General features: G+C 36.2%; 56 protein-coding genes, 2 tRNA genes and 1 riboswitch. Of the genes, 54 read left to right on the forward strand and 4 right to left on the reverse strand.

Annotation, left to right across the window (positions count from 1 at the left end; translation table 11 throughout):
• Positions 1-80 precede the first annotated feature (80 nt).
• The 22 genes from CD112_RS01830 (at position 81) to fabZ (ending at position 17,495) form a co-directional block, all read left to right on the forward strand.
• Positions 81-680: a thymidine kinase gene (locus CD112_RS01830; RefSeq protein WP_002481799.1), complete on the forward strand. Its 600-nt coding sequence runs from the start codon at positions 81-83 to the stop codon at positions 678-680.
• A gap of 2 nt (positions 681-682) precedes the next feature.
• A complete protein-coding gene (gene prfA, locus CD112_RS01835; RefSeq protein WP_023016117.1) occupies positions 683-1,759 on the forward strand; it encodes a peptide chain release factor 1 in 1,077 nt (358 codons plus the stop codon).
• Positions 1,749-2,588: a peptide chain release factor N(5)-glutamine methyltransferase gene (prmC, locus tag CD112_RS01840; protein ID WP_103363759.1), complete on the forward strand. Its 840-nt coding sequence runs from the start codon at positions 1,749-1,751 to the stop codon at positions 2,586-2,588. The genes prfA and prmC overlap by 11 nt, the downstream gene beginning before the upstream one ends.
• 107 nt (positions 2,589-2,695) lie before the next feature.
• Positions 2,696-3,739 (forward strand): L-threonylcarbamoyladenylate synthase, encoded by a 1,044-nt coding sequence (locus CD112_RS01845; RefSeq protein ID WP_070626499.1) that lies wholly within the window; start codon positions 2,696-2,698, stop codon positions 3,737-3,739.
• The gene (locus tag CD112_RS01850; RefSeq protein WP_070626498.1) at positions 3,736-4,170 is read left to right on the forward strand and encodes a low molecular weight protein arginine phosphatase; all 435 of its coding nucleotides are present in this window, start codon (positions 3,736-3,738) and stop codon (positions 4,168-4,170) included. Before CD112_RS01845 ends, CD112_RS01850 begins: the two co-directional genes overlap by 4 nt.
• Positions 4,171-4,284: 114 nt before the next feature.
• Positions 4,285-4,812, forward strand: coding sequence for a TIGR01440 family protein (locus CD112_RS01855; protein ID WP_023016114.1), 528 nt, complete (start codon positions 4,285-4,287; stop codon positions 4,810-4,812).
• A 25-nt stretch (positions 4,813-4,837) separates the two neighbouring features.
• Complete coding sequence (gene glyA, locus CD112_RS01860; protein WP_103363760.1) at positions 4,838-6,076, forward strand: serine hydroxymethyltransferase; 1,239 nt, start codon at positions 4,838-4,840, stop codon at positions 6,074-6,076.
• A gap of 23 nt (positions 6,077-6,099) precedes the next feature.
• Positions 6,100-6,729 (forward strand): uracil phosphoribosyltransferase, encoded by a 630-nt coding sequence (upp, locus tag CD112_RS01865; RefSeq protein WP_070626497.1) that lies wholly within the window; start codon positions 6,100-6,102, stop codon positions 6,727-6,729.
• A 164-nt stretch (positions 6,730-6,893) separates the two neighbouring features.
• The gene (gene wecB / locus CD112_RS01870; RefSeq protein ID WP_070626496.1) at positions 6,894-8,045 is read left to right on the forward strand and encodes a non-hydrolyzing UDP-N-acetylglucosamine 2-epimerase; all 1,152 of its coding nucleotides are present in this window, start codon (positions 6,894-6,896) and stop codon (positions 8,043-8,045) included.
• A gap of 160 nt (positions 8,046-8,205) precedes the next feature.
• A complete protein-coding gene (locus CD112_RS01875) occupies positions 8,206-8,556 on the forward strand; it encodes an ATP synthase subunit I (RefSeq protein ID WP_002481790.1) in 351 nt (116 codons plus the stop codon).
• Between the two features lie 33 nt (positions 8,557-8,589).
• Positions 8,590-9,315: a F0F1 ATP synthase subunit A gene (gene atpB, locus CD112_RS01880; protein WP_002481789.1), complete on the forward strand. Its 726-nt coding sequence runs from the start codon at positions 8,590-8,592 to the stop codon at positions 9,313-9,315.
• A 48-nt stretch (positions 9,316-9,363) separates the two neighbouring features.
• Entirely contained in the window at positions 9,364-9,576 is a 213-nt protein-coding gene (atpE, locus tag CD112_RS01885) for a F0F1 ATP synthase subunit C (protein ID WP_002481788.1), read from the forward strand.
• Positions 9,577-9,689: 113 nt separating this feature from the next.
• Complete coding sequence (locus CD112_RS01890; protein WP_002481787.1) at positions 9,690-10,214, forward strand: F0F1 ATP synthase subunit B; 525 nt, start codon at positions 9,690-9,692, stop codon at positions 10,212-10,214.
• Positions 10,214-10,753, forward strand: coding sequence for a F0F1 ATP synthase subunit delta (locus CD112_RS01895; RefSeq protein WP_002481786.1), 540 nt, complete (start codon positions 10,214-10,216; stop codon positions 10,751-10,753). Before CD112_RS01890 ends, CD112_RS01895 begins: the two co-directional genes overlap by 1 nt.
• Positions 10,754-10,775: 22 nt before the next feature.
• Entirely contained in the window at positions 10,776-12,287 is a 1,512-nt protein-coding gene (atpA, locus tag CD112_RS01900) for a F0F1 ATP synthase subunit alpha (RefSeq protein WP_002481785.1), read from the forward strand.
• Between the two features lie 33 nt (positions 12,288-12,320).
• On the forward strand, positions 12,321-13,184 hold the full coding sequence (atpG, locus tag CD112_RS01905) for an ATP synthase F1 subunit gamma (protein ID WP_070626495.1): 864 nt from the start codon (positions 12,321-12,323) through the stop codon (positions 13,182-13,184).
• Positions 13,185-13,206: 22 nt separating this feature from the next.
• Positions 13,207-14,622 carry a F0F1 ATP synthase subunit beta gene (atpD, locus tag CD112_RS01910; protein WP_002481783.1) on the forward strand — a complete coding sequence of 472 codons (1,416 nt, stop codon included), beginning with the start codon at positions 13,207-13,209 and terminating at the stop codon, positions 14,620-14,622.
• A gap of 19 nt (positions 14,623-14,641) precedes the next feature.
• The gene (locus CD112_RS01915) at positions 14,642-15,046 is read left to right on the forward strand and encodes a F0F1 ATP synthase subunit epsilon (protein ID WP_002481782.1); all 405 of its coding nucleotides are present in this window, start codon (positions 14,642-14,644) and stop codon (positions 15,044-15,046) included.
• A gap of 186 nt (positions 15,047-15,232) precedes the next feature.
• Positions 15,233-15,466, forward strand: coding sequence for a DUF1146 family protein (locus tag CD112_RS01920; RefSeq protein ID WP_002481781.1), 234 nt, complete (start codon positions 15,233-15,235; stop codon positions 15,464-15,466).
• A 109-nt stretch (positions 15,467-15,575) separates the two neighbouring features.
• On the forward strand, positions 15,576-16,847 hold the full coding sequence (gene murA, locus CD112_RS01925; protein WP_002481780.1) for a UDP-N-acetylglucosamine 1-carboxyvinyltransferase: 1,272 nt from the start codon (positions 15,576-15,578) through the stop codon (positions 16,845-16,847).
• A gap of 80 nt (positions 16,848-16,927) precedes the next feature.
• A complete protein-coding gene (locus tag CD112_RS13930) occupies positions 16,928-17,053 on the forward strand; it encodes a DNA-directed RNA polymerase subunit beta (RefSeq protein WP_353422199.1) in 126 nt (41 codons plus the stop codon).
• Between the two features lie 4 nt (positions 17,054-17,057).
• Positions 17,058-17,495 carry a 3-hydroxyacyl-ACP dehydratase FabZ gene (gene fabZ, locus CD112_RS01935; RefSeq protein ID WP_002481778.1) on the forward strand — a complete coding sequence of 146 codons (438 nt, stop codon included), beginning with the start codon at positions 17,058-17,060 and terminating at the stop codon, positions 17,493-17,495.
• Between the two features lie 72 nt (positions 17,496-17,567).
• On the opposite strand, the gene CD112_RS01940 is transcribed toward fabZ, so the two are convergent.
• Positions 17,568-18,011 (reverse strand): YwpF family protein, encoded by a 444-nt coding sequence (locus CD112_RS01940; protein WP_002481777.1) that lies wholly within the window; start codon positions 18,009-18,011, stop codon positions 17,568-17,570.
• A 185-nt stretch (positions 18,012-18,196) separates the two neighbouring features.
• On the opposite strand from CD112_RS01940, the gene CD112_RS01945 reads away from it, so the two are divergent.
• The 9 genes from CD112_RS01945 to CD112_RS01985 all read left to right on the forward strand — a co-directional run bounded on the left by CD112_RS01945 (position 18,197) and on the right by CD112_RS01985 (position 25,776).
• Positions 18,197-18,613 carry a single-stranded DNA-binding protein gene (locus CD112_RS01945; RefSeq protein ID WP_103363761.1) on the forward strand — a complete coding sequence of 139 codons (417 nt, stop codon included), beginning with the start codon at positions 18,197-18,199 and terminating at the stop codon, positions 18,611-18,613.
• Positions 18,614-19,323: 710 nt separating this feature from the next.
• Positions 19,324-20,001 (forward strand): transglycosylase family protein, encoded by a 678-nt coding sequence (locus CD112_RS01950; RefSeq protein WP_002481775.1) that lies wholly within the window; start codon positions 19,324-19,326, stop codon positions 19,999-20,001.
• A gap of 209 nt (positions 20,002-20,210) precedes the next feature.
• Positions 20,211-20,972: a LysM peptidoglycan-binding domain-containing protein gene (locus tag CD112_RS13875; RefSeq protein WP_070626494.1), complete on the forward strand. Its 762-nt coding sequence runs from the start codon at positions 20,211-20,213 to the stop codon at positions 20,970-20,972.
• Between the two features lie 113 nt (positions 20,973-21,085).
• Positions 21,086-21,182: riboswitch (TPP riboswitch) on the forward strand.
• 67 nt (positions 21,183-21,249) lie between these two features.
• On the forward strand, positions 21,250-21,930 hold the full coding sequence (gene tenA, locus CD112_RS01960) for a thiaminase II (RefSeq protein WP_060804051.1): 681 nt from the start codon (positions 21,250-21,252) through the stop codon (positions 21,928-21,930).
• A gap of 2 nt (positions 21,931-21,932) precedes the next feature.
• Positions 21,933-22,754 (forward strand): bifunctional hydroxymethylpyrimidine kinase/phosphomethylpyrimidine kinase, encoded by an 822-nt coding sequence (gene thiD / locus CD112_RS01965; protein WP_002481772.1) that lies wholly within the window; start codon positions 21,933-21,935, stop codon positions 22,752-22,754.
• On the forward strand, positions 22,747-23,541 hold the full coding sequence (gene thiM, locus CD112_RS01970; RefSeq protein WP_070626493.1) for a hydroxyethylthiazole kinase: 795 nt from the start codon (positions 22,747-22,749) through the stop codon (positions 23,539-23,541). The genes thiD and thiM overlap by 8 nt, the downstream gene beginning before the upstream one ends.
• The gene (thiE, locus tag CD112_RS01975; protein WP_070626492.1) at positions 23,542-24,180 is read left to right on the forward strand and encodes a thiamine phosphate synthase; all 639 of its coding nucleotides are present in this window, start codon (positions 23,542-23,544) and stop codon (positions 24,178-24,180) included. It begins immediately after the preceding gene.
• Between the two features lie 88 nt (positions 24,181-24,268).
• Positions 24,269-25,138, forward strand: a complete 870-nt coding sequence (yidC, locus tag CD112_RS01980) for a membrane protein insertase YidC (protein ID WP_002481769.1) — start codon at positions 24,269-24,271, stop codon at positions 25,136-25,138.
• A 125-nt stretch (positions 25,139-25,263) separates the two neighbouring features.
• Positions 25,264-25,776 carry a GNAT family N-acetyltransferase gene (locus CD112_RS01985; RefSeq protein ID WP_002481768.1) on the forward strand — a complete coding sequence of 171 codons (513 nt, stop codon included), beginning with the start codon at positions 25,264-25,266 and terminating at the stop codon, positions 25,774-25,776.
• Positions 25,777-25,832: 56 nt separating this feature from the next.
• Here CD112_RS01985 and CD112_RS01990 read toward each other — a convergent pair whose 3' ends face one another.
• Together CD112_RS01990 and cls are read right to left on the reverse strand one after the other, a co-directional pair.
• Positions 25,833-26,483 carry an HD domain-containing protein gene (locus tag CD112_RS01990; protein WP_060804054.1) on the reverse strand — a complete coding sequence of 217 codons (651 nt, stop codon included), beginning with the start codon at positions 26,481-26,483 and terminating at the stop codon, positions 25,833-25,835.
• 23 nt (positions 26,484-26,506) lie between these two features.
• A complete protein-coding gene (gene cls, locus CD112_RS01995) occupies positions 26,507-27,988 on the reverse strand; it encodes a cardiolipin synthase (protein ID WP_023016108.1) in 1,482 nt (493 codons plus the stop codon).
• 158 nt (positions 27,989-28,146) lie between these two features.
• Here cls and csoR point away from each other — a divergent pair, with 158 nt between their 5' ends.
• The 5 genes from csoR to CD112_RS13555 all read left to right on the forward strand — a co-directional run bounded on the left by csoR (position 28,147) and on the right by CD112_RS13555 (position 31,392).
• Positions 28,147-28,440 carry a copper-sensing transcriptional repressor CsoR gene (gene csoR, locus CD112_RS02000; protein ID WP_002481765.1) on the forward strand — a complete coding sequence of 98 codons (294 nt, stop codon included), beginning with the start codon at positions 28,147-28,149 and terminating at the stop codon, positions 28,438-28,440.
• Positions 28,441-28,454: 14 nt separating this feature from the next.
• Positions 28,455-28,661: a putative copper chaperone CsoZ gene (gene csoZ / locus CD112_RS02005; protein ID WP_002481764.1), complete on the forward strand. Its 207-nt coding sequence runs from the start codon at positions 28,455-28,457 to the stop codon at positions 28,659-28,661.
• Between the two features lie 18 nt (positions 28,662-28,679).
• Positions 28,680-28,886, forward strand: a complete 207-nt coding sequence (locus tag CD112_RS02010; RefSeq protein WP_002481763.1) for a copper ion binding protein — start codon at positions 28,680-28,682, stop codon at positions 28,884-28,886.
• A 91-nt stretch (positions 28,887-28,977) separates the two neighbouring features.
• The gene (locus CD112_RS02015; protein WP_070626490.1) at positions 28,978-31,170 is read left to right on the forward strand and encodes a heavy metal translocating P-type ATPase; all 2,193 of its coding nucleotides are present in this window, start codon (positions 28,978-28,980) and stop codon (positions 31,168-31,170) included.
• An 81-nt stretch (positions 31,171-31,251) separates the two neighbouring features.
• Complete coding sequence (locus CD112_RS13555; RefSeq protein WP_023016106.1) at positions 31,252-31,392, forward strand: Lmo0850 family protein; 141 nt, start codon at positions 31,252-31,254, stop codon at positions 31,390-31,392.
• 59 nt (positions 31,393-31,451) lie between these two features.
• Here the strand turns inward: CD112_RS13555 and CD112_RS02020 are convergent, their stop codons facing one another.
• Positions 31,452-32,660: an FtsW/RodA/SpoVE family cell cycle protein gene (locus CD112_RS02020; RefSeq protein ID WP_103363762.1), complete on the reverse strand. Its 1,209-nt coding sequence runs from the start codon at positions 32,658-32,660 to the stop codon at positions 31,452-31,454.
• 245 nt (positions 32,661-32,905) lie between these two features.
• On the opposite strand from CD112_RS02020, the gene CD112_RS02025 reads away from it, so the two are divergent.
• The 18 genes from CD112_RS02025 (at position 32,906) to CD112_RS02110 (ending at position 48,059) form a co-directional block, all read left to right on the forward strand.
• Positions 32,906-33,976, forward strand: a complete 1,071-nt coding sequence (locus tag CD112_RS02025) for a D-alanine--D-alanine ligase (RefSeq protein WP_002481759.1) — start codon at positions 32,906-32,908, stop codon at positions 33,974-33,976.
• A gap of 14 nt (positions 33,977-33,990) precedes the next feature.
• Positions 33,991-35,355 carry a UDP-N-acetylmuramoyl-tripeptide--D-alanyl-D-alanine ligase gene (locus CD112_RS02030; protein WP_103363763.1) on the forward strand — a complete coding sequence of 455 codons (1,365 nt, stop codon included), beginning with the start codon at positions 33,991-33,993 and terminating at the stop codon, positions 35,353-35,355.
• Positions 35,356-35,678: 323 nt separating this feature from the next.
• Positions 35,679-37,187 (forward strand): degradosome RNA helicase CshA, encoded by a 1,509-nt coding sequence (gene cshA / locus CD112_RS02035; protein ID WP_002481757.1) that lies wholly within the window; start codon positions 35,679-35,681, stop codon positions 37,185-37,187.
• Positions 37,188-37,462: 275 nt separating this feature from the next.
• Positions 37,463-37,798: a PH domain-containing protein gene (locus CD112_RS02040; RefSeq protein ID WP_180991545.1), complete on the forward strand. Its 336-nt coding sequence runs from the start codon at positions 37,463-37,465 to the stop codon at positions 37,796-37,798.
• On the forward strand, positions 37,791-39,284 hold the full coding sequence (locus CD112_RS02045) for a PH domain-containing protein (protein WP_070626487.1): 1,494 nt from the start codon (positions 37,791-37,793) through the stop codon (positions 39,282-39,284). Before CD112_RS02040 ends, CD112_RS02045 begins: the two co-directional genes overlap by 8 nt.
• Positions 39,277-39,774: a PH domain-containing protein gene (locus CD112_RS02050; protein ID WP_070626486.1), complete on the forward strand. Its 498-nt coding sequence runs from the start codon at positions 39,277-39,279 to the stop codon at positions 39,772-39,774. Before CD112_RS02045 ends, CD112_RS02050 begins: the two co-directional genes overlap by 8 nt.
• A gap of 1 nt (position 39,775) precedes the next feature.
• Positions 39,776-40,129 carry a holo-ACP synthase gene (acpS, locus tag CD112_RS02055; protein ID WP_070626517.1) on the forward strand — a complete coding sequence of 118 codons (354 nt, stop codon included), beginning with the start codon at positions 39,776-39,778 and terminating at the stop codon, positions 40,127-40,129.
• A 79-nt stretch (positions 40,130-40,208) separates the two neighbouring features.
• A complete protein-coding gene (gene alr, locus CD112_RS02060; protein WP_070626485.1) occupies positions 40,209-41,363 on the forward strand; it encodes an alanine racemase in 1,155 nt (384 codons plus the stop codon).
• Positions 41,364-41,443: 80 nt separating this feature from the next.
• A complete protein-coding gene (gene mazE / locus CD112_RS02065; protein ID WP_023016097.1) occupies positions 41,444-41,611 on the forward strand; it encodes a type II toxin-antitoxin system antitoxin MazE in 168 nt (55 codons plus the stop codon).
• Positions 41,608-41,958 (forward strand): type II toxin-antitoxin system PemK/MazF family toxin, encoded by a 351-nt coding sequence (locus CD112_RS02070; protein WP_031262808.1) that lies wholly within the window; start codon positions 41,608-41,610, stop codon positions 41,956-41,958. Before mazE ends, CD112_RS02070 begins: the two co-directional genes overlap by 4 nt.
• 291 nt (positions 41,959-42,249) lie before the next feature.
• On the forward strand, positions 42,250-43,251 hold the full coding sequence (locus CD112_RS02075) for a SpoIIE family protein phosphatase (protein WP_002481750.1): 1,002 nt from the start codon (positions 42,250-42,252) through the stop codon (positions 43,249-43,251).
• A 75-nt stretch (positions 43,252-43,326) separates the two neighbouring features.
• A complete protein-coding gene (locus CD112_RS02080; protein WP_002481749.1) occupies positions 43,327-43,653 on the forward strand; it encodes an anti-sigma factor antagonist in 327 nt (108 codons plus the stop codon).
• 1 nt (position 43,654) lies between these two features.
• Positions 43,655-44,134, forward strand: a complete 480-nt coding sequence (gene rsbW, locus CD112_RS02085; RefSeq protein ID WP_023016096.1) for an anti-sigma B factor RsbW — start codon at positions 43,655-43,657, stop codon at positions 44,132-44,134.
• The gene (gene sigB / locus CD112_RS02090; protein ID WP_002481747.1) at positions 44,109-44,879 is read left to right on the forward strand and encodes an RNA polymerase sigma factor SigB; all 771 of its coding nucleotides are present in this window, start codon (positions 44,109-44,111) and stop codon (positions 44,877-44,879) included. The genes rsbW and sigB overlap by 26 nt, the downstream gene beginning before the upstream one ends.
• 115 nt (positions 44,880-44,994) lie before the next feature.
• Entirely contained in the window at positions 44,995-47,145 is a 2,151-nt protein-coding gene (locus CD112_RS02095) for a Tex family protein (protein WP_103363764.1), read from the forward strand.
• A gap of 7 nt (positions 47,146-47,152) precedes the next feature.
• Positions 47,153-47,605: a SprT family protein gene (locus CD112_RS02100; protein WP_060804066.1), complete on the forward strand. Its 453-nt coding sequence runs from the start codon at positions 47,153-47,155 to the stop codon at positions 47,603-47,605.
• 269 nt (positions 47,606-47,874) lie between these two features.
• Positions 47,875-47,957, forward strand: a tRNA-Leu gene (locus CD112_RS02105).
• Between the two features lie 28 nt (positions 47,958-47,985).
• A tRNA-Gly gene (locus CD112_RS02110) sits at positions 47,986-48,059 on the forward strand.
• Positions 48,060-48,222: the final 163 nt, after the last annotated feature.

Genomic DNA, 48,222 nt, shown 5'->3' on the forward strand with positions numbered 1-48,222 from the left:
TTCTTGCAGTTATTTCTCTATCAAAATTAAAAATATGATATAATGAGATGATTTTGTTTTGAAAAGGAAGGAAAAGCATAATGTATGAAACTTATCATTCCGGCTGGATTGAATGTATTACCGGCAGCATGTTCAGCGGTAAATCTGAAGAATTAATCCGCAGATTAAAACGCGGCATGTATGCAAAACAGAAAGTCGTTGTATTTAAACCTGCAATAGATAATCGTTACCATAAAGAAAAAGTGGTATCGCATAATGGTAATGCGATAGAAGCCATTACAATTAAAGCAGCTGAAGAAATCTTTGAACAGGATTTAACAGGGGTAGATGTCATCGGTATTGATGAAGTACAATTCTTTGAACATTCAGTAGTAGATATCGCACAAGAGTTGGCTGAACAAGGTCATCGTGTGATTGTTGCTGGATTGGATATGGATTTCAGAGGTGAACCTTTTGAACCGATGCCTCAACTAATGGCAGTCAGTGAACTTGTCACAAAGTTACAAGCCGTTTGTGCAGTCTGTGGTGCACCTGCCAGCAGAACGCAACGTTTGATTAATGGCAGACCTGCGAAAGCAGATGATCCGATTATTATGGTTGGTGCAGATGAAAGTTATGAACCGAGATGTCGTGCACATCATATTGTCGCACCAAGTGAGACTGAGAAGGAGGAATTATAATCATGTTTGATCAATTAGACATTGTTGAAGAACGTTATGAACAGTTGAACGAATTACTGAGTGATCCAGATGTGGTCAGTGATTCTGATAAACTGCGTGAATACTCAAAAGAACAATCTGATTTACAAAAAACAGTAGATGTTTATCGTGAGTATAAACAAAACAAAGAAGATATTGAAGAAATGAATGAAATGCTGAATGAAACAACAGACAAAGAAGAAGTCGACATGTTGAAATCAGATATCAGCGAATTAAAAAATACATTACCTGATTTAGAAGAACAATTAAAACTATTATTGATTCCTAAAGACCCAAATGATGACAAGAACGTTGTCGTTGAAATCCGTGCCGCAGCAGGTGGAGATGAAGCAGCCATCTTTGCGGGTGATTTATACCGTATGTATTCACGTTATAGTGAAGCACTAGGATATAAAACTGAAGTCATTGAAATGAATGACAGTGACCATGGCGGTTTCAAAGAAATCAGCTTTATTATCAATGGTCAAGGTGCTTATTCTAAATTGAAATACGAAAATGGCGCACACCGTGTACAACGTGTACCTGAAACTGAATCAGGCGGTCGTATTCATACATCAACTGCTACTGTAGCGGTACTGCCTGAAGCGGAAGATGTAGAAATTGAAATTAGAAATGAAGACTTGAAAATTGAAACATATCGTTCAAGTGGTTCAGGTGGTCAGCACGTCAATACGACTGACTCAGCAGTACGTATTACGCATTTACCAACAGGTATTATTGCGACATCATCTGAAAAATCACAAATTCAAAACCGTGAAAAAGCATTGAAAGTGTTGAAAGCACGTGTGTATGATATGAAATTACAAGAAGAACAAGAAAAATACGCATCTGAAAGAAAATCAGCAGTGGGTACTGGGGACCGTTCAGAACGTATTCGTACGTATAACTATCCACAAAATCGTGTCACTGATCACCGTATCGGTTTAACAATTCAAAAGTTAGATCAAATCATCGAAGGTAAATTAGATGAAATTATCGATGCGTTAACAATGTCAGAACAGACAGAGAAATTGAAAGAATTGAACAACGTTGAATTATAAAGAAGCGGTTCAAGCTGCCTCAAAACAAGCGACTACTCGTGGTTATGAACCGAAACGCGCAGAATGGCTGTTGCTAGATTTATTAGATTGGTCGTTGACGGACTATGTACTGCATATACAGGATACCATGCCAGAAGAACATGAACGGTTATATCAACAAGCGGTCGAACGTATGTTGACAGGGGAACCGATTCAATATATCACTGGCTTTCAAAGTTTCTTAGGAGAAAAGTTTCAAGTAGATGAACGTTGCTTAATACCAAGACCTGAAACAGAAGAAGTGCTCATGTACTTTTTAGAACGTTTGCCTAAGCAAAGTGTGGTGGCAGATATTGGGACGGGAAGTGGTATTTTAGCTGTCTCCTTAAAACGTTTAGAACCAAGTTTGACAGTGTATGCGTCAGATTTGTATGAAGGACCGTTAACTATTGCTGAAGCTAATGCGAAGCTGCATCAAACAGAAATTACTTTTATACAAGGCAGTGACTTGGAACCTTACATTAAACAAGGTATTCGTTTAGATGGTTTGATTTCTAATCCGCCGTATATTGATGAAAGTGAATCTGTCGATATGGCCGAAACAGTTTTGGATTATGAACCACATCAAGCTTTATTCGCAGATGAACAAGGTTTAGCGATTTATCGTGCGATCATTGAAAAATTGCCGTATGTTTTAAATGATCAGGCACTTGTCGTCTTTGAAATTGGTTATAATCAAGGCGCAGTATTAAAAACGATGATTGAAACCATGTATCCAAAAGTACAAGTTGAAGTCGTCGCTGATATTAATCAAAATGATCGAATTGTCGCATTTAAATGGTCAGCTTAAACAGAGGATGAGAAGTTATGGGAGAAGAAGGGGAATCGCACATTCCCTGTTCTCGCATAACTTCTTATTTTGTTTTACAATTAAATTGAAAGGACGTGCAGCAGAAAATGATGACAAAAACATGGGATTTACGTAACCAATTACAGACAGAACAAGGTCAACGTGCATTAAATGAAATCAGTGACATCTATCATGCGGGCGGTTTAGTCGCAATTCCGACAGAGACAGTTTATGGATTAGGAGCTAACGCATGTGATGATCAAGCCGTACGTCGTATCTATGAAGCGAAAGGACGTCCATCTGATAATCCTTTAATCATTCATATTCATGATAAAAGCCAATTGAATGATTTTGTGGCTTCTTATTCAAAAGAAGTGGAACAATTAATGGATGCGTTTTGGCCAGGGCCGATTTCTTTTATCTTACCGTTGAAACCAGGTTACTTATGTGAACGTGTCTCAGGAGGTCTTGACTCTATCGCAGTGAGAATGCCGAGTCATCCTATTGGTCGTGCTATTTTGAAATATACAAATCTGCCGATTGCTGCACCGAGTGCTAATATTAGCGGCAGACCTTCACCTACAACTTTCTCACATGTCTTTAATGATATGGACGGACGAGTAGAAGGAATAGTAAATGGTGATCAAAGTGAAGAAGGTTTAGAAAGTACAGTACTTGACTGCACACAATATCCTTATAGAATTGCAAGACCAGGTGCGATAACAGAAGAGATGATTGACTCTGTATTGCCAGGTTCTGTAGACCATGATGCACAATTAAATACAGAAAAACCAATCGCACCAGGTATGAAGTATAAACATTATTCACCACAAACACCTGTAGCGATGCTGACAAGTTTAACACAAGCTATTTCAGAGGATAAAGATTGGTCGCATACATTGTTTGCGGTACCTGCGACATTGCAGGCTTACTTGCCAAAAGATGCTATTTATCGCGAACTTGCAAAAGATGTCACTGATTTAAAATCCGCAAATCATATGCTATATCAAATTCTGCACGAGCTTGATACGGATGAATCCATTGAACAAGGTTATATTTATCGTTTTGAACTTACAGATGAAAGTACTGCTTTCTTAAATCGTTTAGAAAAAGCAACAGGTAATCAACAAATAGGAGCGGATCAACTGTGAAAATAATCTTTGTTTGTACAGGAAATACATGTCGCAGTCCAATGGCTGAAAGTATTGCGAAATCATTAATGCCTGAACATACCTTTTATTCAAGAGGTTTATTTGCGATGAATGGTCAAACTGCAGCTGCATATACACAATCTATTTTAGAAGTAAAAAATTTAGATTCACCGACAAAGGCTTGTCAGTTGTCTGAAAGTGATTTAGATGCAGACTTGATTTTGACAATGACTGAAGGACATAAGCAACAACTTGAAATGATGTATGCGCAACCATTACCGGTATATACGCTTTATGAGTTTGCAGGCCAAAAAGGTGAAGTTTCAGATCCCTATGGCGGAGACCTCAATCAATACCAACAGATTTATAATGAACTGAATTACTTATTGAACGAAGTGAAGTTAAGATTGGAAAAAGATGTTAATAATTAGTATGAGTTGAGCTTTAAATGCGTTATAATAGCAACTATATAGCATCGTTTGCTTTACATAAGCGAGAACTTTTCTGTTTTCGCTTGAGATGAGTTTACAAAGGGGTGGAATTAAATGGAAAATTTGAAGTTATTGCTTAATGAGTTAAAAGAACAAGATTTCTTCAAACCCGGAGAAATTTGTGTTATTGGTTGTTCAACATCTGAGGTTATCGGTGAGCGAATCGGCTCAGTCGGTTCAATGGAAGTAGCACAAGAAATCTTTGATGCTTTGATGGAAATCCGTAAAGAGACAGGTGTCACTTTTGCATTCCAAGGTTGCGAGCATATCAATAGGGCAATTACTATCGAAAGAGAACATTTCAATCCACTTACAATGGAAGAAGTTACAGTTGTGCCCGCAACGCATGCTGGCGGCAGTATGTCGACATATGCTTATCGTCACTTAGACAATCCGATGGTTGTTGAACATATCACTGCTGATTGCGGTATTGATATCGGTCAAACAATGATCGGTATGCATATCAAACATGTTGCAGTACCTGTACGTACTTCAGTGAAGCGTGTCGGGGATGCGGTCGTGACACTTGCGACTTCTAGACCTAAGCTAATCGGCGGCGAACGTGCTCACTATACTTTATAACTAAATGAATTGGGGGAATGATGTCATGTCATTTATCGAAAAGGAAGACAAAGCAGTATTTGAAGCTATTCAAAACGAATACAATCGTCAGAATAACAACATTGAATTAATCGCATCAGAAAACTTTGTGTCAGAAGCAGTTATGGAAGCACAAGGTTCAGTATTGACTAACAAGTATGCTGAAGGTTACCCAGGACGCCGTTATTATGGCGGCTGCCAATTTGTAGATGTAACAGAAACATTAGCGATTGAACGTGCGAAAGAGTTATTTGGTGCAGAACACGTTAACGTACAACCACACTCAGGTTCACAAGCAAATATGGCAGTTTATTTAGTTGCATTGGATTACGGTGACACTGTATTAGGTATGAACTTAAGCCATGGCGGTCACTTGACACATGGTGCTAAAGTCAACTTCAGCGGACAATTTTATAACTTTGTCGAATACGGTGTAGATAAAGAAACAGAACGCATCGATTACGAAGAGGTACGTCGTCTTGCGAAAGAAAACAAACCTAAATTAATCGTTGCGGGAGCATCAGCTTACCCAAGAGAAATCGACTTCAAGAAATTCAAAGAAATTGCTGATGAAGTCGGTGCTAAATTAATGGTAGACATGGCACATATCGCTGGTTTAGTAGCTGCAGGTTTACATCAAAACCCAGTAGACTATGCTGATTTTGTGACAACTACAACGCATAAAACTTTAAGAGGCCCTCGTGGCGGTATGATTCTTACTAAAAAAGAATATGCGAAACAAATTGATAAAACAATTTTCCCAGGTATTCAAGGTGGACCATTAGAACATGTTATTGCGGCAAAAGCAGTAGCATTCGGTGAAGCATTGCAACCTGAGTTCAAAGTTTATCAAGAACAAGTCATCAAAAATGCAAAAGCATTAGCTGATACGTTAATCAATGAAGGCTTCAGAGTGGTTTCTGGTGGTACAGAAAACCACTTAGTAGTGGTTGATGTTAAAGGTTCATTTGGTATTACAGGTAAAGAAGCGGAAGAAGCATTAGATGAAGTGGGCATTACTTGTAACAAAAACACAATTCCATTTGACCAAGAAAAACCATTCGTAACAAGCGGTTTACGTTTAGGTACACCAGCTGCAACAACACGTGGATTCGATGAAAAAGACTTTGAAGAAGTAGGTAAAATCATCAGCCTAGTTGTTCAAAATCCTAAAGATGAAGCGAAGTTAAAAGAAGCTTCTGAACGCGTACAAGCTTTGACTTCAAAACATCCACTATATAAATAAGAGAACTAGGAGGCTATTCCTTTATGGGAAAAGTACATGTATTTGATCATCCGTTAATTCAACACAAATTAAGTTACATCCGTGACGTCCACACTGGAACAAAAGAGTTCAGAGAGTTAGTAGACGAAGTCGGTATGTTAATGGCATATGAAGTGACAAGAGATTTGGAACTTCAAGATGTTGAAATCGAAACACCCGTGACTAAAACGGTAGCGAAAAGATTATCTGGTAAAAAACTAGCGTTTGTACCGATTCTTAGAGCTGGTTTAGGTATGACACAAGGTGTCTTAAGCTTAACCCCTGCAGCGCGTGTCGGTCATGTCGGTTTATATCGTGATCCAGAAACATTGGAAGCAGTTGAATACTTTGTTAAATTGCCTCAAGATATTGAGGATAGACAAATTATTGTCGTAGATCCAATGTTAGCAACAGGTGCTTCAGCAATTGAAGCTATCAACTCGTTGAAAAACCGTGGTGCGAAACATATTCGTTTCATGTGCTTGATTGCTGCGCCTGAAGGTGTGGAATTACTTCAAGAAGCGCACCCGGATGTTGATATTTATATTGCAGCACTTGATGAAAAATTGAATGATAAAGCATATATCATCCCAGGTTTAGGTGATGCTGGAGACCGTTTATTCGGTACAAAATAAGAAGTGTTCAGCAGTCACACATATTAACCTATGTGCATGCTTTAAATGGAAATAAGAGATAAATAGATATAAGAGTATGCAAATTGTTTAGCGTAGATGAACAGAAAGTTCAATCTGTGATGCCATAACATTGCATACTCTTTCTCTGTATAGGAGGCATTGACTTGAAGAAAATAATGACAATCTTCGGCACGCGACCTGAAGCAATCAAAATGGCGCCATTAGTCAATCAATTAAAACATGAAGAAGCGCTAGAACCTGTGGTTGTCGTTACGGCTCAACATAGAGAAATGCTTGATGCTGTACTAGAAACGTTTGATATTCAACCAGATTATGATTTAGATATTATGAAGGCAGGGCAAACGTTATCAGATATTACTTCTAGAGTTTTAAAAGGATTGGAAGCTATTATTCAACAAGAGAAACCAGATATGATATTAGTCCACGGTGATACGATGACTGCATTTGCCAGCGGTTTAGCAGCATTTTACAATCAAGTCGCTATAGGTCATGTAGAAGCTGGATTAAGAACTTGGAATAAGTATTCGCCTTATCCTGAAGAGATGAATCGCCAAATGATCAGCTGTTTATCAGATATTCATTTTGCGCCGACAAAACAAGCGAAGGCGAATCTATTAAAAGAGAATATACCTAGCGCTAAAGTTGTAATTACAGGCAACACTGCCATTGATGCTATGAATACTACAATTCAAAAGGATTATCATTCAGAAGTGATGAAACGTCATAAAGACAAGCGCGTTATTTTATTGACAGCGCATCGTAGAGAAAATTTAGGTGAACCCATGGCACATATTTTCAGTGCATCACGAAGATTAGTGGAAGCACATGAAGATGTGGTGTTGGTTTATCCTATGCATAAGAATCCTAAAGTACGTGAAATTGCACAACAGTATCTCAGTGATCATGATCGTATAGAATTGATAGAACCTTTAGATGTCGTAGATTTTCATAACTTTGCCCATCAGTCTTATTTGATACTGACAGATTCAGGCGGTATTCAAGAAGAAGCACCATCTTTAGGCAAACCAGTTTTAGTATTAAGAGATACAACAGAACGACCTGAAGGTGTAGAAGCGGGTACCTTGAAATTGACTGGAACGGATGAAGAAGATGTGTATCGAGAAGCTGAATTATTATTAACGGATCAAGCACTTTATCAGCAAATGAGTGAAACTGCCAATCCTTATGGTGATGGTAAAGCTTCGAAACGCATTTGTGACAATATTAAGTATTATTTTAATCTGACAAGCGAAAAACCTGTAGATTTTAATGAAAATAAAGACAATTATGAATGATTTGTTAAAAATGTGTCTAATTTGTGACAAAAATCACTCATAAGAATTGCATGTTTTGAATGTAATTGACACGCGTTCCATTGCTATATTATGATTAAAAATGTATGGATGAAATGGTTTACAAATGATTCGTATCTCCATGTGAAATGAGGCACAATAAATGAAACAGTTCAACTTAATTTTTAAGCAATATCTTCAATATTACATTTATTGGTTGTTAGCCTTGGTTGTAATAGCAATTTTTATACCAAAGCCTTTCATTATTGGTCTTATCATCGGTTCATTTGGTTCCTTGATCAATACATACATCTTTGAATTATATTTATCTCAGGCGCAGAAACAAGAAACGTCTCAGATATCTACAGGTGGGATATGGCGCTTTTTAGTGGCACTTGCTGCTTGTATTATCTGGGTTTATTTCAAAAACCAAGTGAATATTATTGGTGTAATGATTGGTTTAATGATTTCATACTTATTAATCATTTTTCGACCATTTCTTCACAAAATGTAATACAAATCAACGAATGAAAGAGGTGAGTATTATATGCAACATAAAAGCCCTGTAGTTACATGGGAGCTATTTGGTTTAGATATCAAATTCAACTTGGCTAGTATTTTAATGGTAATTATTACAGCAATTATTGTTTTAGCAATAGCCATAGCTTGTACACGTAACTTACAGAAACGACCGACTGGCAAACAGAACTTCATCGAATGGGTCTTTGACTTTGTTAGAGGCATCATCGAGAGTAACCTTGCATGGAGACATGGCGGTCAATTCCACTTCTTGGCAGTAACATTAATTATGTTTATCTTTATCGGTAACATGTTGGGTCTGCCATTTGCGATAGTCATCGACCATACGCTATGGTGGAAATCTCCGACAGCTGATGCCACAGTTACTCTGACGTTGGCAATGTTAATGATTCTGTTGACACATTACTACGGTATCAAGTTGCGCGGAGCGAAAGGTTACTTTAAAAATTATGCTCAGCCTTTCTTAGCGTTAACACCTGTCAATATATTTGAAGAATTTACAAATACATTGACGCTCGGTCTACGTTTATACGGTAATATTTACGCTGGTGAAATTTTAATCGGCTTATTATCTACTTTAATCATAGGCCATGCAGCTTGGGGTTGGATTATCGGTATTCCAGGCTTAATTGCTTGGCAAGCATTCTCGATTTTCATCGGTACGATCCAAGCGTATATCTTTATCATGTTATCCATGGTATACATGTCCCACAAAGTTGCGGACGACCACTAGTTTTTCCACATTAAAATTTTATAAAAATATTTAGGAGGATTTTTTAATATGAATTTAATCGCAGCGGCAATCGCAATTGGTTTATCAGCACTTGGTGCAGGTATTGGTAACGGTCTTATTGTATCTAGAACAGTTGAAGGTGTAGCACGTCAACCAGAAGCACGTGGACAATTAATGTCAATCATGTTCATCGGTATCGGTTTAGTTGAGGCATTACCTATCCTTGGCCTTGTTATCACATTCATCGTCTTATTCATGTAATTTATACATCGATACTAACGGCGAAGTCTCACATCGACTCTCGCCATTTCTTTCGTAAACAACTATCGTAAGAGCCAATAGAGGACTTTGAATGAAAGGAGTGTCCAAGTACTGTGACTGCGACTACAAACACATTAGTTTTAGGTGCTGCAGGCGGCGGTGTTGAATGGGGTTCAGCATTAGTAACATTAATTACTTTCTTAATCCTTTTAGCATTGCTTAAAAAGTTCGCATGGGGTCCATTGAAACAAGTCATGGATAAACGTGAACGCGATATCAACAAAGATATCGATGATGCAGAACAAGCTAAAATTAATGCTCAAAAATTAGAAGAACGAAATAGACAAACACTAAGAGAAACTCAAGAAGAGGTTCAAAAAATCTTAGAAGAAGCAAAAGTTCAAGCGCGTGACCAACATGAACAAATCATTCATGAAGCTAACGTCCGTGCAAACGGCATGATTGAAACTGCACAAAGTGAAATCAACAGCCAAAAAGAACGTGCAATCTCTGAAATCAACGATGAAGTTTCTAAACTATCAGTTCTGATTGCATCTAAAATTTTACAAAAAGATATCTCAGAACAAGATCAAAAAGACTTGATCGACAAGTACATTAAAGAGGTAGGGGATAAATAATGGCAGATGTTGCTAAAAAATATGCCCAAGCACTGTATGAAACGTCACTCGATAAAGATGTTTTAGATTTAATGTACGATGAATTTGCTGTTATTGATGAAGCAGTAATTCCTTATAAAGAGAAATTAAAATCTTTCGATGAAGATCCAAAGAATATTGCACAAAACCGCAAAGCTTTTGTTGATGCAACATTCCAAGATATCAATGAATACTTAAAAAACATGTTATATGTCTTAGCTGAAAATCGTAATCTTGCGATTATCTCTGAAGTATTCAGAGCATTCCAAGGTTTATACAATCAACACTATAATCAAGACTTTGCAACGGTTGAGTCTGTATATGAGCTTTCTCCAGAAGAACTGGACAAAGTAGGGGAGTCTTTAATTCAACGTACAGGACTTGAAAGAGTCATTCTTACAAATGAAATCAATCCAGCACTCATCGGCGGTTTGAGAACAACTGTAGGAACTAAAGTATATGACGGCAGTATTCAAAATGATCTTATTAACTTAGAGAGAAGATTTACTAGAACGAAATAATAATTATAGAGGAGTGACATAGATGGCCATAAAAGCTGAAGAGATTAGTGCATTACTTCGCTCACAAATTGAAAATTATGAGTCAGAGATGTCTGTTACTGATGTTGGTACAGTAATTCAGATTGGTGACGGTATTGCATTAGTTCACGGATTAAACGACGTTATGGCTGGTGAGTTAGTAGAATTCCATAATGGTGTGCTTGGACTAGCTCAAAACTTAGAAGAATCTAACGTCGGTATTGTAATTTTAGGACCATACACTGACATTAAAGAAGGCGACGAAGTTAAACGTACAGGACGTATCATGGAGGTGCCTGTAGGTGAAGAATTAATCGGTCGTGTCGTGAATCCATTAGGTCAACCACTTGATGGACAAGGTCCAATTGAAACAAATAAAACACGCCCAGTTGAAGAAAAAGCAACAGGCGTTATGGCAAGAAAATCAGTTGACGAACCATTACAAACAGGTATCAAAGCGATTGACGCATTAGTACCAATCGGTCGTGGTCAACGTGAGTTAATCATCGGTGACCGTCAAACTGGTAAAACAACAATTGCAATCGATACAATCTTGAACCAAGCGGATCAAGACATGATTTGTATCTATGTAGCAATTGGTCAAAAAGAATCAACAGTACGTGCGACTGTAGAAAAATTAAGACAGCATGGTGCTTTAGATTACACAATCGTTGTAACTGCATCAGCAGCTGACCCAGCTCCATTATTATACATTGCGCCATATGCAGGTGTAGCAATGGGTGAAGAATTCATGTTCGACGGTAAACAAGTGTTAATCGTTTATGATGATTTAACTAAACAAGCAGCAGCTTACCGTGAACTTTCATTATTACTTCGCAGACCACCAGGTCGTGAAGCATACCCAGGTGACGTTTTCTATCTACATAGTAGATTATTAGAACGTGCAGCTAAATTGAACGATGAATTAGGTGGCGGTTCAATTACTGCATTACCTATCATTGAAACACAAGCCGGAGATATCTCTGCTTATGTTCCAACAAACGTAATCTCAATCACTGATGGACAAATCTTCTTAGAATCAGACTTGTTCTTCTCAGGGGTACGTCCAGCGATTAACGCCGGATTCTCAGTATCTCGTGTAGGTGGTTCAGCGCAAATTAAAGCAATGAAAAAAGTTGCGGGTACTTTACGTTTAGACTTAGCTTCATACCGTGAGTTAGAATCATTCGCGCAATTCGGTTCAGACTTAGATGAATTCACAGCAAGAAAATTAGAACGTGGTAAACGTACAGTTGAAGTTCTTAAACAAGGACAAGGCGAACCATTACCAGTTCAAAACGAAGTATTAATCATCTACGCATTAGTTAATGGCTTCTTAGATGATATCCCAGTTCAAGACGTTCAACGTTTTGAAGCAGAAATCATCAGCTGGACTAAAAACAATGCGCCAGAAATCTTAGATGAAATCAAAACAAAAGGTACTTTACCTGACAAAGAAAAAATGAACAGCGCAATTGAAAACTTCAAACGCAGTTTCAGTATTTCTGAAGAGTAAGATGAAGCGAAGTATAAATAAGGTGGTGAAATAATGGGATCTCTAAAGGATATTGATTCAAGAATCAAGTCGACGAAAAAAATGAATCAAATTACCAAAGCGATGAACATGGTAGCGAGTTCTAAGCTCAACAGAGCACAACGTAACACGAACCAGTTCAAACCTTATATGGAAAAAATGCAAAATGCGATTACAGCAGTTGCAGGCCAAACGACTTCTAATCATCCGATGCTGAAGAAACGTCCGGTTAAAAAACGTGGTTACTTAGTTATTTCAAGTGATCGTGGATTAGCTGGTGCATATAACGCAAATATCTTGAAGAAAGTGGTACTAGATATCGAAGCGCGTGGTGAAAGTCAGAGCGATTATAAATTACTCGTTCTTGGTAAAGTAGGTATTGATTTCTTCAAAAACAGAGACTATGAAGTAGACTTTGCACTGCCGGATGTTCCAGATCAACCGTCATACAAAGATATTTCTTCTGTAACGAAGAAAGCAATCGATTTATATAGCAACGGTGATATTGATGAGTTGGAAATTTACTACAACAAATTCGTCAACGTTCTTGAAAATACGCCAACTGCAAGAAGAGTATTACCATTAGCAGAAGAAGATACAAGTTCAGGACATGGACAAATGTCTTCATATGAATTCGAACCAGATAAAGAATCAATTTTAAATATTATTTTGCCGCAATATGTAGAAAGCTTAATTTACGGCTCAATTCTGAATGCGAAAGCCAGCGAGCACGCATCTAGAATGACTGCCATGAAGAATGCTTCTGATAATGCGAGCGACCTTATTGACGATTTATCATTAGAATATAACCGAGCACGTCAAGCAGCAATCACACAACAAATTACTGAGATTGTCGGTGGCGCAACAGCTCTTGAATAGTATATTAAAGGAGGAAAAAAGAATGGGTGTAGGCCGCGTAACACAAATCATGGGTCCAGTTATTGACGTAAGATTCAATCATGATGAACTGCCTAAGATTAATAACGCATTAGTGCTAGATGTACCTAAGAAAGATGGCACGACTGAATCTCTTACATTAGAAGTAGCACTTGAATTAGGCGACGACGTAGTTAGAACTATCGCCATGGACTCTACAGACGGAATTAAACGTGGTGACGACGTTAAAGACACTGGTCGTCCAATCAGTGTACCTGTCGGTGAAGATACGTTAGGAAGAGTATTTAACGTTTTAGGTGATCCAATCGATAATGATGGACCGATTTCTGAATCAGTTCCACGTGAACCAATTCATAGACAACCACCTAAATTTGATGAATTATCAACAAAAGTTGAACTACTTGAAACTGGTATCAAAGTAGTAGACTTATTAGCACCATATATCAAAGGTGGTAAAGTTGGTTTATTCGGTGGTGCCGGAGTAGGTAAAACTGTATTAATCCAAGAATTAATTAATAACATCGCTCAAGAACACGGCGGTATTTCAGTATTCGCAGGTGTTGGTGAACGTACACGTGAAGGTAACGACTTGTACTTCGAAATGAGCGACAGTGGTGTTATCAAGAAAACAGCGATGGTATTCGGACAAATGAACGAACCACCTGGTGCACGTATGCGTGTAGCTTTATCAGGTTTAACAATGGCTGAATACTTCCGTGATGTTAAAGGACAAGACGTTCTTTTATTCATCGATAACATTTTCCGCTTCACACAAGCAGGTTCTGAGGTATCAGCATTGCTTGGCCGTATGCCATCAGCCGTTGGTTACCAACCAACATTGGCAACAGAAATGGGTCAATTACAAGAACGTATCACTTCTACAATGAAAGGTTCTATCACATCTATCCAAGCGGTATTCGTACCTGCCGATGACTATACTGACCCAGCGCCAGCAACAGCTTTCGCTCACTTAGACTCAACAACTAACTTAGAGCGTAAATTAACAGAAATGGGTATCTACCCAGCCGTTGACCCATTAGCGTCAACTTCACGTGCGCTTGAACCAAGCATCGTTGGTCAAGAACACTATGATGTTGCTCGTCGTGTACAATCAACATTACAAAAATACAGAGAATTACAAGATATCATCGCAATCTTAGGTATGGATGAATTATCTGATGAAGATAAGAGCACAGTTGAACGCGCAAGACGTATTCAATTCTTCTTATCTCAAAACTTCCACGTTGCAGAACAATTCACTGGTCAAAAAGGTTCATACGTACCTGTTAAGCGTACAGTTGAAGACTTCAAGGACATTCTTGAAGGTAAATACGACCACATCCCTGAAGATGCATTCCGTTTAGTCGGCAGCATGGACGATGTATTAGAAAAAGCTAAAGACATGGGTGTTGAAGTATAATATTAGGAGGTAAAGTTTAATGAACACAATGAACGTTAATATTGTTACTCCTAATGGTTCTGTTTATAACCAAGATGATGTTGAAATTGCGATTCTGCAGACAGTTGGAGGCGACATTGGTGTAATGGCCGGCCATTTACCAACTGTTACAGCAATTAAAACAGGTTATGTTAAAGTAAATTATACAGATGGGATTGATTTCATTGCGGTCAGTGATGGTTTCGTTGAAATCAGACATGAAAGCACATCAATTATTGTACAGACAGCAGAAAAAGCTGAAGATATTGATATCAGACGTGCTAAATCGGCTAAAGAAAGAGCAGAATCACATTTGAATAACAATGACGAAGATACTGACATTAACAGAGCAGAACGAGCTTTAGAACGTGCGGAAAACCGCATTAAAGTTTCGGAAATGAAATAATAACAACCATAAAGTATAGGATATATCTCACTTTGAGGTATATCCTATTTTTTAATGTCAAATTTTAGGGTAAACATATGAGTGAACAGATATTAGGATTTTGAATTTCTAAGTAAGAATGTATGATTTTACTCTATTTTCATGTACAATATGAGACAGTAAACAATTGAGGAGACGACAAAGATCATGGAATATTTAGGGCAATTTGCGATTGCGCATTTGATTATGCATGTGCTTTGTATCTGTGTCGCATATTGGGCATTGAATGCGATTAGGTTGGATCAATTCTTTAAAAAGGGTTATCCTGTCCAAGTACAAGTATTGATTATATTTCTTGCGATTTTAATCGGAACAGGAGTTAGTAATTTCATCATAGATTTATTGCAATTTTCAACGCAACTTAAATATCTTGGCCGCTAATCGTTTGAGTGTAATTCAAATGTTTTTCCATATATAATAATAGGTAATAGAAGAGATGAGAAATTTTTAAATTGAAGATGTTCAGGAGTTAAAAAGTGGAGGAGTAGTAATGAATAGAGATAGAATGATTATTAAAGGCGGAAATCGTCTAGTAGGAGAAGTACAAGTTGAGGGAGCAAAAAATGCAGTATTGCCAATTTTAACTGCATCATTGTTAGCTTCAAAGGGAGCGAGTACATTACATAATGTGCCTGAGTTAAGCGATGTTGAAACGATTAATAATGTACTTTCAACGCTTAATGCTGAAATTGAGTATCATAAAGAGGATAACAGCGTGACAGTTGATGCGACGAAACAATTGAATTCAGAAGCACCTTATGAATATGTCAGTAAAATGCGTGCGAGTATTTTAGTCATGGGTCCATTGCTTGCACGTTTAGGTCATGCAAAAGTAGCTTTACCAGGCGGTTGCTCTATCGGAAGCAGACCGATTGAACAACATATCAAAGGATTTGAAGCACTAGGTGCCAAAATTCATTTAGAAAACGGCTTTGTCTTTGCAGAAACTGCAAATGGTTTAACAGGTGCAGAGATTCACTTAGATTTCCCAAGTGTAGGTGCTACACAAAATATCATCATGGCGGCTTCATTAGCAAAAGGTAAATCTGTTATCGAGAATGTTGCACGTGAACCAGAAATCGTTGACCTAGCAAACTACATCAACGAAATGGGCGGTAATGTAACTGGTGCAGGAACAGATACAATTACGATTCATGGTGTCGAAGCTTTACATGGTGTAGAACATGCGATTATCCCAGATCGTATTGAAGCTGGTACATTACTTGTAGCAGGCGCTATTACAAGAGGCGATGTTTTAGTTAAAGGTGCAATTAAAGAACATTTAACAAGCTTGTTGTATAAACTAGAAGAAATGGGGGTCAACTTATCATATGAAGATAAAGGTATCCGAGTATCTGCAGAAGGTGAATTGCAACCAGTAGATATCAAAACATTACCACACCCAGGATTCCCTACAGATATGCAATCACAAATGATGGCGTTATTGTTAACAGCTGAAGGACATAAAGTCATTACAGAAACTGTCTTTGAAAATCGCTTTATGCATGTTGCTGAATTCAAACGAATGAATGCTCAAATTACGGTTGAAGGACGCAATGCAAAAATTACAGGTAAAAGCCATTTACAAGGCGCACAAGTGAAAGCAACTGATTTACGTGCTGCAGCAGCATTGATTTTAGCCGGTTTAGTGGCTGAAGGTACTACTGAAGTTTCAGAATTACAACACTTAGATAGAGGTTACGTAAACTTTAACGGTAAACTTAAAGCTTTAGGTGCTGATATTGAGCGTGTTAATAAATAAGTAAGTAGGGGATTAAGATGATTAAACGCTTTTATTTTAAAGTGATAAAATTACCGATTGGTTTTCACATACTCATCGTTATGCTTATGATGCTTTTGATGTTTTTCATCGGTATGTGTATCGGTTTTATATTGAATCATCAAAATCCGCTTAATATATTTGAATACCAGACTTGGTATCATTTCAAGCAAATTTTTGGAGGCTAGTAACATGGAAACAATTTTTGACTATAACCAAATTAAAAACATTATCCCACACCGCCAACCTTTTTTATTAATTGATAAAGTTGTTGAGTATGAAGAAGGTCAACGTTGTGTGGCTATTAAACAAGTATCAGGTAATGAACCATTCTTCCAAGGTCATTTCCCAGAATACGCGGTTATGCCAGGCGTGTTGATTACTGAAGCATTAGCACAAACTGGTGCAGTTGCGATTTTAAACAGTGAACAAAACAAAGGTAAAATCGCATTATTCGCTGGTATTGATAAATGTCGTTTCAAAAGACAAGTTGTACCTGGTGATACATTACAGTTAGAAGTTGAAATTACTAAAATGCGTGGACCAATTGGTAAAGGCACTGCGAAAGCAACTGTTGATGGTCAATTGGCATGTAGCTGTGAATTAACATTTGCAATCCAAGATGTATAAGCTGATATAAAAAGACTGAGACAATAGATATAAAGCATTGCTTTAATTCATCTATATTGTCTCAGTCTTTTTTTAATCTTCTCTTTTTTCGTCTTTTAAACGTGGTTTTGATTGCATCATACGGTTGAATGAAGTCTTTAATTCTTCACCAGATAATCCATCATCTACAAGTTGTGCTAATAAATTTTCAGCATAAACTTGTCTTAATGTATAGACGTGGCAATCAAAAATAATAGACATACGCTCATTATCGTATAATGAAATATTTTTAATTGTTGCATCGAATAATGCAGGATCATTAGAAGGACGTGTGATCACAACACGTATATCTAATAATGTTTCATCATCCATATATTCTTTCATAATATCGTAGTGGTTACTGGAGATTACAATTTCTAACAACCAGCCGGTGCCGCTTTGTTCTTTATTGATAATTACACCATCATAGAGTTCATATTCTATAACGCCACCGTGTTCAGTGACAATTTGGAATCTGACTGCTTTAAATGTTTTCAATTGAAGTCACTCCAATCTTTTTAAAATCTGCAAATTTTTTCTTTCTGATTCTAGTATAGCGTAAAAGATAAAAATATTTGAGAGATAGTACAGAAAATTAACCAATCAACTATAAAATTTCTCTTAATTTGTGTTTTGACGATATGTATCAATCTGAATATGATAGTAACCAAGGAGGTGACAAAATGCTTAATAAAATCGTTATTGTAGGAAGATTGACGAAACAACCTCAATTGACAGCAAAGGAGGAATCAGATATTGTATACTTTAGTGTTGCGACAGAACGTCATTATAACTATCAAGGCCAGAACAAACAATCTGTAGACTTTATTAATTGTAAGGCTTTTGGCAAGATTGCCCGAAATATTGCCAGCTATACACAAAAAGGATCGCTTGTCGGTATTACTGGCTATATGCATTCCTACAAATATGAAAAAGATAATCAAACACATTTCGGTATGGAGCTGGTTGTAGAAACAATCAAATTTATCTCGCATCCGAATGACAATTCAAGTTGTCAATTCTCATCACACCATGCACAAACGGACACTTTGATGGGTGATTATGAAGGAAGCCCGTCCTTCGACGCCATTCATCTCTAACTACCAAGTTATCCATTGACATTATATATGCTTAACTGCATATCTCCCAAAATCAAATTGCAACAACCAGCATGATGTATCTATCTCTATCCTGTTCAAAGTATCATGCTGTCCTCTCGTTAATTAAAAGTAATTCATTATGATGTTAGAATTATCCTTCTTTCTATTATAGGAAGATTCCTATAATCTATTCCAAACTCTATTTTTAAACTCTATTTAGTCCAACGCATAGCTTTTACTGCGAAAGATGATTGGATTGCTCCATTTTCAATTTTGTACTTTCAACTTAATCCATAAAAAACTCTTTAAATATACTAATACTCACCAAGACTTTGCATAAATTTCACTTTATGCAGGGTCTATTTTTTTAAAAAGACGTTTGACAGAGAAGAAATCGGGTTTTATTGCGGGTTTTTCTAGAAATTTTAGCCGATGTAAAGGGTAAAATAACCCTTCAATTATCTGAAAGATTACATAAATGTTACATAGGTTAAGAGTCAAAATTCAGTTCGAATGTGATATTAATAGGATTTGAAGTGATAGTAAGATATCTAACTATTTTATTTTAATGTAATTTACACGTAAAATTAAGCTGTATTTTTTTATTTCGTTGTAACCTACACCCTGATTTCAGATGATATAGTTGTAATTGCAAATTGATGATATTAATCACACGAAAAAACAATTACCTTATAGGAGGATTTTTAGAAATGAAAAAATTATTAGTAGCTTCATCAGCAACAGCAGCATTATTCGCAGTAGGAGTAGGAGCAGAAGCTCACGCATCTGAACAAGGAAATGCAGATCAAGCACAATTAGCAGAAACAGCATTAAACAATCCTGAACAATTAAACGAAAGCCCTGTACAAGAAGGCGCTTATAATATTAACTTTGAATATAATGGTTTAGACTTCAACTTTGAATCAGACGGTCAATATTGGAGCTGGAGCTATGGTCAAGCAGGCGGTAACGCACCAGCAGCTCAAACTACAACTCAACAAGCACCAGCAGCTCAACAAGCTCCAGTAGCTGAGCAAGCAGCACCACAAGCACAAGAAGCAACAACTCAACAAGCACCAGCACAACAAGCAGCACCTCAAGCTCAACAAGCTGCTCCACAACAATCAGCAAGCACTGGTTCATCAGCTGGTTTAAATGATCACTTACGTGCAATTGCACAACGTGAATCAGGTGGCGACATCCACGCAATCAACCCATCATCAGGTGCAGCAGGTAAATTCCAATTCTTACAATCAACTTGGGATTCAGTAGCACCAGCTGAATGGGTAGGTAAATCACCAGCATCAGCACCAGAAAGCGTACAAGACGCAGCAGCTGTTAAATTATATGACGGTGGCGCAGGTGCAGGTCACTGGGTTACTGCATAATTCAGTTAACTGATTATAAATAAATAGTTAAAAAATCTATCAGGCAGGTTATCTCCAATTTAGGAGGTAACCTGCCTTTTGTAATATGTATGTAAAGAAAGACACAAGAAATATATATTGTTGTAACCTATGTTATTAGGATAGATGCTATTATAAAGACATCAAATAAATGATTTAATACAAACACCTTATGGGAGGACATATTTTACATGAAGAAATTACTAGTAGCATCGACAGCGGTGACAGCTGCTGCAGCAGTATTGGCAACAGGAATTGGAACTCAAGACGTACAAGCAAAATCATCATCAAAAGCTGAACATGCGAAGAAAGTAAAAGACGCTGAAAAGTATCTAAATGAAAAAGGTGAATATACTGTAGTTAAAGGTGACACTTTAAATAAAATCGCTAAAAAATTCGACGTTAAAGTTAAAGAATTAAAAAAATGGAACGATAAAAAATCTGACTTAATCTTAGTAGATGAAAGTTTAAAAGTTAAAGAACCTAAAAAAGTTGCGACAACACAAACAGCTGTACAATCAGACAGCCACTATGCATACAATACGCAACAAGTATCATACAATAATTATAATCAAGCGCAATCAAACAATGCGCCACAATCATCATATACAGCACCACAACAATCTTATAACGCACCACAAGCATCATACAATGCACCATCATATGCATCTTATGGTTCAGGTTCAGTAAGATTAGCTAACGGTAATACTGCAGGTTCTACAGGTGCATACGCAGCAGCACAAATGGAAGCTCGTACAGGCGTATCTGCATCAGTATGGGAAAACATCATTGCACGTGAATCAAATGGACAAGTTAATGCGTACAATCCATCAGGTGCCAGCGGTTTATTCCAAACAATGCCTGGTCATGGTTCTACAGCAACAGTTCAAGATCAAATCAACTCAGCTGTACATGCATATAACGTACAAGGATTAAGTGCTTGGGGTTATTAATGTTAAATAGTTAAAATTCAAGTCGAGACTGAGGTCTCGGCTTTTTTTATGAAAACAGATTCATTGCAAGTATGAAAGGGCTTTGATATGTTTAGTATGTAAATAAATTAAATAAAAACTGCTAGGGGCGCCTTTTGGCTGAGATAGGAAACTAGACCCTTTAAACCTGATTTGGTTAAGACCAACGTAGGAAAGTAGATACATAGTATGCATGATGCAAAAATACTGAAACTGCACTCCTAGGTTGGAATGCAGTTTTTTTATTGGAGGAATAAAAGTGACTTTTGCTGAAACACTTGAAAGAGATGCACAACCGATTATTGATCAAATTTATGACGATAATTTCATTCAAGCATTGTTAAAAGGGAATATAGATAAAGAGTCAATCAGACAATATTTACGTGCAGATGCCTCGTATTTAAGAGAGTTTGCGAATATCTATGCTTTATTAATTCCTAAAATGCCGAATTTAGAAAGTGTTCGATTTCTAGTTGATCAAATTCAATTCATTGTGAATGGTGAAGTGGAAGCACATGAATTCATGGCAGAATACGTGGGTGAACCGTATCACGAAATCGTACAACAAAAAGTGTGGCCGCCAAGTGGTGACCATTATATTAAACATATGTATTACAACGTTTATGCCCATGAAAATGCTGCATATGCGATTGCGGCAATGGCACCTTGTCCTTATGTCTATGCAGAAGTAGCAAAACGCGCAATGCAGGATGACAGATTAAATCAATCTTCTATATTGAAAAAATGGTTTGAATTCTATCAAACAGAAATGGATGCATTAATCGATGTTTTAAATCAATTAATGAATGAGTTAACAAAACATATGACAGATACAGAGAGACAAGAAGTCAGAGAGAATTATCTACAAAGTACAGTACATGAACGAAACTTCTTTAATATGGCTTATACAAAAGAACAATGGGAATTTGGAGGTAAATAATTATGAACAAACCGAAAATTGCTTTAACGATTGCAGGCACAGATCCAACAGGCGGCGCAGGTGTAATGGCTGACTTAAAGTCATTTCATGCATGCGGTGTGTACGGGATGGCCGCAATCACAAGTATCGTAGCGCAAAATACAAAAGGGGTTCAACACATTCATAACTTAGAATTATCTTGGTTAGAAGAACAGTTAGATAGTGTGTTTGATGACGAATTACCGCAAGCGATTAAAACTGGCATGATTGCGACAAAAGAAATGATGGAATTAATTCGTACTTATTTAGAAAAGCATCCTGAAATTCCATATGTCATTGATCCAGTAATGCTAGCCAAAAGTGGAGACTCTTTAATGGATGATAAAGGTAAACATGCCTTACAAAGTATCTTGTTACCACTTGCTGATGTTGCAACACCTAACTTACCTGAAGCAGAGGAAATTGTAGGATTCAAATTAGATAATGAAGATGCGATTAAAAAAGCAGGTAAAATCTTCATAGAAGAAATCGGCAGTAAAGGTGTAGTCATTAAAGGTGGTCATATCGAAGATGACAATATCGCAAAAGACTATCTATTTACGAAAGATGGTTTAGAAATTTTTGAAAGTGAAAGATATGAAACAAAACATACACATGGTACAGGTTGTACTTTTTCAGCTGTAATTGCGGCTGAGCTAGCGAAAGGTAAAACGATTTATGAAGCGGTTAAAAAAGCAAAAGACTTTATCGCATTAAGTATTAAATATACACCTGAGATCGGACAAGGCAGAGGACCAGTTAACCATTTCGCATATATGAAGAAAGTAGGATTAGATGATGAGTAAAGGTTTAGATAGAATCAGAACAGAACATCCATTAGTTATTTGTTTTACGAATGATGTCGTTAAAAATTTTACAGCTAATGGACTCTTAAGTTTAGGTGCGAGTCCAGCAATGAGCGAAGCACCAGAAGAAGCAGAAGATTTTTATCCACACGCGGGTGCAGTCTTAATTAATATTGGCACACTGACAAAAGCGAATGAACAAGCAATGTTAGAAGTTGGAAAAATTGCGAATAAGACAAACACACCGTTAGTGTTTGATCCCGTTGCTGTGGGCGCATCAACGTATCGTAAACAATTTTGCAAAACATTCCTAGAGCAAGTGAAACCAACTGTAATCAAAGGAAATGCTTCAGAAATTTTAACGCTTATAGATGATACAACAACAATGAAAGGTACAGATAGTGCTGAAAGCTTAGATGTTCTATCCATTGCGAAAAAAGCACATGAACAATATCAAACTGCCATTGTGTTAACTGGTGAAACAGATGTCATTGCTCAAAACAATAAAATTGTTAAGCTGAATAATGGTTCACGTTTCTTAACGCAAATTACAGGTGCAGGTTGTTTATTAGGTGCTATTGTAGGTGCATTCTTATTTAGAAATGAAAATCCAGAGATTGAAGATTTAATTGAAGCAGTTTCTGTTTATAATATTGCAGCTGAACGTGCTGAACAATTAAGTGAAAGTAAAGGACCAGGTACTTTCTTAGTTCAATTTATTGATGCATTATATAAAATAGACAGTGAAGCAGCAGTAGAAAATCGTAAAGCACAAGAGGTGAAATAAGTGTTTCAACCAGAGGATTTAAAAGTTTACTTTATTTGCGGAACACAAGATATACCTGAAGGTCGTACGATTCATGAAGTATTAACTGAAGCATTAGAAGGCGGCATTACGATGTATCAATTTCGTGAAAAAGGGCCTAACGCTAAAACAGGTAATGCGAAGAAAGAACTGGCACAATCTTTGAAACAATTATGTGAACAATATCATGTACCTTTTATCTTAAATGATGATGTTGAATTAGCAGAGTTGATTGATGCTGATGGCATTCATGTTGGACAAGATGATGCGAAAGTGAATACTTTTAAGACACACTTTAAAAATAAAATTATCGGTTTAAGTGTCGGCAATGAAACAGAATTAGCGCAATCTGATTTAACAGATGTCGATTATATTGGCGTTGGTCCGATATTTAAAACAGGGTCTAAAGACGATGCCAGTGATCCTGTCGGCACAGAAATGATTGAAACATTGCATGAGAAAACAAATGGTATGCCGATTGTTGCAATTGGCGGTATTGCGTTAAATAATGTCGAACCGATTGCGCAAACACATGCACAAGGTGTATCAGTTATTTCAGCGATTGCTCAGAGTTCAAATGTTAAAGAAACCGTTCGCAATTTCTTACAATATTTTAAATAATGCCCTTAATTCTATGTTTTTGTTTTCTACACCTCATAGAATGTGATAAAATTATTTTTATGTGAATAATACCAATAGAGGTGGAAAAATGAATAAAAAAGCATTATTGCCTTTGCTTCTTGGGGTTATGGTTTTTCTTGCAGGATGTGATTATTCTAAACCTGAAAACAGAACAGGTTTTTTCTATAATACATTTGTGAAAAACATGGATAACATCATCCATTGGCTAGGCTCTAGTTTTAATAACGATTATGGATTAGCGATTATTGTCTTAGTTTTAGCAATCCGTATTGTCGTTCTGCCATTCATGCTTTCTAACTATAAGAACAGTCACTTAATGCGCGAAAAAATGGTGATTGCAAAACCAGATATGGACGCAGTGAAAGAGAAAGTAAAACGTGCACGCACACAGGAAGAAAAAATGGCAGCAAACCAAGAAATGATGGAAGTTTATAAAAAATACGATATGAATCCAATGCAAAGTATGCTTGGATGTTTACCAATGTTGATTCAAATGCCTGTAATCATGGGCTTATTCTTCGTATTAAAATACCCATCACCAGGTGGTATTGTAGAACATCCTGATTTCTTATGGTTCAACTTAGCAAAACCGGATATTTGGATTACAATTATTGCCGGTGTGTTATACTTCCTACAAGCTTACGTATCAACATTCAGTATGCCGCCTGAACAAAAACAAATGAGTTACATGATGATGATCATTTCACCAATTATGATTATCTGGGTATCATTAAGTTCAGCAGCTGCATTAGGTTTATACTGGTCAGTCAGTGCCGCGTTCTTGATTGTTCAAACATATGTTGCGAACCAATATTACTCTAAGAAAGCGAAAGAAGAAGTCGCTCCAATGATTAGAGAATATGAAAAGAAACATGGTAAAGACGGTAAACAAAAAGGTGCGCAAGTCTTAGGTAAGAAAAACAGAAAGAAAAAATAATACATCATTGATGACTTAAAATCAGTTGCAACTAAAATTGCAGCTGATTTTTTATTTAGGATTTGTACAATAGGGAATAGTAATAGTAACTAAAAGTGTTATTTTAAAATTGGAGGGGAATACCAATGGAAATTAAATCAGTAACAACTGCTGACATTTTAGAGTTACAGAAAATCAGCTATAGAACTTTTGATGACACATTTAGAGAAATGAACAGCCCAGAAAATATTAAAGATTATTTAGATACAGCATTTACACAAGACAAACTAAGACGTGAATTAGAAGATCCACATTCGAATTTCTATTTCTTGTATGATAACGATAAAATTGTCGGATATTTAAAGTTGAATGAAGGGGATTCACAAACAGAACAAGTTTCATCTGATTGTACTGAAATAGAACGCTTATATATTTTGAAGAATTATCATGGCTATGGTTATGGTAAAAAATTATTGAACTTTGCTATAAAGACAGCAGTCGAAGATGGTAAAAAATGTGTATGGCTAGGTGTATGGGAAAAAAATGAACAAGCATTAGGTTTCTATAAACATTTAGGATTCAAGAAAATCTCAGAACATGATTTCATGATGGGGAATGATAGACAAACAGATTTAATCCTAGCATATAATATCGAATAAAAAAGAAGCGGTTGAGAATTTAGATTTGTTCTCAGCCGCTTCTTCATCTTATTTGCTTATTGTTCTGTAAACTGCCATTCGTTAAAGAATTGTGCGACGAAGAATTCCATAAAACGATGACGTTCTTGCGCAATTTCTGAAGCAGTTTCAGTATGCATTAAATCTTTAAGTTTAAACAATTTATCATAGAAATGCTTAATCGCTGAAGGATCATAACCTTCTAATTCGTTATCAGAACTAATACTATCAGGAATAGGCCCTTGCCACATCGGCTCATCAAAGTGACCCGCAAATTGGAACGTACGCGCTATACCAATTGCACCAATCGCATCTAAGCGATCTGCATCTCTAACAATATAACCTTCTTTGGATAAGGGGATTTCTTGATCCACATTATGACGAAAGCTGATGTTTTTGATGATATGCATAATTTTTTCTTGATCCTGTCCACTAACTTCAATACGGTTTAAAAAATCAATTAGTTGATTTTCAGCAGCAGTTTCATCTGTTAATTTGGTATCTACCGTATCATGTAATAATGCAGCCATCTGAATAATGTAAGGATTGCCGTAGCCTTCTTGTTCAGAAATGAAGAGTGCCATTTTAACGACCCGCATGACATGGTTGATATCATGCCCTGTGTGATCTGTTTGATGGAAGTCTTTCATATATTGTTCAGCTGATTTTAATTGTTGATATTGATTCATGACTTTGTGTACTCCTTTATGATTTACAATATCGGTGAAATTAAGTTGGCAATGGCTTCTTTGAATTTCACCCATAAACTGCGTTGATTATAACGCTCTTGTGTTAATTCTGAAGATAACATTAAATCTTGATTGAACTGGTCACGCAATTGTGCCGCAATTTGACGGTCATATATAAACGCATTGATTTCAAAATTCAGTGTAAAACTACGATGGTCCATATTCGCTGTTCCCACACTTGCGACTTCGTCATCAATAATCATCATTTTTGAATGTAAGAAACCATTGTCATAATGATAAACCTTGACGCCTGATGCCAACAGTGATGCAACATTTTTCAATGTCGCAAAGTAGACGAATGGATGGTCTGGTTTATTTGGAATCATAATCGATACATCTACACCGCCTAATGCAGCAATAGACACAGCATCCATAAAGGCTTGGTCAGGAATAAAGTAGGGCGATTGAATTTGAATCGATTTTTTCGCTGAAGTAATCATTTTCAAATAACCGTATTTGATTTGCTCCCAATCTTCATCTGGACCGCTTGATGCGATTTGGATACCGATAGAACTACCTGTATCAATGTCAGGGAAGTAGCGATCAGAATAAGTGATGTTATCACGCTTAGCTTGTGAGTTCCAATCTAAAATAAAGCGTAATTGCAAGGCATTGACCGCATCTCCGACAATACGTAAGTGCGTGTCTCTCCAGTATCCGAAACGTTTGGATAAGCCTAAATATTCTTTGCCAACATTAAAACCTCCGACATATCCGATATAACCATCAATCACGACAATTTTACGGTGATTTCGGTTGTTTAATCTAAAGTTGATAAGCGGTAATTTAGAAGGGAAGAAAGATTCAACTTGTCCGCCCTTTCTTCTGAACTCATCAAAGTCTTTTAAAGTTAAGCCCCTGGAACCCATATCATCGTATAACATTTTTACTTCAAGGCCTTCTTCAAGTTTTTTCTCTAAGGCAGCTAAGATACGTTTACCAAGCTTGTCATTTCTAAAAATGTAATACTCGATATGGATGTAATCTGTGGCGTTTTCTATATCTTTAATCAACGCATCAAACTTTTCATGACCATCTGTAAAAATCGTCATTTCATTATCAGTAGTTAAGAAGGCTGAGTTATTATACAACAACATTTGTACCATTGATTTATGTTTGACGATTTCATGGTTCCCTTTAGAGAACTCTTTGGTTTGTAATGCTTTTAATTGTTCATTAACAATTGCCTCTAATCCAATACGGTCTTCCTCATCTAAGGAAAAGATATGATCTCTTTGGATTTGGCGGCCCAGCAATAAATAAAGTATGAACCCGATAACAGGTAAGAATACGAGTACGAGCAACCATGCCCAAATCGATCCTGCAGATCTTCTTTCCATAAATACAATAACGAAACCGAATACGAGGTTTAATATGAATAAGCCGATTAAAATAATATTGATGACTAAATTGGCTTGAAAAGGTATAAAGTCGAAATTATACATAAGTAACCTCCGTGTTGTTAATCAGCAATTATGTATGTTTTTACTTTTGCTGATGTTGAACTTATTGTAACACAGGCACACCTTTCACGATACATTTGACATATACCTATATAGGGTATATTCTAGAGATAGAAACCTAACAGGACGGAGGTTCAAACATGACGCAAGAAGAACGCGCACATCATTCAGAAAAAATAAAATCTAACCTTAAAGCACGACTGAATCGTATAGAAGGACAAGTCAGAGCGATTAATCGCATGATAGATGAAGATGTTTATTGTGATGATGTTTTAACACAAATCAGAGCGACACGTTCAGCTTTGAATAGTGTTGCTGTAAAATTGCTGGATCATCATATGAAAGGCTGTATTTTGCATAAAGCTGAAGATGGACAAGCAGAAGCTGCAATGGAAGAATTATTAGTTACCGTCCAAAAATTAATTAAAGATTAATAAAGGAGTCAGACATGCATAGTAGTGTGATTCAAATCAGTGGTATGGAAACTGAAGAACAACAGCATATTTTGCAAGAACATTTGCAGCAAATGATTGGTATGTCAGAAGTGCAAGTGGATCTGAAATCACAAGAAGTGAAAGCGAGTTACCAGACACCAATCAGTTTAAACAATTTGGAAAAAGAAATTTATGATCAAGGTTACCAAATATTAAATTAAATAGAGGAGTGTTGTGATATGGAAAAACAATTAAAAGTTGAAGGTATGAGTTGCAGTCATTGTAAAAAAGCTGTAGAAGATGCTGTTGGTAAAGTAAATGGCGTTGACCAAGTAACGGCTACCCCAGATAATGATACAGTAGACGTAACATTCAATGGTGAAGATAAAGTATTATCTGAAGTTGAATCAGCAATTTATGACGCAGGTTATGACGTTGTAAAATAAGACAGAATTATAAAGGCTCAAGTTATCTCTATGGCTGAGCCTTCTTTTTTAAATAAAAATATACCTATGTAGGTATAGGAGCGGGTGAAATATGGAAAAAGCAGAGTTTAAAATATCAGGTATGACTTGTGCTGCTTGCTCATCACGAATTGAACGGGTTTTGAGTCGTACAGAAGGGATCGACCAAGCGAATGTGAACTTAGTCACTGAAAAAGCATCTATCGAATATGACCAAAGCCATGTCGATATGGATCAAGTCTTTGAAAAAGTGAAACAGCTCGGTTATGAACCCATTGCGCTTGAAACTGCAGATGAAGCTAAAGCACGTAAAAACCAAGAGTTAAATCGTCAAAAAATGAAATTTATTATTGCGATGATTTTATCATTGCCATTGTTATATACCATGGTGGGGCATTTCAGTTTCTTAAGCTTCTTGCCACTCCCTCATGTGATGACAGAACCGTGGTTCCAATTTATCTTAGCAACGCCAGTCCAATTTATTCTAGGTTGGCAATTCTATAAAGGTGCGTATGGTGCATTAAGAAATAAGAGTGCTAATATGGATGTCTTAGTCGCATTAGGGACTTCCGCAGCGTACTTCTATAGTATCTATATGTGGATTATTCATGCAGGTGAAAAACACATTCCATTGTACTTTGAAACCAGTGCAGTTTTAATTACGTTAATCTTACTTGGTAAATACTTTGAGGCGAAAGCTAAAGGCCATGCGAGTGATGCGATTAATAAATTGTTATCACTTCAAGTTAAAGAAGCGCGTGTAGAACGAGATGGGGAAGCGGTCTCTTTACCAGTCGATCAAGTACAGAAAGGTGATGTTTTACTGATTAAAAGCGGTGAATATGTGCCTTTAGATGGTGAAATTATCGAAGGGGAGACTAGTTTAGATGAATCAATGTTAACTGGTGAAAGTATTCCTGTAGATAAAACGATTGGTGATGAAGTCATCGGTGCCACATTAAACCATGGAAACTTTATTAAAGTGAAAGTGACACATACAGGCGATGATTTAGTATTAAATCAAATTATTAAAATTGTTGAAGAAGCACAAGGAGAAAAACCAAATATTCAACGTTTAGCAGATAAGATTTCTGGAATCTTTGTGCCGACAGTACTCGGTATCGCGCTTGTTGTGTTTATTATTTGGTTCAGTTTTATCACACCATTTAATTTTCAATCTAGTTTAGAGGTCTTTATCGCAGTCATAGTTATTGCATGTCCATGTGCTTTAGGTCTTGCGACACCGACTTCAATTATGGCTGGATCAGGACGTTCAGCAGAATTAGGTGTGTTATTCAAATCATCTGAAGCGTTAGAACAAACGCAAAATGTGGACACAATCGTATTTGATAAAACAGGCACATTAACAAAAGGGCAACCTTCAGTATACAAAGTCATCGATAATACAGATAATCAACAGTTCGGAACACTTGTAAAAAGTTTAGAAGTACAATCTGAACATCCATTATCACAAGCAATTACAGACTATTATCAAGATGCGCAAAACTTGATAGTAGAACAGTATCAAACACATCCAGGTAATGGTATCAGTGGTTATATTAATGGACAGTTTATCAAAATCGGATCACAAAGCTTTACTCAACCTGATTTGAATGATTGGGATGAGCAGCTTGAAGCAGAAATAAAAAATTTACAACATCAAGGTTCAACGGTTGTATTAGCTTCAATCGATAATCAATTCGCGGGATTGATTGCCTTAAGAGATGAACCGAAAACAAGTGCCAAAGCATTAATTGAACGCTTAAATCCACATTATGACATTGTGATGTTAAGTGGTGACAGCCAAGGTACAGCTGAAGCCATTGCTGAAGAGTTAGGCATTAACCGTGTCATCGCTGGTGTGAAACCTGATCATAAAGCTGAAGAGATTACGAAATTACAAGACGAAGGTAAAAATGTGATGATGGTCGGTGATGGTATCAATGATGCACCAGCATTAGCAAAAAGTAACATCGGCTTGGCAATGGGTACAGGTTCTGATATTGCGATTGAAGCAGGCGACATTATGATTGTCGGTGGAGATATTGAAAAAGTAGAAGATGCGTTAGATATGAGTCAGCGTACGATGAAGAATATTAAACAAAACTTATTCTTCGCATTCTGTTACAATGCAATCGGCATTCCGATTGCGGCATTCGGTTTACTTGCCCCATGGGTGGCTGGCGCTGCAATGGCATTCAGTTCAGTCTCAGTCGTACTCAATGCATTAAGACTACAAAAAGTTAAACCACAAAAGAAAATATAAAAATAATGTAGTAAAATGAAAATTTTTAGGGTAGAATAAAAGTAACTATTCTATAGTAATACGAAGATGGGGTGAACACGAATGAATAATAATACAGATAAACTACGTAATGTCGTTCAATTGTTATCTTCGCTCGGTGTCAATATTAAGAAAACGAAATCCAGATTAGAGATTATGCATACGTTACCGAATACTTCAGTAGCGACACCAAAATTAAAGTAATAAAAAACAGGTTATCGATTCGGACATTGAATGCAATGTTCAACCGATAACCTGTTTTTTTAGTTTGTATAAGATTTAGAACGTAAGAAGTCTGGTTGATAAGGGACAGGTTGGTGATAGTAGATTGATAAGATCACACCGACACCCGTCATTAAACTCCATAAAGAGCTACCGCCGTAACTGATGAATGGAAGCGGAATACCTGTAATTGGTAATAATTGAACTGTCATTCCCATGTTTTGGACTGCATGGAATAAAACAAGTGTCATAAATCCAATAATATAAATCTTGTTGTAAATAATTGTGTTTTTATTCGCAAGACGTACCAAGTGGAACATCAGCACAATAAATAAAATGATTAATAATACAGCGCCGATAAATCCGAATTCCTCACCAACAACAGAGAAGATAAAGTCAGTATGGTTTTCAGGGATATAAACTTCACCATGATTAAGTCCTTTACCTAATAATTGCCCAGAACCGATTGCTTTCAGCGACTCTGTTAAATGATAACCATCGCCTGAACTATAAGAATAAGGATCTAACCATGAAGCGATACGCCCTAATTGATAGGTTTTAATACCGAACCCATTTTCAATTAATGATGGTTTGAAGATAATAGATAAAATAAAGAATGCACCGATTGATAAAATCGTTAAGAAAATAGGTGCAAGGATTTTCCAAGAAATCCCACTGACGATTAAAACACCTGTTAAGATTGCTAGGCAGACTAACGTTGTCCCTAAGTCATTTTGTAAAAAGATTAAAGCCATCGGAATACCTGTGACTATTAATAATTTAAAGAATAACTTAAAGTCAGTTTCTAATGATTTGTTAAATGTATATTTGTTATGACGAGATACAATCTTCGCAAGCATTAAAATCAGTATAATTTTCATAAACTCAGAAGGTTGGATACTGATCGGACCAAAACTGTACCAACTTTTTGCACCGTTGATGATAGGTGTTATCGCTGTTTCCGGCATTACCAATAAGACAATTAACAAAACGCATAAAATGCCGTACAACGTATAAGTGTATTTCATAATACGCTTCGGTGAGATTACCATAATTGCAAAGGCGATTATAAAACCGAGTATGTAATAAATGATTTGTTTAATACTGAAGTTTGCGCTATATTGACCGCCGCCCATGGCAGATTTTATAAAAACGACACTAATGATAGCAAATATTACCAAAATGCCGATTAAAACCCAGTCAATACGCCGTATCCATGATTTATTAAGTTGTTGACGTGAAGCTTTCATAAATAGTCTCCTTTAATGCATGTTTTACATCAGTTCAATTGATGTTGACAGATAACTCTTCGATAGTTGTATGTTATGTATAGTTATCCATATGAAAAACTATAGCATATTTAAACTTTCATCTGTAGCTATTTCCTATTATATACCGTTTTACCAATTATGACTTTAATTTCTCAGGTTTGACATGCAATAAATTAGGAAATCGTGATAAAATAAAGTTTAACAATGCGTTTGGAGGAAAGAACATGGCTAAAGAAAATATATGTATCATTTATGGTGGAAAAAGCGCGGAACATGATGTTTCTATTTTAACTGCGCAGAATGTCTTAAATGCTATTGATAAAGATAAGTACCAAGTAGATATTATCTACATTACAAATGATGGTGCTTGGAAAAAGAAAGATAACATCGTCGATAGTGTGGAAGATACAGAAACTTTGCGCCTAGAAGATGTAAAAGAAGGTGAAATTTCCAGCTTGCTTACAAACAGCAGTTCTGGACAGCCATATTCAGCAGTATTCCCATTATTACACGGACCGAATGGTGAAGACGGAACAATTCAAGGATTATTTGAAGTATTAGATTTACCGTATGTCGGTAATGGTGTGTTAGCAGCTTCTAGTACAATGGATAAACTTGTCATGAAACAATTATTTGCACATAGAGGTTTACCGCAATTACCATATGTCAGCTTTTTAAGAAGTGAGTATGACAAATATCAAAGCAATATTTTAAAACTTGTGCATGACAAATTAGAATATCCTGTCTTTGTAAAACCAGCAAACTTAGGTTCAAGTGTCGGTATCAGTAAATGTAACAACGAAGAAGAGTTAAAAGCAGGGATTGAAGAAGCTTTCCAATTCGATAGAAAACTTGTGATTGAACAAGGTGTCGTTGCGAGAGAAGTCGAAGTTGCGGTATTAGGTAATGATTACCCAGAAACAACGGAACCAGGGGAAGTTATCAAAGATGTGGCATTCTATGACTATAAATCTAAATATTTAGATGGTAATATCCGTTTATCTATTCCAGCTGAATTAGACAGTGAAGTACGTACAACACTTCGTAATATGGCAGTTGAAGCATTTAAAGCAACAGACTGCGCAGGCTTATTACGTGCAGATTTCTTTGTGACAGAAGATAATCAAATCTACATTAATGAAACAAATGCGATGCCAGGATTTACTAAATTCAGTATGTATCCAAGTCTGTGGGAAAGCATGGGCTTATCATACTCTGACTTGATTACAAAATTAATTGAGTTAGCGAAAGAAAAACATATCGAAAAACAAAAGAACAAATACAAAATTGATTAAGGTCGTGTACTTACATGATAGAAGTAACTTTAAAACAAATTAAAGCGTGGATTCCTTGTGAAATTGATGAAAAATATTTAGATCATACAATTAAAGGTGTCACAATCGACTCAAGAAAAATTGATGAAGGTAATTTGTTTATCCCATTTAAAGGTGAAAATACAGATGGTCATCGATTTGTAGAACAAGCATTACAAGATGGTGCAGGCGCTGTTTTTTATCAAAAAGATGTCAAACCAGAACATCCAGTAGAAGGTCCTGTCATCTGGGTTGATGATACCTTATTAGCACTGCAAGAACTGGCGAAAGCTTACTTGCAGCACGTACAACCAAAAGTAATTGCTGTAACAGGATCTAATGGTAAGACAACAACTAAAGATATGATTGAAAGTGTCTTAAAGCCGAATTTCAAAGTGAAGAAAACACAAGGAAATTACAATAATGAAATTGGGATGCCATTAACGATTTTAGAATTAGATGAGGATACTGAAATTTCCATTTTAGAAATGGGTATGTCAGGTTTCCATCAAATTGAACTACTATCTGAAATCGCACAACCTGATATTGCAGTGATTACCAATATCGGTGAATCACATATGCAAGATTTAGGTTCTAGAGAAGGCATTGCCCGAGCTAAATTTGAAATTGTTGCTGGTTTAAAACCAGAAGGTGTACTACTTTATGATGGAGATGAACCTTTACTTGTACCACATGTTCATACGTTAGAAAACAATCAAGCCATCAGTATCGGCATAAGTTCTGAGAATGAAGTGGTATGTCATGTTGAACAACATGATGCGTTAGGTATTGCATTTAGTATCAATGATCAAGAACATTATCAAATTCCTATTTTAGGTATTCATAATATGCGTAATGCAGCAATTGCGATTACGGTCGGTAAATTGTCAGGGCTTGATTATGAAACAATTAAAACGAATATTGCGCAAGTCCAATTGACGCAAATGCGTATGGAGTTTCATCATTCTAAACAAGATGTCGCAGTAATTAATGACGCTTATAATGCCAGCCCAACAAGTATGAAAGCGGCTATTGATACGCTATCTGCAATGGATGGACGCAAAATCTTGATTTTAGCGGATGTGCTAGAATTAGGAGAAAACAGTGCAGCAATGCATGCTTCAGTAGGTGAATACTTAGAAGATAAAGGTATCGACTATTTATTGACTTACGGCGAAGAAGCGGCACATATTCATCAAGCGGGTAAAGCATTTGTAGAGACTGCCGAACATTTTGATGATAAAACACAATTAATCGCAAATACGTTAGCACATGTTCAACCAAAAGATAATGTGTTGATTAAGGGTTCAAGAGGTATGGCTTTAGAAGAAGTAGCTCAAGCTCTATTAGAACAAAATTAATTAGAAAGTCAGCGAGATGATGAAATTTCTTATTACGAGAAATCCTATCATCTTACTGACTTTTTTGCTTTCTAGTGAGAATTGCATGATTGCTATAATGGGCTTAAGGTGGTACTATATAGAAGTTGATGAAAAATTAAAGACAAGGTGGGGGCGGGTGCTCATTAGTTCTGTATCCATACAGAATAATTGTTAAAGTATTAACCGCTCATTTTTTATCATTTTTAGATGAAAATGAAACTGATAGATGATGTATATCTACTGAAATAAAGAGAGCACAAATTCATCAAAGTCGTCTCGACCATATATAAAGGAGAATTATTTTGCAAAAATTTATAGACTTAGGTGTTTCAGAACAAACTGCTGAAACGCTTGCTAATATGGGCTTCGAAGAACCGACTCCTATACAAAATGATAGTATTCCGTTTGCATTGCACGGTTTAGATATTTTAGGACAAGCGCAAACAGGTACAGGTAAAACGGGAGCGTTTGGTATTCCGTTAATTGAGAAAGTTGTCGGAAAAGAAGGCGTACAAGCACTGATTTTAGCACCTACACGCGAACTTGCAATGCAAGTTGCGGAACAATTACGTGCATTCAGTCGCGGACAACGCGTACAAGTCGTAACAGTTTTCGGTGGTATGCCGATCGGACGCCAAATTAAAGCGTTGAAAAAAGGACCGCAAATTGTTGTAGGTACACCAGGACGTGTCATTGACCACTTGAACCGTCGTACACTTAAAACAAATGATATCCACACATTAATTATTGATGAAGCGGATGAAATGATGAACATGGGCTTCATCGACGATATGAGATTCATTATGGACCATATTCCATCAGAAAATCGTCAAACAATGTTGTTCTCAGCAACAATGCCTAAAGCCATCCAAGCTTTAGTACAACAATTCATGAAAGACCCTAAAATCGTTAAAACAATGAATAACGAAATGTCAGATCCGCAAATTGATGAATACTACACAATCGTTAAAGAATTAGAGAAATTCGAAACATTTACCAACTTCTTAGATGTCCACCAACCAGAATTAGCAATTGTCTTCGGTCGTACAAAACGTCGTGTAGACGAATTAACAAGTGCATTAATTTCAAAAGGCTACAAAGCTGAAGGTTTGCATGGTGATATTACACAAGCAAAACGTTTAGAAGTCTTGAAGAAATTTAAAAATGACCAAATCGATATTTTAGTTGCGACAGACGTTGCAGCACGTGGTTTAGATATTTCAGGTGTCAGCCATGTATACAACTTCGACATTCCTCAAGATACTGAAAGTTATACTCACCGTATCGGACGTACAGGCCGTGCCGGTAAAAAAGGTATCGCGGTTACATTCGTTAACCCGATTGAAATGGACTATATCCGTCAAATCGAAGATACAAATAATAGACGTATGAAAGCGTTAAGACCACCACATCGTAAAGAAGTATTACGTGCACGCGAAAATGATATTAAAGAAAAAGTAGAAAAATGGATGAATCAAGAACATTCAGAACGTCTACAAAATATCTCTTCTCAATTATTAAATGAATATGATGATGTAGAATTAGTAGCTGCATTATTACAAGAATTAGTCGAGTCAAATGATGAAGTAGAAGTTCAATTAACATTCGAAAAACCACTTGCACGCAAAGGTCGTCATAATGCGAAAGGTCCTCGTCGTGGAGGCAAACCTTCTAATAAACGTTCAAACAATAAATTTGATAACAAAAACCGTCGCGGTAAAGGCAAATTTAATGGTAAAAAACAAAAACACGATAAAAAAGATCATAAAAAACCGATTAAAGGTCGTACATTCGCAGACATGCAAAAATAAGAATACCCAATGATTTCAAACCGTTTCGAAGAAATTCGAAGCGGTTTTCTATTTATAGAAATCTATAAATTTTTAACAAAATAATGTTAATCATTGTTAAAATATGACTGATAGCTAAAATACATAGAAAGGTGCGAAGTGACCTTATGTCTAAAAAAAGTCCACGCCGCGTAGTAGGGTACTATTACATCCGCTATTTCATTGAGTTTTTAATAGAAATATTAGTTTTTAGCGGCTTAGTATTCTTGTATCATCATTTTACGTGGTCACCTTGGGTGCTAAACCTGCTTATCATTTTATTGGCCATGAGTTTCCTATATAAAATCATCCATCCTTGGATTATATGGAACTATCGCTTTTATCTATTGCAAGAACATTATGTATCAATTGAGTCACGATTCTTCTTTCAAAAGCAACAAGTGCTTAAATATGACAGAATACAATATGTAGAAAGAGAAAGTGGGCCTATTTTATTAGCGTTCAAACTTTATAAACTTTCTATTATTACTGCAGGTCATGTTGTCACATTACCGATATTGACAGAAGATGAAGCAATATCTATAGAATCCGTTTGTATGCGCCGACTTGAGGAGGTAGATGCAGATGTATAATCCACAAAGATTACACCTACTGTCATATCTCACAGGGTTAATTACTACAATTAAGCAAAATATAGTCGTCATTGTTATCTTTATTTTCAATATCAACAACTTTAACTTTACCGATGTAAAATCGTATATATGGCCAGCTTTTTTAACAGCTATATTTTTATTTTCTTTTATCTATAATGCATTAGAAGTGTATTCTACACGCTATTGGATAGAAGGGCATCATTTTGTCGTGACCAAAGGCGTCTTTAATAAAATACGAAAAGAACTGGATATTCAAAGAATCCAAGCTTTTGATTCCTCACAAGATATTGTGAATCGAATCTTTGGCGGAGTCATTATGGAAATTAAAACACCGAGTGATGGCATTACGTTGCAAATTGTGTCTAAGCAGCAGTTCAATCTGATAGAGCAAGCAGTCAGATCAGAACAAACATCAAAAGATTATAAAGAAGAAACAACGCATGTACCGATTGATGAGGAACAACAAGTTTCACATGACTTGGAACCAGACAAGCCTGAACACATATTTAATCTCTCGCTGAAAGAGTTGATTTTTATGGCGTTGTCTAGCGGATCTATTGGTATTGCGTTATTTACTTTAGCACCATTATTAGGAAGCTTCCAAGAAATTATTCCGTGGGATGAAGTGTTCCATCAATTTGATTGGATAGCAGAAGCTGCATATGTAGTGGTTGCAGGTATGATTATATTATCCTTACTTTTAGCATATATCATTGGTGTCATCATCGAATTTGTAAGGTATTACGGTTATACCCTGAGTGAGAAAGATGAACAACTGCATATACAATATGGCTTGTTGAATGTGAAGACGATAAATGTGGCAACACGCCGTATTCAAGCAGTAGTAGAAAAACAATCATTTATTCGTCGATTTATCGGTTATACTTCTATTTACTTTATTATTACGAGTGATGTGGAAAAGACTGATAGTTCTACAACAGCTTCAGGTGATATCATGATTTTACCGTTTATTAAACGTAAGAAAGCCTATCAAATTGTTGAACAGTTAGTACCTTCTATTCAATTTGAAACCGTAGAACCCGGATTGCCGATAGGCGGTATCCGTCGTCATGCACAAATTGGAATCGGTCTATTTTTAATCGCAGGTGCGATTTGTACGTACTTTTGGTCGTGGTGGTATATGGTGTTAGCCGTTGTCGCAAGTCTGTTAGTATTAGTGCATAGTATCATGACAGTACATTATTCAGGCTATAAAACTGATGCATCAACGCTAACTGTTAAGAAAACGCAATTAACAAGAACACGTTATTATTATGCGAAAAGAGATAGGTTGATTGGGTTTGAAAAATCACAGAATTGGTTTACGAAACGTGTCGGCTTAGCTGATTTCTCATTTTCGGCCGCAAAAGGGCAAGGTCAAATAGATATCGGTTTGCGCTTTATCAATAATGATGCTGCCGAACAACTAAAACAATGGTATGTAAAGGAGGACAACTATGAATAGAATGGCTCAAGATGGAAAGAAAGTGTTGTTTATTTCAGGTTTAATTCAAACAGGACTGATTGTTTTAGTGTTTTCTGTATTAATTACGGCAGAATATCTGTGGTTGCATCTATTATCCAAAGATGCATTGAAATGGGTTAGTCTGATTGCGGTTATACTCACATTATTTGTCTTTATATGGACCTGTCTTCTTAATCCGTGGTTGAAAAATAAGCAACACAGTTATTTGTTGGAAGCGAAACAAATTATTGTTCAAGAAGGTATGATTTTTGTCAGTATGAAACATATTCCTTTGTTTAGGATTCAAAATATAGATATTAATGAAGGTTGGTTGATGCGTAAATGGCAATTAGCAACATTGACACTGTCAACTGCAGGCGGAGATAGTGAGATATTGTTGATAAATAAAGCAACAGCCCAACAAATTATGTATGATATTAAACATATTCATGATAAGAATGAGATGTCAGAAGAAGAAGCGGGTGAATAAAGTGATTTATGGTATAGGTATCGATTTGATTGAAATTGATCGTATCAAAACAATGTTAGAACGTCAGAAGAGATTTCCAGAAAAAGTATTGAGTCAAGATGAACTGGACAAGTTCCATTCATTTTCACATCCACAACGACAAGCAGAATTTTTAGCTGGACGTTTTGCATGTAAAGAAGCGTTCAGTAAAGCGTTAGGTACAGGCATCGGCAAACAAATCAGTTTCCAAGATATTAATTGTAAAAACGATGAACTAGGACGACCTTATATACATTTTGAAGGGTTCAAAGTACATGTGAGTATCTCTCACACGAAAAATTATGCGACAAGCCAAGTATTGCTTGAAAAAATATAAAATAAATTGAGTATTGATAAAATGAGTCAGAAAGTATTATAGTAGTAATACATTTTACTTGGTTAAAGGAGATGACGCTATGGCGGATAAATTTTATCGCCCTACGTATTTAAAGGTAGACTTAGAAGCGATTTTAAAAAACTACCAAGTACTAGGAAAACTACAACCAAACAAAACAGTAATGCCTGTCATTAAAGCAAATGCATATGGACTGGGCAGTGTGAAAGTTGCACATTATCTAGAAAAACACGGTGCAGAATTTTTTGCGGTCGCTACATTAGACGAAGCAATTGAATTGCGCATGCATGGGATAGACGCCAAAATTTTAATATTAGGTGTCGTTATGCCGAATGATATTAATAAAGCGATTCAACATCGTGTTGCATTAACCGTTCCTTCATACCAATGGTTGGAAGCGGTAATAGAGCAGATTGAGCCTGAAAATAAAAAAGATTTATGGCTGCATGTCAAAATTGATACAGGCATGGGGCGCCTAGGTATTAAGACACTTGAGGATTATCAAAAAATCGTTGATACAATCAATCAACATGATCAATTAGTTTTTGAAGGTGTGTTTACTCATTTTGCGCAAGCAGATGAAGATTCACCACATACACATGAACAATACCAATTATTTGAAGATTGGGTGAATACATTACCACATCCTCCTTATGTCCATTCTCAAAATTCTGCAGGTACAATTCTGCATGAAGCACCTATTTGTAATATGGTGCGTACTGGTATTTCGTTATATGGTTATTACCCGTCTGAATATGTAGAAGAAGTGACAAATGCAGTGCTTTATCCAAGCGCTTACTGGGCAACCGAAATTATGGAAATCAAACGTTTAAACTTAGGGGATACTGTCAGCTATGGTTCTACCTTTACTGCTGACCGAGCATTGAAAATCGCTATTTTAGGTGTGGGTTATGCAGATGGATTCCCACGCATCATGCAAGGAGCAACAGTAGAAATCAATGGCCATCATTGTGAAATTATCGGACGTGTTTGTATGGATCAAATGATGGTGGTTTTACCAGAAGATGACACATTTGAAGTTGGGGATACAGCAACGTTATTGAACCGCGAACATCAAGGACCTGAATCATTAACTTCATTGGCACATCAACAACAAACTATCAATTATGAAGTGCTTTGTCGTATCGGTAGACGTGTGCCAAGAATCTACGAACCAGAAAAAGAATTTGATATTGTCAACGAATTGCAAAAATAGTATGGTCATGAATTTTGAAATTTGTTATGATTAATTTGAATATTAGTTTAGAAGTTCTTTATTTCTTGGAGGTCTTACCTATGTCAACTTTTAATCAGAATAGAAGCTATAGTTTGGAACAGTCATTAAAAGAAGGCTATTCACAAATGGCTGATTTGAATCTCTCCCTAGCAACGGAGGCATTTTCAGTGGAATGTGAAGCCTGTGATTGCAATGAATCTTATCTTACATTTGATAAGGATGAATGATGAGGAGAGGCGATGTTTATTTAGCTGATTTATCACCAGTGCAAGGTTCTGAACAAGGGGGAGTTAGACCTGTTGTAATTATACAAAATGACACTGGCAATAAGTACAGTCCGACGGTAATTGTAGCCGCGATTACTGGGCGTATTAATAAGGCGAAAATTCCAACACATGTTGAAATTGAAAAGAGTAAATACAAATTAGACAAAGATTCTGTTATATTACTTGAACAGATTAGAACAGTTGATAAAAAACGTTTGAAAGAGAAATTGACTTATCTTTCAGATGAGAAGATGAAAGAAATTGATAACGCGATTGGAATTAGTTTAGGCTTGACACATAAAAATTAGGAACCGATTTCAATCATATGTGTAAACAACTAAATGAGAAGTGGTTGTATCAGTTTGTGCTGAACAATCCAGTTCATTCAAATGAACGATTTAAAAGAGGTGAAGCAACATTTTCAGCCTGCTTAGCAACTTTGCTTATTGCTCGATTTTTATCATAGTGTGATACAGCATTTTACTATGGTGCTGAAATGTGACTTTCGACCTCTTTTTATTTCATCAAACAAGATTTAAATAAGTATGTGTGGTTACTGGGGAGACGGCGAAACTGGTATAAAGAGAGGGACAACGCAATTGGAAAATTTCAAAAAAAGATATATGCAATTAATGAAGTCTTATGTAGAGTCCTATAATAAGGAAACGGTTATTAAGCAATTTGAAGGCTTCGGTCAAGAAATTTTAGAAAAACATATCCATGCAGAAGATGTACTTGATATTCATAGAGAATGTGCCAAAGAAATGGACTTAACTAAAGAACAAGTCTTCGCTACATTTGAATTATTGAAAATTATCGCAAGTATTTTCGGATATAGCTATCAAGATTATCAAGAAATGGTAGATAAACTCTATTACCATGATAAAGAAATGGATTTAGCTTCACGTTTACAACAAACGATGCTGCAAACTGAGATACCTCAATTCGACAGTATTCAAATTGGGGTTATTTCTGTTGCAGCGCAAAAAGTAAGTGGGGACTACTTTAATTTAATTGATCATAAAGATGGAACGATGAGTTTTGCGGTAGCGGATGTCATTGGTAAAGGTATTCCTGCAGCGCTCGCAATGAGTATGATTAAATTCGGAATGGATTCATATGGGCATTCACAATTACCAAGTGATGGTTTAAAACGTCTGAATCGTGTAGTTGAGAAAAACGTCAACCAAGATATGTTTGTGACAATGTTCTATGGCTTATATGAAGAAATGAATCATTTGTTATACTGTAGTTCGGCAGGTCATGAACCAGGTTATATTTTCAGAGCTGCCGAAGACAGATTTGAAGAAATCTCTGTTAAAGGGCGTGTGCTTGGTGTTAGACAATTAGAACGCTACAAGCAGCAGGAAATTCAAATTCATTTAAATGATTTGATTATTATCTTTACTGATGGTGTGACTGAAATCAGGGATGAAAACGGTAAATTTATAGAGACAGATTATTTATTAGATTTTATACATAAGTATAAAAATCTGCATCCGCAAGATATTGTACAGTTATTGTATGAAGATTTACTTGGCATTCAAAAGTCGGGCAAGCGTGATGACTTAACAATCTTAATTATTAAGCGAGTAAATTAAATAAAAATGATTAACCTTTAAACAAAATGGGTAAACTAGTGTTTGAAATATGAACAGACTGGAGTGTATCACTGAATGAATTTGAATATAGAGACACAAGAACATGATGGGTATTATGAAATTAAAGTCGGAGGAGAACTAGACGTTTATACTGTACCTGAATTGGAACAAGTTTTAACACCAATTAAACAAGAGGGTACACATGACGTATATGTTAACTTGACGAATGTAAGTTACATGGATTCCACTGGACTTGGTTTATTTGTAGGCACATTGAAAGCATTAAATCAAAATGATAAAGAATTATATATTATCGGCGCTTCAGAACGTATCAGCCGTTTATTCGAAATTACAGGTTTAAGCGACTTGATGCACGTAAATGAAGGATCGGAGGTAGAATGACATGGAAGCGAAGCGGAATGTAATTGAAATGAAGCTGCCGGCACAAGCTGAATATGTCAGTTTAATCCGATTAACATTATCGGGCGTGTTTTCACGTGCGGGTGCTTCATATGAAGATATCGAAGATGCTAAAATTGCGGTAAGTGAAGCAGTCACAAATGCTGTAAAACATGCATACAAAGAAGAAGAAATCGATCCCTCTATTTATTTATGTTTTGAAATTTACGATGATAAAATTAGAGTTGTTATTTCTGACCAAGGCAAGAGCTTCGATTACGAAGAGAAGAAAAAAGAACTTGGTCCATACAGTGAAAATGAAAATATAGACTTCTTAAGAGAAGGCGGATTAGGTTTATTCTTGATTGAGTCATTGATGGATGAAGTTAAAGTAAACAAGGACAATGGTGTAACGATAAGCATGATCAAGTATATAAAAAAAGAGCAGGTGCACAATAATGGCGAAAGAGTCGAAATCAACTAACGATATTTCACCACAACAAATCAACGAATGGATCAGACAACATCAGAATGAAGAAAATACCAGTGCCCAAGACAAACTTGTCAGACATTATCAAAAATTGATTGAATCTTTAGCTTTCAAATATTCAAAAGGACAATCACACCATGAAGACTTGGTTCAAGTAGGAATGGTAGGACTTATCGGTGCCATAAATCGATTTGATATCAATTTTGGCAGAAAGTTCGAAGCCTTCTTGGTGCCTACGGTAATCGGTGAAATTAAAAGATACTTAAGAGATAAGACTTGGAGCGTTCATGTTCCAAGACGTATCAAAGAAATTGGTCCAAGAATTAAAAAGACCACTGATGAATTAACAAATGAACTTGAACGTTCGCCATCAATTGCCGAAATCGCAGATAGATTAGAAGTTACAGAAGAAGAAGTATTAGAAGCGATGGAAATGGGACAAAGTTACAATGCGTTAAGTGTAGACCACTCCATTGAGGCAGATAAGGATGGTTCAACGGTCACGTTACTTGATATTATGGGTGAGCAAGAAGATGGTTATGATTTAACCGAGAAACGAATGATTTTAGAAAGAATCTTACCTATTTTATCTGATCGTGAACGTGAAATTATTCAATGTACTTTCATTGAAGGGTTAAGTCAGAAAGAAACAGGTGAACGCATTGGCTTAAGTCAAATGCATGTCTCACGATTGCAACGTAATGCAATTAAAAAGTTACAACAAGCGGCGAAGAAATAATGCCGAAAATAAAGAATCGCAATCTTTAGAAAGGGCTGAGATACATTATGTATTTCAGTCTTTTTCTATTCTTATGATACTATGGAAACAAGAAAATGAATTTGAGGTGCAGATATTGAATAACGAATTAATCAACTCAATTGAAAAACAACATCACTTTTCAAAAAAACAAATTACTGAAGTGCTAGCATTACTAGAAGAAAATAACACAGTTCCATTCATCGCACGTTATCGAAAAGAGCGTACAGGTGGACTAGATGATGTCGAAATTAAAAAGATTGCCGACGAATATCATTACATGGAACAGCTTCAAAAGAGAAAAGAAGAAGTTTTACATAACATAGAACAACAAGGTTTATTAGATGACCAGTTAAAAGCGGATATTTTAAAACAAACGAAGTTGCAACGTGTGGAAGATTTATATAGACCGTTTAAACAAAAGAAAAAAACACGTGCAACAGAAGCTAAACGAAAAGGATTAGAGCCTTTAGCAAAATGGTTGATGCAAAGTAGTATTGATCAATCACCTAAAACTTATGCAGAAGCATTTTTAAATGAAGAAGTGACATCAGTTGCTGATGCGTTAGCAGGTGCACAAGATATTATTGCAGAATGGGTTTCTGATAATCCTAAATACAGAAATAAAATTTTGACACAGACACAAAAACGAGGACTCATCACAAGTCAGAAAAAGAAAAAAGCAGAAGATGAGAAAAAGACATATGAAATGTACTATGAATTTTCAGAGCCGATTCATAAAATAGCCAACCATAGAATATTAGCGATGAATCGCAGCGAAAAAGAAAAAGTATTATCAGTGAAGATTGAAATGGATACAGATTCATTAGAAAGAGAAATTGCACGCCAAGAAATTAAAGGTCAGCATGAAGGTACAACTTATATTGAAGCGGCAATTAAAGATAGTATGAAACGTTTGATTATGCCATCAATCGAGCGAGAAATTCGCACTGATTTGACGACTAAAGCTGAGAATCATGCGATTGATGTATTCAGTGTTAACTTAAAACATTTATTATTACAACCACCATTGAAAGGAAAACAAATTTTAGGTGTTGACCCTGCATTTAGAACAGGGTGCAAATTGGCTGTAATTAATCCGTATGGTACATTTATTGCAAAAGGTGTGATGTATCCGCATCCGCCAGTTTCAAAAACAGCGCAAGCAGAAAAAACATTTTTACAATTTATCAATGATTATGATGTTAAATTAGTAGCTATTGGTAATGGTACGGCAAGTCGTGAAACTGAACAATTTGTGGCTGACTTAATTCAAAAACATAACTTAGATGTTCAATTTATTATTGTGAACGAAGCGGGTGCGTCTGTTTATTCTGCATCTGAAATCGCAAGAACAGAATTTCCTGATTTCCAAGTAGAAGAAAGAAGTGCTGTTTCCATAGGACGTCGTGTACAAGATCCGTTGAGTGAATTAGTAAAAATTGATCCAAAATCAATTGGTGTAGGTCAATATCAACATGATGTTAACCAAAAAGCACTTGAAAATGCTTTAAATTTCGTAGTAGAAACAGCCGTTAACCAAGTTGGCGTAGATGTGAATACAGCTTCACGTTCATTATTGCAACATGTTTCAGGTTTATCACCGCAAATCGCACAAAACATTATTGATTATCGCGAAGAAAATGGTGTCATTAACCATCACAAACAAATTGCCAAAGTAAAACGTCTAGGCCCTAAAACATTTGAACAAAGTATCGGATTCTTACGTATTGTAAATGGTAAAGAACCGTTAGATAATACATCAATTCACCCTGAGAGTTATGCGATTGCATATCAATTATTAGAGCAACAAGGTTTGAGTGCAGAAGATCTAGGTACAACACATCTTAAAGAGGTATTGAACAAACTAGACTTAAAACAATCTGCTGAGCAATTAAACGTAGGTCTACCAACTTTAGAAGACATTGTGGCTGCGTTGATAGCACCTAATCGAGATCCACGTGATGAATATGAAACGCCGATTTTAAAATCCAACGTATTATCTTTAGAAGATTTAACCAAAGGAATGAAATTGAGCGGTACTGTTCGAAACGTCGTTGACTTTGGTGCATTTGTAGATGTCGGTGTTAAACAAGATGGCTTAGTGCATATATCTCAATTAGCGAAACGTTTCGTGAAAAATCCAATGGATATTGTCAATGTAGGAGATATTGTAGATGTTTGGGTACTTGATACAGATACAGTAAAAAATAAAATTTCATTGACAATGATTAATCCTAATGAGTAATAACTGGATGGATAATGAGAAGTTGCAACAACTTACAGAGAAAATTTCCAGACAATCATTTGGATGGGAATTCAAACACGAGGCTTATTTCAATAATAGGTTAAGAACAACAGGCGGAAGATATTTGTTGCAGTCTCATAATATCGAAATCAATCCGAAACAATATGAACAGTTTGGAGAAGCGGCTATTATTGATATTATCAAACATGAACTATGTCATTATCATCTCCATCTGCAAACACGAGGTTACCAACATAAAGACAAAGATTTTAAGAAGTTAAGTCAAAAAGTTGGTGCACCAAGATTTTGCAGTGCTGTTAAAAGTTATGAAGAACGAGCGAACTATGTATATCAATGTCAATCATGCAAAAAATCTTTCTTGCGCATTAAAAAAGTGAATACACGAAAGATGGTTTGTGGTCATTGTCACGGCAAGTTAAAACTACAAAAGAAATTATAGTAATCAATACCGAGTATCTAAGGTGTTATGCCTTGGATGCTCGGTTTTTTACTACGATTAAAATAAAAATAAGGAAATATGAACTTTAGTGTTGACTCAACTCTGAGAATGTTATATGATAGTTCATGTCCTAAAAAAAACGACATTAAATATTTGAAACGAACTTTAACGCTATGTTAAAAACTTTTAAAAAGTTATTGACATGATATTACGAGAGTGTTACAATAGAGTACGTTGTTAAAATAAATGATTAATGAAATCAAACCCAAGCGGTCGTGGCGGAATGGCAGACGCGCTAGGTTGAGGGCCTAGTGGGAGAGATCCCGTGGAGGTTCAAGTCCTCTCGGCCGCATCAACATTTCATTAATTAACGAATATATGCGGGTGTAGTTTAATGGCAAAACCTCAGCCTTCCAAGCTGATGTTGTGGGTTCGATTCCCATCACCCGCTCCATTGAAACATTTAATGAACATTGAAAACTGAATGACAATATGTCAACGTTAATTCCAAATTAACAAACGTCCTAAAGACGTTTTAAAACAATTAGTTTTTATGAGCTAGTCAAACATCATAAATTATTATGGAGAGTTTGATCCTGGCTCAGGATGAACGCTGG

This window comes from Staphylococcus simulans (genome assembly GCF_002902285.1).
Lineage (GTDB): Bacteria > Bacillota > Bacilli > Staphylococcales > Staphylococcaceae > Staphylococcus > Staphylococcus simulans.

Bases quoted from the DNA above. Each gene is read 5' to 3' on its own strand.
- CD112_RS01830 (WP_002481799.1), top strand. From the start codon at position 81: ATGTATGAAACTTATCATTCCGGCTGGATTGAATGTATTACCGGCAGC.
- prfA (WP_023016117.1), top strand. From the start codon at position 683: ATGTTTGATCAATTAGACATTGTTGAAGAACGTTATGAACAGTTGAAC.
- CD112_RS01845 (WP_070626499.1), top strand. From the start codon at position 2,696: ATGATGACAAAAACATGGGATTTACGTAACCAATTACAGACAGAACAA.
- CD112_RS01855 (WP_023016114.1), top strand. From the start codon at position 4,285: ATGGAAAATTTGAAGTTATTGCTTAATGAGTTAAAAGAACAAGATTTC.
- glyA (WP_103363760.1), top strand. From the start codon at position 4,838: ATGTCATTTATCGAAAAGGAAGACAAAGCAGTATTTGAAGCTATTCAA.
- upp (WP_070626497.1), top strand. From the start codon at position 6,100: ATGGGAAAAGTACATGTATTTGATCATCCGTTAATTCAACACAAATTA.
- CD112_RS01875 (WP_002481790.1), top strand. From the start codon at position 8,206: ATGAAACAGTTCAACTTAATTTTTAAGCAATATCTTCAATATTACATT.
- atpB (WP_002481789.1), top strand. From the start codon at position 8,590: ATGCAACATAAAAGCCCTGTAGTTACATGGGAGCTATTTGGTTTAGAT.
- atpE (WP_002481788.1), top strand. From the start codon at position 9,364: ATGAATTTAATCGCAGCGGCAATCGCAATTGGTTTATCAGCACTTGGT.
- CD112_RS01895 (WP_002481786.1), top strand. From the start codon at position 10,214: ATGGCAGATGTTGCTAAAAAATATGCCCAAGCACTGTATGAAACGTCA.
- atpA (WP_002481785.1), top strand. From the start codon at position 10,776: ATGGCCATAAAAGCTGAAGAGATTAGTGCATTACTTCGCTCACAAATT.
- atpG (WP_070626495.1), top strand. From the start codon at position 12,321: ATGGGATCTCTAAAGGATATTGATTCAAGAATCAAGTCGACGAAAAAA.
- atpD (WP_002481783.1), top strand. From the start codon at position 13,207: ATGGGTGTAGGCCGCGTAACACAAATCATGGGTCCAGTTATTGACGTA.
- CD112_RS01915 (WP_002481782.1), top strand. From the start codon at position 14,642: ATGAACACAATGAACGTTAATATTGTTACTCCTAATGGTTCTGTTTAT.
- CD112_RS01920 (WP_002481781.1), top strand. From the start codon at position 15,233: ATGGAATATTTAGGGCAATTTGCGATTGCGCATTTGATTATGCATGTG.
- murA (WP_002481780.1), top strand. From the start codon at position 15,576: ATGAATAGAGATAGAATGATTATTAAAGGCGGAAATCGTCTAGTAGGA.
- CD112_RS13930 (WP_353422199.1), top strand. From the start codon at position 16,928: ATGCTTATGATGCTTTTGATGTTTTTCATCGGTATGTGTATCGGTTTT.
- fabZ (WP_002481778.1), top strand. From the start codon at position 17,058: ATGGAAACAATTTTTGACTATAACCAAATTAAAAACATTATCCCACAC.
- CD112_RS01945 (WP_103363761.1), top strand. From the start codon at position 18,197: ATGCTTAATAAAATCGTTATTGTAGGAAGATTGACGAAACAACCTCAA.
- CD112_RS01950 (WP_002481775.1), top strand. From the start codon at position 19,324: ATGAAAAAATTATTAGTAGCTTCATCAGCAACAGCAGCATTATTCGCA.
- CD112_RS13875 (WP_070626494.1), top strand. From the start codon at position 20,211: ATGAAGAAATTACTAGTAGCATCGACAGCGGTGACAGCTGCTGCAGCA.
- thiD (WP_002481772.1), top strand. From the start codon at position 21,933: ATGAACAAACCGAAAATTGCTTTAACGATTGCAGGCACAGATCCAACA.
- thiM (WP_070626493.1), top strand. From the start codon at position 22,747: ATGAGTAAAGGTTTAGATAGAATCAGAACAGAACATCCATTAGTTATT.
- yidC (WP_002481769.1), top strand. From the start codon at position 24,269: ATGAATAAAAAAGCATTATTGCCTTTGCTTCTTGGGGTTATGGTTTTT.
- CD112_RS01985 (WP_002481768.1), top strand. From the start codon at position 25,264: ATGGAAATTAAATCAGTAACAACTGCTGACATTTTAGAGTTACAGAAA.
- CD112_RS01990 (WP_060804054.1), bottom strand. From the start codon at position 26,483: ATGAATCAATATCAACAATTAAAATCAGCTGAACAATATATGAAAGAC.
- cls (WP_023016108.1), bottom strand. From the start codon at position 27,988: ATGTATAATTTCGACTTTATACCTTTTCAAGCCAATTTAGTCATCAAT.
- csoR (WP_002481765.1), top strand. From the start codon at position 28,147: ATGACGCAAGAAGAACGCGCACATCATTCAGAAAAAATAAAATCTAAC.
- csoZ (WP_002481764.1), top strand. From the start codon at position 28,455: ATGCATAGTAGTGTGATTCAAATCAGTGGTATGGAAACTGAAGAACAA.
- CD112_RS02010 (WP_002481763.1), top strand. From the start codon at position 28,680: ATGGAAAAACAATTAAAAGTTGAAGGTATGAGTTGCAGTCATTGTAAA.
- CD112_RS02015 (WP_070626490.1), top strand. From the start codon at position 28,978: ATGGAAAAAGCAGAGTTTAAAATATCAGGTATGACTTGTGCTGCTTGC.
- CD112_RS13555 (WP_023016106.1), top strand. From the start codon at position 31,252: ATGAATAATAATACAGATAAACTACGTAATGTCGTTCAATTGTTATCT.
- CD112_RS02020 (WP_103363762.1), bottom strand. From the start codon at position 32,660: ATGAAAGCTTCACGTCAACAACTTAATAAATCATGGATACGGCGTATT.
- CD112_RS02025 (WP_002481759.1), top strand. From the start codon at position 32,906: ATGGCTAAAGAAAATATATGTATCATTTATGGTGGAAAAAGCGCGGAA.
- CD112_RS02030 (WP_103363763.1), top strand. From the start codon at position 33,991: ATGATAGAAGTAACTTTAAAACAAATTAAAGCGTGGATTCCTTGTGAA.
- CD112_RS02045 (WP_070626487.1), top strand. From the start codon at position 37,791: ATGTATAATCCACAAAGATTACACCTACTGTCATATCTCACAGGGTTA.
- CD112_RS02050 (WP_070626486.1), top strand. From the start codon at position 39,277: ATGAATAGAATGGCTCAAGATGGAAAGAAAGTGTTGTTTATTTCAGGT.
- alr (WP_070626485.1), top strand. From the start codon at position 40,209: ATGGCGGATAAATTTTATCGCCCTACGTATTTAAAGGTAGACTTAGAA.
- mazE (WP_023016097.1), top strand. From the start codon at position 41,444: ATGTCAACTTTTAATCAGAATAGAAGCTATAGTTTGGAACAGTCATTA.
- CD112_RS02070 (WP_031262808.1), top strand. From the start codon at position 41,608: ATGATGAGGAGAGGCGATGTTTATTTAGCTGATTTATCACCAGTGCAA.
- CD112_RS02080 (WP_002481749.1), top strand. From the start codon at position 43,327: ATGAATTTGAATATAGAGACACAAGAACATGATGGGTATTATGAAATT.
- rsbW (WP_023016096.1), top strand. From the start codon at position 43,655: ATGGAAGCGAAGCGGAATGTAATTGAAATGAAGCTGCCGGCACAAGCT.
- sigB (WP_002481747.1), top strand. From the start codon at position 44,109: ATGGCGAAAGAGTCGAAATCAACTAACGATATTTCACCACAACAAATC.
- CD112_RS02100 (WP_060804066.1), top strand. From the start codon at position 47,153: ATGGATAATGAGAAGTTGCAACAACTTACAGAGAAAATTTCCAGACAA.